Raw genomic sequence first — 55,331 nt, forward strand, 5'->3', positions numbered from 1 at the left:
CAGGTTGCTCACCAGCGCCCCCGTCCACGAGCCGAAGCCGCCCTGGATGTTGACGGCCGAGCCCAACTGGTTGATCAGCGTCTTCGCCACCTCCGCGACCTTGACTTCGAGCATCACCTGCTGCGGCGAATCGACGGACATCATATTGATGACTGTCGTCGCCTTGCTCGTGCTCGAGCTTTGCTGGCTCACGCTCGTCGTCCCGTTGCCGGAATTCGCCGACGCGGCCTGCTGTTGCTGCGTGGGTTGTGAGTCCGCGAATGCCTGAGCGATCTGCATGGCCTGCTGTGCCGCGGGCGCACTCGACACGCGGCCAGCCAGCACGAGGTTGCCGGCCGCCGTCGATACGCGGATGCCCCGCTCTTCGGGCATCAGCTGGCCGAGCGCCCGCTGCAGCCCTTCGGCGTCGACATTGACGATCACGTTGATCATCTGGCACGCGCCGCTCTTGCCCTGCACGATCATGTTGGTCGTGCCGACCGTCATCCCGACGACGTAAAGCGTACGGGGCGACACCAGCGCAGCCTGCACGACGACCGGGTTGCCGAGCGTGCGATTGCGCGCAGGCTCGGCAAGCGGTACGAGGACCGATTTGCCGACGGGTACGTTGACGCTGGTTTCGTCGCGGATTTCTCCCGTGCAACTCGGGCCGCGCAACGGAATCGGCCCGCTCATCGCAACGGCAGCCGGCTGTCCCTGCATCGGCGCCATCGCGACCATCATCGGCGCTGCGCCGCGCGCGGTCGGCAGCGGCGGATTCGCACCGCGCTTCGCAAGTGCCGGGTATTCGATCGCTTCCTGCGCCTCACTGGTCTGCGCGGCCACCAGCCCAAAGCAAAGCGCCGCGACGAGCGCCGTGCTGCGCAGTGAGCGGCCCTGCATCTGGCAGCCGCCCGGAACCCCCTGATTCGTCTTCATTTTTCAATGCCCCCGTTACCCGATGTCTTTCGATCGCGACGTGTGGTCCTTGCGGCGCCGGATGTCCAGCGCTCGCTCACGCCCTGTCCAGTTCCGCCTAGAAACACTCGACGCTGCCCAGCACGCCTGATAGAACGCCTACGCAGTCGCGCGGTGCGGCGTGCCGCACCACGTAGTGCGCGCGTACGGGCCGCACAGGTGCCGCGGGCGCCGACGCGGCCACCGGCGCTGACGCGCCGAGCAACGTGAACTTCGTTGCGCCGACGGTCGGCAGCGTGGCGGTATCGACCTGGTTGCGCAGCACGAGCGACAGCGTGCCCACGCTGCGCGCCAGATCGAGCTTCTCTGCCTGCTCGGGCGTAACTTCGAGCGTGACGGCATTGACGACCTTAGGCTTGGTCTCGTCGCGGCCGACTTCCTGGGCGACGGCGAGCACCAGGATCTTCTCGAGCACGATCTTGGAGATGCTTTCGTCCTTGCTCGAGCCCTTGTCGCTGCCTTTGTCCTGCTGCGTGCTGACGATGATGTCGACGTAGTTGCCGGGCAACGCGAATCCCGCCACGCCGATCACGTCGTTCACCCGCACGGTGATGGCGCGGCGCCCCTCCGCGATCACGGCCGACAGGCCGCCCACTGTGCCGACGGGCGTGAGCTTGCCTTCGAGAATCGGCTCGCCGCGCAGCACGCTGTTCTTCATCACGCGCCCGTCGAGTTTCTGCACGTCGCCGAACGTGCCGGGCGGCACGCTGCCCGATGGCCAGTCGACCATCTTGATGAACTCGGGATTCAGCCGCTGGCCGAGATTGATGTCGACGGCCGCGACGGCGACCTTCGCCGTCATGCCCGACGACTTGTCCATCAGCCAGCGCGATGCCATTGCCACGGCGCCGAGTCCGGCCACGGCAGCTATCACCAACATCACGAGGGCGCGTACGTTCTTCATGGTGAACCTCCCTGATTACTGACCTGTTTCCTGATTAGGGTTTCCGGCCGCTTAACCGGTCCATTAACCGGCCGCTGATTTTTTTGCGCCCCGCTCCGAGGCGCCCTGCTGTTGCGTCGGCGGCGGGGCGTCGTGCTCACCCGTGACCGCGAAATAGCTGTTCCAGGCACGCAACAGATTCAGTGCATCGGCGATTGCGGGCTGATCCAGGTACTTCGCGTTGGCGAGCACGATGCGTAGAAGATCGCCCGGATAACAGGCGAGCAACGGCCGGCCCGACGTCATGTGCAGGTGATGAACGAGATATTCGAACGCATCGTCATCCGAAATGACATTGAGTTCTCCGCAGCGGCGCTCGTACACGGCCCGGTACTCGGCGACGTCGAGCGGACCGACGTACAGCTTGCAGCCCAGGCGCCGGAAGAAGGCCTCGTCGCCCAGATCGCCCGGCGCGAAGTTGCTCGAGAACGCAACCCAGACGTCGAACGGAAGCGAGAAGCGCAAGCCCGTGTGCAAGGTCAGCATGTCGCGGCCGCGGTCGAACGGCACGATCCAGCGGTTGAGCAGTTCGGCCGGCTCGACGCGCTGACGGCCCAGGTCATCGACCACGTACAGCCCGCCGTTGGCTTTCACGTGCGGCGGCGCCTGATAGAAACCGCTCGCTGCGTCGTAGCGCAACTCGAGCATGTCGAGCGTCAGTTCGCCGCCCGACAGCACCGTCGGCCGGCGACAAATCTGCCACCGTGCGTCGCTCGGGGCGCCCGATGCGCTGTCGTGCGCGGTGCCTGTGACGGGGTCGTGAATGAGCGGATCGAAAATCTGGATCACTTCGTTCTCGACCGCGATTGCATAGGGCACGGCGACGCGGCCCGGCAACAGCTTGCCCAATCGTTCGGCAAGCGAAGTTTTTCCGCTGCCCGGCGGGCCAAAGAAGATCACCGGCTTGCCGCTATTGACCGCGCCGCCGATGTCGTCGAGCAGAGAGGTCCTGACCGTCAGCCCTGCGAAGGCCGCGCGCATCTGTGCGTACGTCACGTGCATGTGCCGGACGGATTGCCGCTTCAGCGCCGCTTCATAGGTGGCGAGCGATACGGGAGCCGGGCCGACGTAACGGCAGCGGTTCATGAATTCGGACGCACGTTGACGACCGCCTTCCGTCAGCTGCAGTTCGACATCGAGGTCGCTGGCGCCGCGCCGGACGATTTCGAGAATCCGCTCGCGCACGCCGAACGACACGACGCTGTCGAGCACACCGGCGCCGAGCTTGAGACGCTGCGTGAGCTGGGACAGCGTCACTTTGCCCATCACAAAGGCGGACTTGGCGACGAGTTCGAGAAGAAAGGTCTGGTCGAGGCCTGTTTCGGCAATTGTCCGCGGCGCGCGGGCCAGCAGGCTCGCTTCGGCAAGATTCTCATCGGCGCGGGCGCGGCTTGCGTCGTGCAGGCGCGTTACCTCGGCCGACGCTTGCGGCGCCGTGTGTTGTTCGTCTTTCACGTTGTACCCCCGATTGGTCCCGCGCATCGCGCTAAAGATCTCGTGCTGCCTTCTGCTTCCTTGTGCTGCCTTGTGCTCGCGTTATGCCGCCCCTCGGCGTGGGCTCTCTTCCCCGTATGAGTCTTCTGCTCGAATCCGGTGCCGCGTCAAACGATGCTCTGTCCGGCGCGCAGGATCATGATGCTCAACGTACCCAGCGCAATGGCCACGCCATATGGCAGCGACCCGACAGAAGGCAGTGCCACGCTTCGTTCCCTGTCCATCAGACTGCCGCCCCTCGAAAGCAGGATCGCGAGCATGTTGGTCCCCGTCGACTTCAACGCGCGTTTGAACACGACGACTGCGAGCGCCCAGACACCGCCGATCGTGCACGTCACCAGCACAATCTCGAACGCCAGTTCCGGCCCGACGAACGCACCCACCATCGCCATAAGCTTCACGTCGCCCGCGCCCATGCCGCGCAGCAGATACAGCGGAAGGAACAGGACCCCGCCCGTCAGCAATCCGAGCCCCCACGACGCGTACCCTTGGGCTGCACCGTGCTGCCACCACTGCACGGCGAGCGCCAGCGCCAGTCCCGTCACCACGAGCGGGTTTGGAATGCGGCGCGAATGCAGATCCGATCGCGCTGCCACTGCCAACAAACCCAGCAGACAAATGCCGACCGGAAATTCAAAAGCGTTCATGGCGTTTCCCCGTTTGTGCTGCTGCAGATTCCGACTGACACGCAATCGGTCTCTTCAGTTCTTCTATCTATCGATGCTTCGTTTTGCACTTCACGCCGCCGATCAGGGAGCTGCCTGGCAAAAGCCCGGCAGCTCCGCTCACGCCTGTCGTCGCCTACGTCGATTACGTGTTCGCCGCTCCGGCAGCGATCTGGTTACCGATGTACGTGAAGATGGTGTTCAGGCTGGTACCCGCCACCGTCGCCCCACCGATCACCATCACCGAGATCAGCGCAGCCAGCAGACCATATTCGATCGCCGTCACGCCATTTTCTTCGCGGGCAAAGGCACCGATGAGGTCGAGAGTTTTTTGCATCTCAATCTCCTTGGTTTGAAGGTTTGTATCAGTGATTCTTCGTGTTCCTCAACTCACTTCGCGTCGCCGGTCGCGGAACTGTCCGGCGAAGGGCCGGCAGCTCCGCTCACGCCGGCTGTCGCTTACGTGTTCCCCGATGCGAGGGCCAGCTTGTTACCGACGTATGTGAAGATGGTGTTCAGGTTGGTACCGGCCACCGTCGCGCCACCGATCACCATCACGGAGATCAGCGCAGCCAGCAGGCCGTATTCGATCGCCGTCACACCATCTTCATCACGCGCAAAGGCACGGATCAGGTCGAGAGTTTTTTGCATTTGAATCTCCTTAACAAAGAAGTTGTTTTACTCAGGTACGCTAGACATGCCCGCTGCGGGAACCGAGCACTGGTTAAAAGCTGCAGACTGCGCAGCCGGATTGGCATCAACGACCGGTTCGGTGCTGGAGCGCGTTGTTGCTATTCGCCGCGCTCCAGCCCGCCTCTCCCCAACGCCATTTACTTCGAAAACCTTAACGACGGCCGAGACCGTCGTCGCGGTTGCCTGACCTTCGTCGCTGTCGACAGCCGAAGCCCGAAAGCGATGAAGTTTCCGGACGCCGCAGAACTGAACCCCCCGTCAGCTGCCCTGCAGCGCCTGAAACCGTGACGCTCATCCTGCTGAGCAGTGCGCGCGTCACCGTCGCGGGGACATATAGCCAGAACAGTGCCATCCATGCGGGAAGGCTTGCTGGAACTGGTTCATTCAGCCAAAAGAACGAGTCCTGACGCGTCCGTGACGGCGAATGTTTCAGCGGTGAAAATTGTCAAAATTGGGAATTGTGAGGATCGCGCGGATACGAATGTGGGGCGGCGAACAGAAAATGTCTGAGGAAACCTTCATGCAGGATTGCGCACGGTGGGCGCTTTGACGGCAGTTCAAGCGTCTGCAACGGTCGGCCCCAATTATTGGGAAGGCGAAATCTCCGCGACACAATCCACGCCGCCAAAATGGATGAGCGCACTGACCCGTCACATTTTGTTACAGCTTCGAAACATGAATTGTTGGGTAAAAATGTCGCCGAGATCGGATTAGACCGAAAACTTCGGTACTAAATGCTCGATCAAGGCGTCGCGGACGCTTCCCGATCGCCGATTCCGGTGGGTGTGGACTGATGAATACCCTTATTTTTGGATTCGCCGGACCGGTTGGCCGTCATCGTCACATTTCGTTACAACCCCGATACATGAGAGGTAATCCTTGCTCGTTCGGGTCGAAGCTTACGATGAAGCGCGGCTAGTCGACCGAAGCGTTCGTCCGCCGATTCGCCACGCGGCATCCGGCAGAAACCGATCGGACCGGCCGACAAAGGCGGACGGGGCGGCGCGATGCGGTTCCTGGCGCAAATTCGGTTGAACAACCAGCAGGAACGCTCAAAAGATCACGATTTGGCGGCTCGCTTCGAACCCGACGGCGGGCAGAGTCGTCTCCCGGCAGGTCTCTCATCGATCGGACGTATTTTCAGGTAATAGCGCGCCAAGACTTCCATTTCCTGCGCGGGATCGTCGCGCCACCACGTGTGCAAGTCTCTCTCGGTACGAAATGTCGGGAGGCTGTTTGTCGAGGCGCGCGTCAACAGCATGCGTGACTGCCCGGCGAGCCTCATTCCTCTTTGCCCACGCTCGTCTTTCGGAGAACCGTTGCCGTCGCCATCGGTGGAATCGCTGGGATGACGTCAAATTTCTTCAGCGGGAAACTGTGGGTCTTCAAGCGATCAGCGGAACCGCTCTCCGAATCCTCGTTCACCGAACATACTCGATCGCATTTACGAGAAGACCGGAATCGGTCGAAAGACTCCTTACGCATCGTTACTTGGTCAAGTGGTTAGACCGTCCACTCGGGATCGATAAGGCACAGCATCACGCATAGAGTCAATCGAACCGGGAAATGTCGGGATGCGCTGTTTCAAAAGTGAAACGAATTTGGGCGGCATGCGTCATCTGCGAGAGTGCCAGCCTTTTTCAAGTATCGGTTGCAGACTCTCTGTCCGATTGCCTCCCAAGGCTCGCATCGGGTTTCATGTAATCGTACAAGCTGCATTCGCGGACAGACGACGGTCATCTTCGGCGCAGCACGTCGGATTGGACAGAAACGCAAAAACGTTTGCGCGACGCCATTGGCTCTGCTCGAAGCGCAATCCGGCAAACGCCAAACTGGCTAAGCATCAGGCACCAGTTATCGAAGTGCTCAGATGTTTTCGGCAGACGACGCAACTACATCGCAAACATATGATCCATTTTTCATTCGTGAAACAAAATGTTCCCCCCACATCTACCGGATTTTTCAAATGAGTGACCTGACGCGTGCCGCATCGATTGGACCGTCGTCGCAGGCGCATTTGCCTATTTAGATAGCGAGCAGTAGCCAAGGGAAAGGAATTGCCCCTTGATAGCGACGTGCAACAGAATTCGGCAAGACACAAAAAACGTTTCTCATCAATGAAACAATTTTTCGATCCACTCTGAACCGGATGTCTTGCTTCCTTAGGTACATCGTTGGAAATGGAACATTGGCCTTCGGTGGCACAAATCTGGCTTCGAGTGGAGCAAGCGAGGCTCAGCATCCTTAGCTAAATTCCTCGCCATGCTGTTATCGGGGCAACAGAATTCTGTCGTGGAGTACGGTGTCCTTCGCAATGGGGTGTCGTGCGAAATGCGACGCAAGGGCGAATCGTGACCCGTCAAGTGCCGGCCGACTTTCGGTTGCGTCAGATGGCGAGCTTCTGACTGGTACTCAGGACCGTGGAGTACCCAGCCGGACTGGCCAAAAGCGTTGAACGTTTTATTGCCGGTTTAAAAAATAAAAAGTCGAACGCAAGCTATCACGGGGATCACATTATGTCTGCCAAGCCGGGCAAGCAGCTCATCTCGCTCGTTGTGCCGTTCTACAACGAAATCGATGCTATCCCGCGCTTTTTTGCGGGTGTCATTCCGATACTGGATGCGATCGAGAACATTCGCTTCGAAATCGTGTGCGTCAATGACGGCAGTAGCGATGGCACCCTGGATCAGCTGATCCGCCAGCATGCCCGGGATAGCCGAGTTCGTGTGATCGACCTCACACGGAATTTCGGCAAGGAAGCTGCATTGACTGCGGGCATCGATGAAGCAATCGGGGATGCGGTAATCCCGATCGACGCCGATCTTCAAGATCCGCCCAGTCTGATTCCCGTCATGATCGAGCATTGGCGCAATGGCGCGGAAGTGGTCGCGGCCAAACGGACGAACCGCGCATGCGACACTTTCCTGAAACGTGCGGCAGCCGCGACCTACTATCGCGTCCACAACGCGCTCTCAGATGTGAAACTGATCGAGAACGTTGGAGACTTCCGCCTGATGGACCGACGGGTCATCCATGCGCTGCGGCGACTCCCTGAGAGACGGCGCTTCATGAAAGGGCTCTTCGCCTGGGTGGGGCTTCAAACGGTGATCATCGAATACCGGCGCGATACACGCGTTGCCGGACATTCGAAGTTCTCGGGCTGGAAGCTCTGGAACTTTGCACTCGAAGGCATTACGAGCTTCAGTACTGTGCCGCTGCGAAGCTGGACCTACATCGGCCTGCTGATTGCCACACTCGCGTTCGCGTATGGCGCCTACATCATCGGCAGCACGCTCCTCTTCGGCAATCGCGTTCATGGCTATCCATCGCTTCTCACAGTGGTTCTTTTCATGGGCGGCATCGAATTGATCGGGATCGGCGTGATCGGCGAGTATATCGGACGCATCTATTACGAGTCGAAGAACCGGCCGGTCTATCTGGTCCGACGTCGCTACCAGGTCAAAAGCAAGATTAGCGTCTTGCCAGTCGGCCGCCGTCATCCCGACGTGCTCAGGGAAAAGCGAGCGGATTTTTCGCGCAGGCATGTCATGGCGCGCGTGCGCGCCGTTAGCCGCTAATTTCGAGTCTTGCCAGCATCCGCCCGGTCGCTTTCCAACCTGCATCGGCCGGTCAATAGAACGATAGGAGGCACATTGGAACACGTCATTGCCGGACACGCCAGGGCTGCTACTTCCAGGGGCTGGCCGCCATGCTGGCTGGCTGCTGCTTTCATTGGCTATGTGATCGTCGTATTTGGCCCCGTCATGGGAGACGGCGACACGTACTGGCACATCGGTGCGGGAACGTGGATCCTGCAGCACCGCGAGATTCCGCACACCGATCCGTTCTCCTACTCATTTGCAGGCGCACCGTGGGTGGCGCACGAATGGCTGTCCGAAGTACTCATGGCGCTTGCGTATAAAGCGGGCGGCTGGAACGCCCTGGTGGCGCTTTATGGCGCCGCGAGCGCGTTGACGTTTGCGCTGCTGGCCCACCACCTGGCCCGCTGGCTGGATGCACTGGGAGTCGTGGTCGTGCTTGTCTGTGCTGCGGCGTGCGTTGCTCCCAGCATGGTGACGCGACCGCATCTGCTCGCGTTACCTGTGATGGTACTTTGGTCAATCGCTTTGTTTGAGGCGAAAAGAAAGGGGACAGCGCCTTCGTTCCTCCTCCTTCCCATCATGACGCTTTGGGCGAATCTGCATGGGAGTTTCATTTTCGGCCTCGTCATTTTGATGACGATCGGCATTGAAGCCCTAGTTGACACTAGCAATGACCGCGTTAGCGTCGCACGTCAATGGAGTCTGTTCTTCGCCGCGGCAACTGTGGCTTCGCTCCTGAACCCCAACGGCTGGCATGGTCTGGTGCATCCCGTCCAGCTCATGAGTATGAAGAGCAACGCAATCATTCAAGAATGGAAGTCGCTTGATTTCCAGCATCTTCAGCCACTTGAACTGGCATTGGCTACGCTGCTGTATGTCGGCTTTTCGCGGGGTGTGCGGTTGCCAGTATCCCGCGTTTTCATGCTGTTCGGGCTTATTCATATGGCCCTTCAGCATAGCCGGCACCAGATGGTCGCGGGTGTGTTAGGAGCCGTGCTCCTCGCCGAGCCGCTCGGGCGTGCACTCCGCGGGGGAGACAAACCGGCCACAGTCCGCCCCGCTGGGGCGCAATGGATTCTCGGCGCACTCGCCTGCGTGCTAGTCGTGACCGCAATCCGCGTCGCCCACCCGGTCGTGCGAACCGACAGCCCTGTGTCACCGATCACGGCACTGAAGCATGTACCCGCAGAGATCCTGAAGGAACCCGTCTTCAACAGCTACGAATTTGGCGGGTACCTGATATTCAGAAATGTTAAGCCCATCATCGATGGACGCGCCGACATGTATGGCGACGATTTTGTGTCCGCTTACCTCGCCGCGTCGGCGCCTGACCGCAACGCGTTTGAGCGGCTGGTGACGAAATACCAGGTTCGATGGGCAATCCTCCATGCCGATAGTGCCGTCGCGGTCATGATGGATACGCTGCCCGACTGGCAACGAATTTATGCGGACGACCAGGCGGTGGTGTATGTCCGAAAGGGATAAGCCTGACGGGTATTGACTGGCAGTGCCGACGCACCTGCCTCATCAACCGGGATCAGGGATATGAACGGCACACTGCATGCCATTCACGAAGCGCAAATGAGATATTGACGGGGAGGTCGAAATTGAAAGAAAAATCGCCTGATGCCGGCACCCGTTTTGCAACGTACAGTTGGTTCTGCTTTGGATCGCAGCTTGTCTTCCTTGCCATCCTGATTGTTCGCCACTATGTACTGCATCAGCCGCAATCCCCCGCACTAGGCATGGACTTCGCTGTGTACTGGTCCGCTGCACGTGTCGCCATCGAGCACGGCGCGGCGGCAATCTATTCTCCCGAATTCATGCGCCCTATGGAACTGGCCGTGCGTCCATACATGGACTACACTCCGTGGCCCTATCCCCCGACTTTTTTGCTGTTCGTGCTCCCGCTCGGCTGGCTCAGTTTCAATGCAGCGCTGATCACTTTCCTCACTGCGAGCATCCTGCTCTATGTGTATGCGATGCATCTCATCGCACGCCCCATCGGCATTCCGATTTGGCGATATTCGCTTGGATTCCCCGCAATCTTCATCGTAATCGGCTTCGGCCAAAACTCCCTGCTGACGGTTGCCATTGCCGCCATTGCCTTATCGATGCTGCCAACGCGTCCCGTCATCGCGGGAGCGGCAATAGCCCTGCTCAGCATCAAGCCGCAATTGGGCATTCTCTTCCCCGTGGCGCTGATTTGCGGGCAGCGGTGGAAAGCATTTTTCTCGGCCACTTTTTTTACCGGACTTTACGCCGGGATCTGCTTGCTAATCCTGGGAAAAGATTCCTTTACTGCTTTCTACCATGCACTAGGAACGTTTGGCAGTTCCTGGATCACGCAAAACACTGACGATATCTGGGTTGCAATGACCAGCATTTACGGCGTACTCAGGGTTGCGGGAGTCAGTGCGCCTCAAGCCTACTTGGTTCAATGTGTGTACGGCGCTCTCGCGCTAGTGGCCATCGTCATTATCTGGAAGGGGAGCTATTCGCATCAGATGAAGTGCGCCGCCTTGGCCGTGGCAACACTCTTGGTCTCGCCGTATATCATTTTTTATGATCTCGCATGGCTTGCGATTGCTATTGCATTTATTGCCGCAGATATTTTTCGCAATGGTACGTACAAGGCGCTTACCCAAATAGCCATTATCGCTTGGCTTCTCCCGTTACAGGGTTTGCTCGCACGATGGTTTCCCAACATCTACCAATGGGCACCGTTTGTACTACCGGTTTTCCTGTTCGTCATCGCCAAACGCAACCTCATGCGGAGCATGCGTCAAGAACAATGCATGGGCAGCTTGCGACAAGGGTGAGGACTCAGCCACAGACAAAAGCGCGGGAAGGCATGCGCGGCCTGTGCGTGGACAGTCAGCCCGTTGCCGATTGCCGTAACCGACTGCGACAGATAATGGCTGCAGCGTGTCGGAAACCACGACATCCCTCGAAGAGCCCCACTACCAGACCACCTGACTAACGCATTGAGAACGGCTCGTCCATCAACAGGATTATGCTTAACGGCACACTAATCGCTTGAAATACAAGGCTATTTTTTGGTGGGCCGGGTCGGGTTCGAACCGACGACGGGATTTCTCCGGCGGATTATGAGTCCCACTATGCTGTACGTCCATACAGCCTTTTGACGCTGTTCTACGGTGTTATAAGGGTTTGCGGGCGGTCAAAGTGCTGTATATGCGAACAGTGTTTGCTGTTTTAGGGCAGAAAAACCCACACCCGGCTCCGCCTAATCTGCGATCCAACCATCCAATGGGTATGGAGCGAAATCAAACCCTTGGAAAACTATACCGTCGTCGCCGATATGGATCGGCTTTGCGACATCGTGATTCTCGAGAGTAAAAACGCGGGCGGTTCTATGGACTTCGGGATCGCCAGCGTTCTTATAGGTCACGCACGCGACTACAGCGAATCCTGCGAGATATGCGTCACCGGGTGAGTTATCTCGAACGCGCCATTTTCCGCGTTTTTCTCCGTTAGGGAAAAGGCCGTCCGCGAAGCCGGTGCGTGCATCTCTCAAACTGGCCTCGCACATCTCCTCAGTGGCATCGTGAATTCGCGCGATGGGTTCCGGATAGCTAAAGCCCTGTGTCCCCGGGTCCTTAGTGAACGGTGGCGCCAATGGAATCATCTCCGCCGTCAGCGTCAGCCCAGAAGCAGGTGATCGGCCAACGTTTGTAAGCTTGTAGTTGAAAACATATGTCCATCCCTGTGACCCGTGGTCGAGCGGCCCAGACTCCTCCAAATCAAGAGAAATCCAAGCGCGCTGATCAGACTTCATCGCTGCAAGTTGGTCCCGCGACGCCCGATACTGATACCATGTCGCCAAAGCGCTAAACGCTGACACTGCCGCCGCAAATACAGCAACCAAAACGGTTACGTAGTCCAACAGGTGCTTACGCGGCGCGGTCGTCGCCCCATGCGTTTGTACTGCTGTGTCGCTTTCAGGCTGTCCACCACCGACGCTGCTCATCCATCGCTCCCCGCTTGCTGATTTGAGAGATCTTAACGTAGCCTCCCGAATAAGGAGGCTCGCGTACCTGCACCCCATGCGGGGTGGCAGTCGGCGGAGAGGCGCGGCACGATTAGCAATCCCAGGAAACTGTCTAATGCCTGCTTAAAAATTGCGCGGCGAAAACCCGCTTGCGGTGGACTTCCGGGTTTCGGTATTAGACGGGATTTCCGAGGTCAGTGTAGCATCGATACTGTACGTATATACAGGTGTCGAAATGGGCCTACGCGATCCATATGGGACGAAGCACGCGTGCCGCGACTGCGAGCATTGGGGTGGCGATATTGCAGGCACTGCGCATGCCTGTTGTTTGCGGGGCAATCGCGTCCAGGTACAGGCGAACGGCGAATACGGCTGCGTATTCTGGGTGCGCGCGACCGGTTCAGATGACGAATCTGGCCCGAGCCGTGCTGATCATCAACCTGGAGGTGAGCCATGAAACCCAAGGCATTCATCGAACAGGCCGAGCGCGAGTCGAAGCTAATCGACGCGCTGCTTCTCGCGCGCTACATGCTGGTGATTCACGACGGCAAGCTGTGCTCGGCCGAGGGCGAGACGTGGGAACTCGATTTCAGTCCTGAGCTGAAGCGCATCGACGAGGCACTGCAGATGGCGGGGATTGACACGACGCAGCCGCTCCATTGTCCGATCAGATGGCGAGATGAGGACGAGGATAGCGACAAATGATGCCGGCGCTGATCGAGCCGGAACTGGCGACGCTCGCCAGACACCCGCCCACGCGCGGTGAATGGTCGTACGAGATCAAGTTCGACGGCTACCGGATGATGGCGCGGATCGAGAACGGCACCGTGCGGCTCATTACACGCAACGGCAACGACTGGACCGGCCGCATGCCGAAGTTGCGCGATGCGCTTCAGAAGCTTCCGGTAAATGACGGGTGGATTGATGGCGAGGCCGTAGTGCTCAACGCGCAAGGCGTGCCGGACTTCAATGCCCTGCAAAACGCGTTGGACCGGCGCAGCACGGCTGAGATCGTCCTGTACCTGTTCGACCTGCTCTGGCTCAATGGCAAAGACCTGCGGACACGGCCCCTGCGAGAGCGCCGTTGGATGCTTCGCGAACTGATGCTGGAAGTAGCCAGCCCGCTGCTGCGCTACTCCAACGATTTTGCGAACGACCCGGAATCGCTGCTGGAATCCGCCCGCGAGATCAACCTAGAAGGCATCATCGGCAAAAGAGTTGATGCGCCTTATCGTTCGGGCCGCTCTCCGAACTGGATCAAGCTCAAATGCCACCAGCAACAGGAGTTCGTCGTTGGCGGCGTCGCACGCGGTAGGGCTGGTATTGATTCCCTGCTACTCGGCGTATTCGATCCAGACGGCTCGTTTCGCTACGTTGGCAGCGTTCCACCCTACTTCACAAGCCACCAGGCGTCCGCTTTTGTGGCCCGCGCGAAGCCAGGCGTGCAGAACGACTCGCCTTTCCGCAACTCGCCGAAACTGGAGCGCGATCGCGCTTATCTGTGGCTCAAACCTGAGATCGTTGTCGAGGTGTCGTTTCTCGAATGGACGAGGAGCGGCGAACTGCGGAATGCTGTTTTTCGCGCGGTGCGCGACGACAAGCCAGCGCACGATGTGACGGTTGAGCCAGCCATTGATCCGGACAAGGAAATCAAGAAGGGACGCTACTCGTAGACACATCATACGGGCTGCGGACTGCTTTTACGCCGCCGGCTTCAGCGGTGCCGCCGCCAGCTTTTCGAGCCGCTCGCCACCAGATCGATCGAATGATCGCCGAGATTGAAGCCGCCCGGCCACTTCGACGTGTCGATCACGAAGCCTGTCGACGTCAGCCAGATCATCGGGCCAAGCCGGTGCTGCCAATCTCCGAGACGCGGGTAATTCATCGAGATGTCGCGCCCATTGCCGACAATCACCAGCCCCGCCAGCTCGCACACGAACTTCTGTAGTACGCAACGTACGCGCTCTTCGACGGGTCGACACACCAATTTCCAACTACGGTGACGGCAGGTCTCCACGACGCAATCAGGCATCCACTCAAGGTACCGAAGTGCCCGCTGGCGTCAGTTCGAGCTGCTTGCGTCGACTGTGCTCCGTTTCGGAGAGCGCCAGCCAGCCCTTTCTCGCGCATCGATTTCAGCGGGCAGAGTGTGCCCTTCAATACATACGCCCCGGGCAACTCGCGGGTACTCTACCTCCGCCTCCCGTCGTGTCCTCAGGTAACGCCTATCAAACTGGAGTCATCCTATGAATGTCGCCAACTACGCGCTTATCGATGACATCCAGAACACGGCTGGCGAGCACCATGCCGACATGGTGACGGCGACTATCAACAATTACGTATCGCAGTATGGTTTCTCGTCGTATCAGACACAGGCTTTTCAGTTTCCCAATTCTTGGAACACAGAAGCCACTCAGATCAATTCCGATGTAGCCTCCATTACGTCGCCCGTTGTCAACAATAGCTGGGCGGATCTAGCTGCCTCGCATTCGCCGAACGCGTGGCTAACTGACGGTCCTGACATATATAGAGCGTTGGAAGACGCATTCCTGAGCGGCAAGACCATGGTCTTCGCCGCTGGCAATCAAGGTGCGAGTAGCCCGAATACAGCGTCGTTTGAGGGATCAACGTCATTCGTGATCAGCGTGAGCGCGATGGATCCGGATCCTAACGGCCATGAGCAATTGGCGTCGTATAGTAGCGCCAATCCGGCCATGACGAATTACGTCACGCTCGGCACTGTCGCGAATTACCCGCAAAACCCCACCGCCATAGGAACGTCATTCGCCGCGCCGCGTATCACGGCACTAATATCCATGCTCGATGCCGAGTATGGAGGCCAGCTTACGCAGTCCGACATTCATACCATTCTTGATCAGGGCAGCGTCGGCGAGAACCTGTCGCAAGAAAACCAGCCGAACATGCCGACTTATGTCTACCACGTCATTGACGACACAACGTTCGGCAACATCCTGCACATGCAGTACACGCCGGGCGAATGCACAGTACGCATGGAAGTATCGGGTCTGTATAACCTGCTTCTTGATCGCGTAGCTGACACGGGCGGACTGAACTTCTATACCAATCTCGCCGCAACGCAAGGACTCGGCGTTGTTGGCGCCCAATTGAAGGCTAGCCCTGAGTACCAAACAGTGTCCGGCCACACCATCAATGAAGTCAGTCTCATGGAAGATGTGCAGGCCATGTATCACGTCTTCCTCGGCCGAGAATCGGACGATGTCGGTTTGGCCTGGTGGGTGGATCACATCGCGCACGACAACGCGCCGACCAATCAGCAAATCTCGATCACCGGCCAGCACATCGATATTAGCCAATACGAACAGGCGTTCGTCGCCGCAGCCGGTCAGCATCTCCCGTCGTGGTTCTAATCGGATGCGAGGGGGCCGACAGACAAGTCAAGCGCTCTATCAAATGAGCCGAGGGAGCAAATACCGCTGCGCAACTGTATCGCAACCCGGACAAGCGCAGCAGCCGAAGATCCGAAGTGATGGTGCCCATGGGCAGGATCGAACTGCCGACCTCTCCCTTACCAAGGGAGTGCTCTACCACTGAGCCACATGGGCATCTCTTTTCACGCTCTGCACCTGGAGCGGGAGACGAGTCTCGAACTCGCGACCTCAACCTTGGCAAGGTTGCGCTCTACCAACTGGGCTACTCCCGCGGCTTTGGCTCCCCGACCTAGGCTCGAACCAGGGGCCTACGGATTAACAGCCCGGCGCTCTACCGACTGAGCTATCGGGGATCAAGGTCTTCTTGATCGGAGCCGGATTGTACAGCTTTTCGGTGTAAGTCGATATTTGTTTACTGAGCGATCGTGAAGTTCTTGATGCTCATCGTTATCCTTCGCCATCAGGGTCTCGGACCGATAGGCGCTCATGATCTCCGCGCAGAGAATAGTTTTTCTGCTCAGGCCGTCACGGCGCGCGCCGATGCATCTTGAGCTCCGCGAAGCACAATGCGGTTACGCTCGAACATCTCTGCCCAACCTTGAGGCGATACCATATAGTCGCTGCAATCGCCGTGCTCGATGATCAAGTCGCTGAAGATCTCTGACCCGCGATATGAAAAAGCCTCGAAACCAGGCTTGTTCGTCGCGAACAAGTCGAACTGCGTGCGCGGCAAAAGCGCAGAAAGTGCGCGTTGAATCTCCATGCATTGATCGGGTTGAATGTCGCCGTAATCGCCATTCAAATACGCCGGATCGTTGCCGCATCTGTTTCGGACGAACAACACCTTCTTGCCGTCTAGTTCGTTGACGAACCGATCAGCGCGTCGAGCGTATTTCTTTCGCAAATCCATGAGCTGTTTTTCGACGTCGCCCACAATCACCCGACCGTCTTCATCTCTTGCGAAATCGTGGTGATACATGAGATTGAACCGCGTGTCGACGACGGTCCCCCGGTCCGCCGGAATAGACAAATTCGACGGCTCGAAAAGGCCACTGAATCGCGCATCAAGAACATCGAGCAGCGCATGAAAGGGCGTCATCCACCAATCGAACGGATAAGCCTTTCCCGTCTCGAAGTGATGGCGAATATTCCAGGTCACTTCGCAATTTGAGCCAATGCTTACGACCTGATCATATGATCTGTCGGGAGGACTCTTTCGGCCAAACACAGCAAATTTTTTGTGGAATTTTAGCTTTGCTTGCATGAATGCGATGGGGCCCAAAGTAGCGCCTTCTGTCACGGGGCCTGGTCCTGTTAGGGGGTGACTCATATTTGTTCGAGCGCCAGCTCAATGCGATTGAGAATGGCACGCTGTTGCACGTCGTCCGGTGACAGGCTCCCCTGAATGGCTTTTAGTGTCTCGATGAGGATCGACTTCGTCTTCCATAGCGCCAGCAGGCGCACCTCGTAGTCAATCAACTGCTTCCGGTTGGAGCTGTACATATCGCGTATGAGGTGGGATAGGCGAAGATGAAAACGGTCAGCCCCGAAACAGCGAATGGTCCCAGACGTCCGCCACGCCCCCACCCTCTGAGGCGCGCGCCATCGACGCGCTGCGTTGCAGCTCCATCTCGCGCAGAGCTGTGTTGAGGGTCGAGATGAGTTCCTGTGCCTGGTCATAAGTCAGCAGGATCTCATGCACCTGCTGCTCAAGCTTCAGCGTGTCCGAGATTGCGCGGCCGGATAGCCGGATTTTTGCTAGTTCGTTGGCCGATTCGGCCTGGACCTTCCAACGGCCCACGGGAATGAGTAATCGTTGCACGATATTTCGCCCAAGTACATCGGGCCTTTTCCATGTTGAACACATGTTGAAGACCGCGCTCAAACGGGAGCGCAGAGAACCACTCCGCCATCCAGGCTGACCGGTGAGCCTTGTCCTGCAGCGCTCCGGCGGTCCGTCAATCTCGCCTGTTGCCGCGCTGTAGATATTGCGTGTCATCCAGGCAATGGCCAATTACTGCTGCAGTCGAGCAATCTCTGCACCGACGACCTAAATGTTCTGGACCTACGTCTGGGCTTCTCAGGCTAGTCTGGCGGTGGTGTAGTTCGTGCCGTCGAGGAGGTGTATTCGGTAAGAACACAAAGTTGCTCGGAAACGATGTTTTCGTTATAGGCAAAAAAACCCCGCCTCTTTGTGGGAGACAGGGTTCGTCTTCGTTTCACCGACACCGCTCACTCGCGCAAAGCGGTGCTTCTCCGAGAAAAGAAGTTAGCCGAGGACGATATGGCCAGCTGCCGCCGTACCGTCGATGGCGGTCGCATGGACACCGACCAGTTCAACAACGTGCACGTTGCCGGTCGTACCGGTGAATTGCGCGACGTACGTGTTGTTGTGAGCGGCGTCGTACCATTCGACAACCTTGCTGGCATCGCCTACCCCCTGAGTCAACGCCTTAGCTGCAGTAATAAAGTCAGCAGCCGCGTTGTACGCTGCGGAAGCAACCACACCCTTAACGGCGCTCAGTTCGGTACCGTTCGAAAGTGCAGCGGCGCCCTTGATAACGTCCTGACCCAGAGCGAAGTTGTTCACCACGTCGGTCGCCGTGTACTGTGCCGACAGAACGATCGTATCGACCTTCGTGTGACCCGCGAGCAACGTGATGGTGTCTGCGTTCGACGTGCTGGTCTCATTGATGGTCGTCGTGCCCGAGCCCGTCAGGATGACATCGCCCTTGCCCGAATCCGTCAGCGTCAGTGCGCCGGTGAAGGCAGATGCGTCGACCTTGTCACCGGTTGCCGTTGCAGCGCCCACGCTCATGGTCAGGTCGTTCGAACCCGATACAACGAACTTCGTGTTATCGCTGTTGACGAACGTTACCGAGTTCACTTGGCTAGCGTCGCCATTCGACGACAGATTGACCGTCGAGAAGCCGGTAACCGTCTCGATACCGAACGCTACACCCTTCGCCGTTGCGCTCGTGTTGAGGTTCAGGTTCAGGGACGATGCGCCAACTGCCGCGCCGAACGTGTCGGTACCGGCCGCTGTCAGGTCAACCGTCGAAGCATCCGACAGGTTGCTGATAGTCACGCCGCCCGTGTCCGAGACGGCGAAGTGGTTCGCGAATGCTCCAGTGATTTTCGAAGCATCAACGCTAGCTGCGGCGACACCGCCCACGCCCAGAACTTCGAAGCCGGTCGTTGCATTCAGCGCCGTGTAATCGGCTGCGGTCAGCGTACCAGCGTCGCTGATGACCAGCGTATCGGTACCGACACCGCCATTGAGTTGAGAACCGGCAGACAGCGCTTCAAGGCTAGCGGTCGTGATCGTCAGCGTATCGTTGCCCGAACCGCCCGTGAAGGCGAACGACGGAGCCACGGTCGTGCTGACAGAAACCGAGACGCCACCGGTGTCGCCAGAAGCGTTGATGGTCTTCAAGCCAGACAGGCCTTCAGTCAGAGTCAGCTTCTGGTCGCCTGCCAGGTTGAGCGTCGTCAGTGCGGTTCCACTATCGCTCAACGCGATCTTATTCGCCCCGCCAGTCGACGTCAGGTTAAGCGTGGTCGTCTTCGTGCCAGCAATGTCCAGCGTAATGGAGCCCGTAGCGGCAGCACCCGGAGCAACCTTGGATAAGGTCACATTTGCCGCAGTGTCAGCAGCCGAGGTTACCTGTTCCGTGGCCGTGTTCGCGCCCGTCGTGGAAACGTTGGAGAAAGTCACGGACTGGCCCGCGACCTTAACCGTGTTCGTTACGCCGGTGGCGATAACCGGGCTGTCAATCGTTACTTTTTGCAGACCGGTGATGCCCGAAACATCGAGCACGGTTGCGCCTTCCGTTGCACCCGAAATCCACAGATTCTGGACATTCGTCAGTTGCGGCAGAACTTCAGTTGCGCCGCTGCCAACCAGACCGACAGAGTCGCCGCTGTGAGCGAACAGCTTCAGCGTGTTGTTGCCGCCGCTGCCGCCGTTGATGGCATCGGCCGCGCTGGTGACGATGATATTGCCAGAGGCACCCGTCGCGGTATTGTCAGCGATAAACACATTATTGCCGCCGGCTGCACCGACCAGGTTATCCACACCCGTGGTGAGCGTTACCGTCTGGCTAACCGAACCCGTGCCGATGTTAGCAACCGTCGTCGACAGGTTCACTGCCGCAGCAGTTGCCGAAGCCGAGTCCGTCACGGCAGCGACAGCTGCGCGTGCGTTGACCGCAGCAGCATTGCCCGCGTACGCAACTTGAGCAGCCGTCGTTTGGCTGACTTGCGTCGTGAACGCGTCAGCGTACGTCAGCTTTGCTGCGAGTTCGGTTGCGTCCGTACCCGTTGCACCGTTGTAGATGTTCAGAGCGACCGAAGCCAGCGAGAAGGTGCCGTTGATGATGCCGTTCACGTAGAAGTTCAGGCCAGCGACGTCTGCGTCACGACCAAACAGCGTGTGGTAGACCGCGTTGACTTGAGCTGCCGTGCTCGAGCCGCCGTAGAGAGCGGTCGATTCAGCCGAGTTGCCGAAGGCGTTGATGATGACGTTGATGTTGCCACCTGCCTTGTCCATCTGCGTTGCCCAGTAGGCCTGGCCCGCCGGATCTGCAGGACGGCCATAGTAGGCGATATAAGCTTGTTGAATCTGTTCGTAGTATTGTGCTGCAGCCATTTCTAGCTCCGTAGATGTTTATACACGTGTTTGCGTCATCAAGTGACTGGCCCCCGCGCTGACCAAGACTTCCCGGGCCGGCGCGTCCTTCAACATCAAACGCGAACGCATTTTCAGATGACTTTCGGCGACGTATTGTGATGGGGCGCACAAAACTTCAAATAGTGCAGTCGAATGTTGGCTACAGAACTGTTCGAACGAAAATACGGCGTAAAGCACCCTGCTGCCTTGGGTCGACGCGGAGACAAGCGAATCCAGCGGAGTGCAAATAGCAGATACGAAAAGGGAGGTTCGGCCGCTCAGGAGGCGTCCTCAGGGGGACGTCAGACCAACCGCTCGTTAACGGCGAGAACTGGTTGGGATGAAGCGACCTAGCACTTGTAGGAGGGCCGCCAGTTCCGGAGGGAGGAGCCGGCGGTTTACATCTGCTACTCTATGGCTGCTCACAGTACAGGGAGCGCCGCAATCTTAATGTTGAAACCGAATCGTTTATGTGACGGGTATCACAATAAAATCACAAAAGAATCTATAACTTTCGCCTCGCCCCGCTCAAAAGCCTTGCAAAGATGCAGATCGACTTACCGCCTTCCTCCCAGACGCTTCTCGGAAAGCGCACCCTCAGAGATGTCATCAATCGCTATACCGATGAATTTATGCCGCGAAAGAGGGCGGCAGTGTCGATTTCGAAAACGCTCCACGAGATCGGGCTGAGCTGCGCGTTTCTGGGTGATCCGCTTGAACGCTTATCGGTCGAATTAGTTTCGGAATGGCTTGCGCAGCGTCTATCCGGCATCGCCGCGTCCCACGCCACCTACGAACTGAATTTAATAACCGCGCTGCTTGAGGTCGCCCGTGCTGAGTGGGGCTGGATCCGGAGTAATCCGGCGCTATTGATCGGGCGCCCGCGCATCCCCGATAACGATCGAAGGGCACCGATCCCGCGTCGTGTGTCAGACGTCGAGATCCAGACTATGTGCGAAGCGTTGGGATACACGGACGGATCGATGGCAGCGAGCGCATCGCAATATACGGCAGTTGCGTTCATGCTTTCGATCGAGACTGGAATGCGGAAGAATGAGGCACGCGCCCTCCGATGGTCCGATGTGTTTCTGGACGAGGGCTACATCAGCATCCCTGGAACAGAAATAGAGGAAATCCGAAAGATCCCGCTCTCAAAGAGGGCTAGAGCACTGTTTTCTCAACTCTTCAGGTTCGAAGACGACGAGCGCTGCATACCTCTGGAGCAACACTTCGCCAGTAAGACTTGGACCATAGCTAAACGGACTGCGGTGCGAAAGCTGCCGTCGCTTGAGGATCTCAAGTTTAGTGATTCGCGAGATGAAGCAACGGCTCGGATGGCGAAAGGCTTTAGCCTTCTTTCTCTTTCGAGAATTCTCGACCACGCAAATCTGCCTACGCTTGTCCCTTACTACCTCGAGCCGACGGCGCAATCCTAGCAATCAGCAGAACGGGTGACGGAAGCACCGTGCAAAACCTGACAGGCGCAGCCGTCACACACATCGCCGCCGTTATTTTGCGACATCGTCTCGTACAATGAACCCCTGATCCTGCATGGCGCGTACGTAGTCCTGCAGCGACTTCAGCTTGTCGATCTCGCGTTGATCGTCGCCCGCTACTTCTGCAACGCCGGCTTAGCCCCGGTTGTCGGTCACGACCGCCGGGTTGGCCTGCATCTTCCCCCGGAAGTAACTGGCGATGCCGAGCACGGGCGCCATGGTGCCCATCACCGCCGCTTCCGACCCGAGCATGCTTGGGATATAGCTGAGAATGGCCGGTTCGACGTGCGCGAACATCACGCCGATGTATGTACACGCAACCGTCAGGCCAGCCAGCACCGCCAGCAGCCCAAAGCAGAAACCCACGAACGGACGCCAGCTGTAGGTCGGCCAGTGGTCGGCCCTCGCCTCCGCCTGCATCGTCTGGTTGACGGCCTGCGTGTCAGCGGTGTCTGCCGCGAGTTCCGCCTTCGTGACGTCGGCGCTGATCTGCGCGAGCTGCGCCTGATTGTCGAGCACCGCCTTCTGAAATTGCATCGACAGGTTTGGGTCGGCCTGAATTGCCGCGAGCGCTGCGTCCGGCGCTGATTGCCCGGTCACGGTCTGCGCGATGCCGACGACCTTGCTTGCCACGTCCTCGGCTTTCGAGCCGCCGAGCCAACCGGCGATCATCGGCGCGAACTGAGCGAGCGCCATTGCGATAGGGATAAGCGGCATCATGCGGCTCCTTTCCAGAGGTTGTTTGCAATACGGTTAGCCCACCCTTTGCCGAAGTTCAGCCAGGTCTTGAGCGATGTGAAATAGCGGATGCGCAGCGAATTCCATCGCATCATGAACTTGAGCGGATCGGTCGCCTGCACCGCGGCGATAGTGGCGGGCCCGATAAGACCATCGACCTTCGCGCCGGCGGCGCCCTGCATCCAAATCACCGGATGGCCGCCGTTGTAGTTCGCGTCAAAGATCTGGAAGGCCACACGCGCATCGAGCTCGTCGAGGCGCAGCGGATCCCAGTAAAGCCTCTTCGCAATCGCCTTAGCGGTGTCGCGCGGAAGATCACGCATCGCCCCTGTGTAGCCCGCCGCGCGCGCGACGCGCGCAGTTATGCCCCACATCGTTTCGCCGCCCGAATCGGCCGGATTGTTCGAGTACCCGCCCTCATTGCCGATCAAGGCATCGAACGCATTGTCGAAACTGGTCATCGGGTGAATCCTTTGGTTTGCAGGAATGCATACGCCAGTGCAGCCAAGCCGAGCGACGCTATGCCGCCCAGCGTCCACTTGCCGAGCGTGGCAAATTGCTTGTCAAGCCATTCGCTCAAGCCCTCTTTGAGTGCGTTCTTTACCTCGTCTTGCGACAGCCCTTCTACTGGCATAAGTGATCCCCCGTTGCGCCCGAAACAGGCATAAAAATGCCGCCCGAAGGCGGCTGGTTACACCGAGTATTGGTGAGCCTTTACAGGATCAGTGCGGCAGTGTTGCGTTAGCCAGACAATGGCCTTTGCCAAAGATCAGATCGATGCACGGCGCGACGAAGTGCGCCCATCGCTCGCCGGTAATCAGCGCGTTCCCCGTACGCTCGCTGATCGTCTGCGTCGGCGGTCCGCCGAGCATCGCATTGCCTTCCTCGTCCTGCGCGATAGCCATAGCCTTTGCGCGCGCCGTCGAGCCGAACAGCGCGTCGCCAAGCATGATGATCAGCAGGACTGGCGTCACGAGCGTGCACATCAGCCAGAGGCCGAAGAGTCGCAGTCGGCTCATGGGTTGCTCCACTGGACAGCTTGCACGGCCTCGATCGTCGTCGCCCCGTCGATCTGCTCGGCGAGCTGCTGGTTCTTCGTGAGGCACGCCAGAATCGCGGCCTTGCCGTCGCGGCCGGCCTGCTGGATCTGCGCGGCCGTATGCGGCACGTAGGCCCATACGCCATCAGCATCGGCGCACCAGAACGGCGTGGTCCAGTCGGCCGCGAGCCCCGGCAGCAACGATGCCACCACGGATGCGTTGAGGTTCTGCTGGTCGGTGAACTTCGCCGGATAGCTGTGCGGTGCCCCAAGCGCCGACGACTCGAAGCCCGCGAGAATCTCGTCCTGACAGGCCTGCGAAACGATCGCCTTCTGCGAGGTCCGTGCATCGGCCAGTTCCCGTGCGGACGGTGGCGCGACAACCAGCGCCCCACCGCTCCACACGTAGCCCGCAAACGTGAAGTCATCCGGCAGCGTCACGTCGACGATCTGCCAGCCGTCGATCACGCTCAGCGGATAGATGCCGTCAGGCGCGACGATCTCGCTCGCCGTCTGTTCGAACGGCCCTTGCGCGAGGATGCTGGAACCATGAATCAGAAGTTGCGTCATGCTGCGATCTCCACGCTAAGGATCCGAGTTTGTGCGCCACTTGCGGACGGAGCTGGTCCGCTGATAGCGGTCGAGCCGATGAACACGAGGCGATTCGAGGCCACCGCGCAATTTTGTGCGAGCCAGACGTAAGCAGCAGTCAACGCCATCGGCGGAATCTTGACGCTGCCCCTCGAATTGATCGCATCCCCGTTGTTTCTGAAAATCGCCAGCACTGGCGTTGCAGGACTTTGGGAAAAAATCGCGTAGTCGCCACCGGACAGGCGATAGCAACCAATTGAAGAGGTAGTGACCGGGCCGAAATCAGACAGCGGGCAGCCATACCCCGTCGAAACAACGTTGCCGCTGATCTTGCTTGGCTGAAGAAATGGCGAGTAAGTGCTGGCCGCCGACGCCCTCTGCTTGACTGCAAGAAATTCGTTGGCGCTGTACGGCAGGATGGTTCCAAGCCCGATGGCACTCGTGGCCGAGATGGAGTCGTACAGGATTGGGCCCGCCGCATACGTCGAACCCGAAACCGTCAGAACGACAGCCCGAGAGTTGGAGCCCTGATCGCAGTACCAGAGGAAAGCGCTCGTCGCACTGAGCGGCATCAGGTGCGGCGCGAATCGCGAGCCACTGTTCGACGTGTACGCGGAGCACTGGTTGAAGCCGGTGACGCCAGTTTCCAGAGCAGACTGCGCGCTCCACGTGACCGTTGTCCCGGAAATCGTGACGACGAACGGGAGGACCGCGTTGCCAGCGCCGCCGTTATCTGTCACCACCAGCGCAGTTGTCGGAGACAACAGGCAACTGATTGGCTGCTGTGCATAGGTCGTGTTGACGTAGCCTCCACCGGGCGGGGCAACCGGCGTTCCTACCGTGCAGGTCGTCCCGCTGACACTGACAACGACGGCAGAAACGTTGTATGGCTGCGAGGACGCTTGCGTATAAATCACCAGCGCGGTCGTCGCAGTCAGGGCATAGATGGTCGGAGCGACACCGTATGCCGCACCGATGTAGGCAGTCGCTCCCGCAGTGACCGTCGTGCCCGAAACCGAGAAGGCTGCAACTGCGTTCGACGCAGTACTTCCGCCATAGCAGCCAGTCACCAGATAGAGCGTTGGCGAAAGCTGCGCGAGTCGCGGCGCGGCATACCCGTACTCCGAGAAATACATACCCGCCGTCGTACCCGCAATGGTCGCCGGCGAACCGGCCGTGATCGTCGTGCCAGAGATCGTCAAAACCACGCCATACGTATTCCCCTGGCCGTCGCCATAAATCAGCATCGCCGTCGTCGCTGTGATGGACCATACTCCGCCCACCACGGCCGGACCGCTCCCGACGGTGCCAACAAGAACGGGCGTTGTGACCTGCTTCCCGACGTTGTCGACGATGTAGGCATAGAGGGCAGTACGTGCCGCGCTCGCCGCGAAGTGCAGCGACTGGTTGCTGTTCAGCGCCAGCGAAACGCCTGACGTCGTGTCGATTCCCGCATTGCCGTAATACGTGCTGCTCAGCGTCGTGTCGATCGTCACCAGACCCGGCTCCATGTTCGAGCCGTGCACCGACCACACGCCAGCGACCGTGCTGTTGTCCTTCAGCGACACGGACACGACGCCGCCCGCTCCGACGCCCATCACCAGCTTGCCGGAGTTGTCACGGATACCGAACGGATACGTACCCTTGCTGTTGTCGAAGATGTACTGCGGGCCACCTGTCGAGAGCGTCGTCGCATCCGGCAGCGTGACCGCCTGCCCGAACATGGTCATTGCGACCGGAACGTAAAGGTACGTCGCTGCGAGCGTCGTGCTCGCCGTTACGGCTGCATTGACGTTGGTGAGCTTCTGCGACTGGCCCGGTGCGCCAGCGACAGCCACGGACCATGCCGCGGCGGTGCCCGAGCCGTTGTACTGGCTGACGTTGACCGTCATCGATCCCGATGCGCTGTTGTACGCGGTCACGATGCCGTACATGGTGTTCGACGCCGCCGCCGTCTGCGCGATCGTGACATACATACCAGGCACGAATAGTTTTCCAGTCTGCACCGTCAGCGTCTGGTTTCCGTTGCCGATCGTCAGCGACGTCGTTGAGGTTGCGCTCGTGCCCGGCGCATTGAGCGCGGTCGATGCGCTGGCTGCCGCGTTCGTTGCGCTGGTTGCCGCATTGCTCGCGTTCGTCGTAGTGCTCGCGATGACGTTGTTCACGATGTTGATGATGTTCGTGAACATCGGCAGCAGCCGCGTGCGAAATCCGCCGTTCGCGAGGCCAGTCGCCGGGTTGCTGTCGTCGGTGACGGTCGAGCCGTCACCGCCCACATTGGTCGGGAAATTTACCGAGTTCGTCATTAGGACGTTTCCTCAATTTCAAACGCGTTGTTGTTGATGTTTCGCAGTACAGCGGTAATCGGGTTCAGTGCACGCATGCGGCCGACGAACGATTGCCGGATCAGGTTCATGGCGTCGCCCGGGTCCCATGCGACTAGCAGCTCGCCATCGACGCCGAGCTTGCGCTGCATCTCGAAAACCTGCGTCTTCGCTTCCGCATCGCTCAACAAGTCGAGCGAGAACTTTTCGACGCGCCGCGGCGCCTTGCGGTCGAAGTACGTCGTGCCGCCGAGCGAGCGCTTGACGGCCGTGTCCGTCTCCCAGCCGATAGTTGCGCCGTAGCTCATGTTCGTCGCAGGCTGCCAGCCCGGCGACACGAAAAGCCGCCCGAACTGCAGATAGCCCGCTGCATTGTTCGCGTCGCTGAACATCACCTTCAAGTACCGCGCGAGCACGATCGCCGGCAGCAGGTCGATCAGGATTCCCGGATAGCCCGCCCGATCGTCTTCGGAGATCGCGGCCTCCCACCAGTTGTCGTCTTCCCACTCCAGCGCACCGAACGGATGGATAACGGGCCATGCGACCATCCAGCCTGAGTCGTATTTCGTTGTGGCGAAGGTCGGATCGTCACCCATCAGCACACGCCACTGCCCCTGCGTGCTCATGTTGTGGCTGACGAGCGAGACGACCTGCAGCTTGCGGTCCTTGCCGAAATCGACCGTGAACTGCGTATTGCCCGGAGTGGAGTCCGTCGTGCGCGCGACGCGCGCGAGCCGCCGGTCCTGCAGGTTCGTGACGGGCGCCTGCCAGCCGCCGCCCGCGAGCGTCGCGGCGTCTGTCAGGTTCGGAAATGCGAGAAGGACGTTTGCCACGTCACCCCCATAGCGTGAGTGTTGCGAGGTGCGTATCGGCGCCGGCATCCACGCCGATGATGACCATCAGCTTCGACGACAGGCCATAGCGCGGATACGTGAAGCCGACCACGCTGCCGAGGTCGAGCGTCCCGAGTTGCGACAGATCGATGTCGACTGTCATCAGCATCCGGCGACTGAACAGCGCGAGCCGCCGGTTCGCCTCGGCGAGCGCGTCCGATGCGTTAATCAGCGCTGTGTCGAATGTCTGGTCGGTCGCTGACGGCCAGACCGTCTGCACCGTCGTACTCTTCGCCACCTGGCTGCGTGTGTCCTGCGAGAGCCACGTGCGTCGGTCGACGCTCACGCTGCCCGCCGGCTGGCTCTGGACCGTATAGTTCTTCGCGTAATTGACCGTCACCTGATACGACGGGATGCCGGCCTCCTTGATGTTGACCGCCTCGAGCACAACGTCATCGAAGATCACGGCGGCAGGCCCGCCCGGTGCACTCACGCGGCCCATGCGCAGCACGCCGAGCCGGTCGAACGAGTAATACGCGCCGATGCTGCCCGCGATCGTGTCCATCAGTGACTGGCTCGTCCCCTGCCCGTCAGCCCACACACCGCACGGCGCCGCGTTCAGCGCATTGAGCGCCGCGACGTCGGCTGCGCTGATGTCGCCCGCCGTGAAGCCGGCATCGAGCGCGATCTGCTGCATCAGGCTCGCCGCGCTCGTGACGCCGCTCGTTGCATCGCATGTCACCTGTGATGCAGGGCTTGCGCCGAGGCGGAAATAGCCCTGAAAGCACTGGAAATGCCCCGACGCGGGTTGAGTCGACTGGAGCGCCGCGAGGCTCGCATAATCCGCATCCCGCGTCAGCGCGACGCCGTTGTCATAGACGGCCGTGATCGAGCAGTTCGACTGGTCCGACGCCTGATAGATCAGCAGCGACGTGTTCACGCACTTCGGCGAGATGTTGAAGACCTGACCGTAGATGCGCGGTTTGTACTGCCCCATCAGGTCGTTGGCCGTGCCGTCGATGCCGTTCGGCAGGACGTTCGTGCCGCCATAGGTCGGACGCGGCTGCGTGAGCGCGAGCTTCTGCAGCCGGTCATTGACGACCAGACTCACCGTCGTCGTGTCGCTGACCTTCACGTCGCTGAGCGTGCCCGACGCCGTCACCGTCCACGAACTGAACGGCGCGCCGATCGCGCCGACGCGCATCGTGAACGACCGACCGTCGAACGCGTAGTCGGTCAGCAGGTAGTCGAGGCCGCCGTCGCTGTTTTCGAGCACGATCTCGCCCGGCGTGCTCTGCGACGCGCCGAAGCTCGCCTGGGCGGAATTGAAAAGGGACCGCGCAAAGTGTGGAGGAGCACTGAGGCGCGGCTCGTAGTAGGCGTTCGCCGGCGCATCGGACGGCAGCGTCATAAACCCGTCGTCGGAAAAACGAAGGGTCTGCAACGTGCCGTCCGACAGCCGATAGCCCGTAACGTCGATGGCAATGGTCATCGTTTCTGTGCGATTTTCCCGGTATGCCCTGCGGTCTGCTGGCTTGCATCGGCAGTCGTTTGCATATGCCGCGTTTGCCTGCTCATGTCATCGCGGTTCTCTGCATGCTGCTGCTCTGACTGCTGCAGCTGCGCCGCGCCCACCGTAGCAACCGTACCCTTCAGCTGCGCAACTTCACCACGCAGCGCCTGGATCTCGGCGATCAGCGCCGCATTGTCGCCGCGGCCGTACTTCGACCAGTCGATGTTCAGCATCTGCGACAACTTCTGGTTGTTCGCCGACGTGATCACCGCTTCGCCCTTATGGAGCTCCGCGCGATAACCATCGAACGGGATGTAGTCAGCACCGCCGGCATGCGATCCGTTCATGCCAAGCGCAGACTTGATTGCATCATCAAGCGATGAGCCATTCCAATATGCGGCCTCTGCGTCAAACAATGCCTGAGACCACTCGCCAGCATTGGTAAAGGTGGCGCCGGAAGCCTGCAACGCCTGCTGCACCGCAAGGTTCCCCTGGTTTATCGCGGAGACGTGCTGGCCGATGTCCGACAGCTGCGAGTCGGATATGCCCGTGAACGTGATGCCGCCGCCCGATGAGATCGTGTGACCACCCGCCGAGCCAAAATCGACTACGCCGTTCGACTGCGTGTAATCCAGACCGTTACCGAGCGACCCGGACGAACCTGACGGCGTTTGTCCGGCTGCAACCTGCGCGGCGAAATACTCCTTGAGCGCATCGGCGAGCGACTGCACGGTCTGGTTAAGGTTGAGAATCCCCTGAACCTCCTGTTTCGTCGCGTCGAGCTGCAGCTGTGCCGCGCTCAATTGCTGATGCGCCGTCGCGATGTTCTGGTCGAGCGCCGACTGCACCTGGTTGTAGTCATCGACATACGCCTGACTGCTGGCGTTGAATGCCTTCGATGCATTGAGGAAGTCCTGCGCCACCTGCGGCAACTGACCTTGCGCCGTCGCATCGCCCGCCATCGCCTTCGCCGACGTCTGTTCGAACAGCTGCTTCTCGGCGTTGTACTTGTCCTGCGGTGAGAGCGTCGACAGATCGCCGAGCGCGAGCGACTGCTTGAGGCTGGTCAACGAATCAATGAACTGGTTGATCGAGTCGATGTTCGACTGGATCGCCTGCACCTGATTGTCGTAAGCCGTCTGCACCTTGCCGAGCGCCGTTTGCATGGCGTCCTGCGCAGCCTGCTGTTGCTGTTGCGCCGCTTGAGCCGCCGCCTGCGCAGCCTGATCCGTCGCCGAGGTCACCTGCGCGAACGCGGGTGCCAATGCGAGCAGCGCGTTCTGCAATGCCTTCACGGAAGGATTCGACGTGTCCATGTTTTCAACCAGCGCCTGAAACTCTGCGTTGGTCTTCGGCATCGCGACGCCAAGCGCGTTGAACTGGTCTTGCAGCTGCCTCGTGTTCATCGCGAGCTGCTGGTCGGACGTGTCGATCGAGCTGAAGTACTGGTTCCACAGCGCCTGCTGGTTGTCCGCTGCCTGCTTCGCGGACTGGGTCAGCTGGTCGAACGCCGGCGCCAGCGCAATCAGCGCCGCAAACGTCGATTGCCCCGACGCCGTCGTCAGATCGAGCGACGAGACCAGAGCGCGGAAAGCGTCCTTCGACTTCGGCATTGCCAGCCCGAGGCTCTCGAAGGACTGCTGCATCTGCCTTTGCGCTTCGTCCAGCTGCTCGCCGCTGCTGTAGTACGCCTGATAGTAGGCCGCCACCTCGCTGTTGAAGTTGTCGATGCCGCCTGCCGCCGCGACGAGGTTCAGCCGCACATTCGCGCTCGCAAGCCCGACATCGCCGAACGCCTGCGTCATCGTCTTGCCGAGCATATCGGCGAGATTGTTCGTCGCGTTGAACACCGTCGTCAGACGGGTCGCCGTCTGCACGAGCGTCTCGCCCGACTGCCGATACTGATCGAGCGGATAGACGGCATCGACCAGGCTGTTCGACAGATCCGTCAGCGACTTGGTGATGTTGTCCTGATTGCGCCAGTCGTTGCGGATGCTGTACTGGAACTGCGACAGCTTTGCCTGCAGCCCGTCATTGCCACCGATTGCCGTCGTGAGCTGGTCGATAACGCCGACCGTGCTCTGCACCGTGCCGTTGATCGTGTCGATCTGCTGCTGCGTCGCAGGACTGTGCGCCGTGCCGTGCGCGTCGCTACGGAACACGCCGCCCTTCGCCGTCCAGTCGGCGAAGTCCTGCCCCTGAAAACCGTTGGCGACGGTGATTACGCCTTCGACGCCTGCGCTGTCGACGGTCGGGTTCTTCCGGCCGAACAGGCGCGAGATTGTTGATGCGCCGGTCAGAATATTTGCGACACCTGACGGAATGCCGATCGCCTTGGCTACATCGTACGATGCGAGCGTTCCCGAGCCGAGCACCTTGCCGACGCCGCTGATTGACCCATTGTCAGGGTTCCATCCCTGCCCCATCAACTTCGAATCAAGCGCCATGCCGGCCAGAATCCAGCCGACGACAGGAACCCAGCCGAAGGACGATGCCGCGCCCGTCAGGCCCGCAGCGCCCGCGCCGCTAGCTGCCGCCGAGCCGCCGCTTGCCGCCGCAGCCGCGCCCACACCCGCCGTCGTGCTGCCGTACAGCCCGCCGAGCGCCGCGCTCCCGCTCAGTGCAGCGTCGCCCGCTGCGGCTGCTGCTGCACCGCCGGTCGTCGACAGCGCACCGAATGCGCCCGCTGAACTCGCGCCGAACGCGCCCGCAGCGCCACCGATCGCAGAACCAGCCGATCCGTAGCCCGCGCCGAACAGGCTACTCGCATAGCCATAGCCCTTCGTGAGCGCGCTGTACGCCGTCGACAGGTTGTTGATACTTCCGAGCGCGCCCGCGCCCGACCCACCGCTCTGCCCGAGCAACGCATTGGCGACACCGGCGTTACCCGTCAATCCAGCGAGGTTGGCAACGACGTTCACTACGAGAGGCTTCACAAAGGCCCGGTACACCGCATCTACGACGGTGACCTTGAACGTATTCGTCAACGCCTTTGTGAAGCTGTCCCAACCTGCCCTGCCGTCAGTTAGCATCTGCAGGAAGCCGTCATGGAAGTCACGGTCGATCTGGCTGACGGTGTTCTTCCACTGGTCGATGACCGGCTTGTTCGTCTGATCCGCAAACCACTGGTTGTACTGCTCGATCAGCTTCTTCTGCGCCTCGGTGCCGTCGCCTGCGTTTGCGATCAGGTCCTGCCACTTCTTCGCATCGATCGCGAGGATTGCGGCGGCACGATCCTTTTCGTCGAGGATGCTCTCGGCCGCTAACTTTTGGTTTTCCTGCTCGAGCTGCTTCGCGCCGGCGAGCGCGTCGCGTTGCGCCTCAATGCCGCCCACCACTTTCGCGCGCGCGTCGGCTTCGGCGAGCAGATCCTTTTGCTGCTGCTCCGACAGTGGGTGCCCGTCACGTTGCGCCTTCGCGATCGTCTCACGCGCCTGTGCTTCATACTGAAGCTGCGTGGTCATCAGCTTGCGCGCCTCGCCCTCTGTGCCGTACAGCGCAACATCTTGCGCGAGCGCATCCTTCGCAGACTGCTCCGACTGTGCCCACTTGCTGACCTGCTCGCTGTAGTCCTTCTGAGCCTGCTTCGCGCGCGTCGTTGCGTCGATCTGCTTCTCGAGCGCCGCCAGTTGTTGGGCGTACCCGAGTTGCTCCTTCAGCTGCGCATCAGTGACCTTGCCGATGCGATCCTTCTGCGCGAGACCGAGCTGCTGCTCGATCTGCATCACTTTCTTGTCGCCGTCGCTGATCTTGTCCTGCTTCAGGCCGTACTGGTCGAGCAGATCCAGCTGCTGCTGGCGCGCCTGGATTTCGGCCTTCAGTGCCGCGATGTCACGATTGCTGGTGGATTCGGCCGTCGACCGCGCCGACTTCGGCGACTTCCTGTCCTTGTCCTTGTCGTTGATCTTCTGTTCATCGGCAAGCTGCTGCTCAAGACTGAGGCCCAGCGGCGTCGCGATCGTGTCGAGGTAGGTCTGGACTTCCTTTGCGCGCTTCTCTGCCGGCGTCGCGAATTGCTGGTTCCACGTATCGTACGCACGCTTCGCGTCGATGCGCTGCTGTTTCTCACGGTCCGCGCGCGCCTTGTCCTCGGCCTGCTTCACGGCGGACTGGTAATCGGCGACAGCCTTCTTCAGTTCATCTTCGTCCTGCGCGTCCCATTGCCCGATCGGCAGGCGCGCGGCCTTGTTCGCCTGCAGGCGCGCGACCACGTCGCCCGGCGTGGCGGTTGCACCGAACGAACCGATGGCCTCAAGCGCGCCGTTGATCATGTTCTTGATGTCGCGCCAGCCCTGCAGGATGATCCCTTCGTTCTTCGCGATGTCCTGCGTGCGGTCCTCCATCGCCTTCGAGAACGTCTCGACGGCCAGTTGTGCGGCACCCGTCGCATCGCCCTGCTTTTCGAGTGCCGTGATCTGGTCGTAGGTCGACTCGGTCAGGTAGTGATAGGTGTCGTTCAGCTTGACGGAGGCCTTCACAGGATCTTCCGCAAGCTGGGTGAACATCTCCACCATCTTGTCGACGGAAATGCTGGTATAGGTGGCAGCATCCGCCGTCGCCTGACCGATGCTGGAAATCTCGCTGGCCGTCAGCCGGCCCGTCGCAGCAAGCTTGGTGATGGCTTCGGTTGCGGTGTCGATTGACGCACCACCCGCCGTCGCCTGGCGTGACATATCCTGCAGGCCACTGACCGTCGTGCCGGCATAGTCCCCGGTCAGCACCAGCGCCTGATTCATGCCATCAAGCTGCGACTGCACATGGACGGTGGCGGCAACGAAGCCCACCGCCGACGCGGCGAGGCCGAGAATGGCGACGCCCGCTGGCGATGCGGCCGCACTGAGCAGGTCCATCTGCTCGGCGAGCACGACCGCGCTCTGTTCAAACCGCCCGAAATTGCCGTTGGCTGCGTCGTTGAGCAGGCGCAAAACCTCTGTTCGCGCGGCCTTCGTATGGCCGCCGAAGCGGTCCATTGCGTTGGCACCGGCGTTCGCGCTGGTCACGATTTCGCTCAGCCCGGATTTGCTCGCGCTGATGTCCGCAATCGACTTCTTGTATTCGGACCATGACACCTGGCCCGACTTCAGCGACCGCTCGAGCTGCGCTTCCTGCTGGGCGAGCTCCTTCAGCTGGACGGCCGCCTTGTCAACCTGGATGCCAGCCAGTGTCTTCCCGTACTGCTCCGCCGATACCTGCCCGTTCATGTAGGCATCGTCGAGCAGCGCCTGATCTGCGGCGAGCTTTTTCGTGGCGGCATCGAGCGGATCGTATCGTGCAGTGAGCGCGCTCACCTGCTGCTGCAGGCGCGCTTCATCCTTCCAGAGCGCCGACAGGGCGGAGTCGTACTGGGCGATCGATACCTTCCCCTTCGCCATCAGCAGATCGAGACGGTCGAACTGTTCGTACAGCGTATGAAAGCTGTCGCTGCCGCGTGCCGCAGTGGCCCGGAACGCGTCCATCTGCTCGTTGACGGATGCCAGTTCACGCGTGGTCGCCGACATCGCGCCCGTCTGCGCGGCAATGCTGGCGCGCACCTGATCCAATGACGCCGCGAAGCTGGACATGCCACTCGCACCAGAAGCCGCCGCGCTGGACGTCGCGGCCATTGCGGCCTGATAGTCGCGCGAACGCGCGACCATCTCGCTGATGCGGGTCGCGGCCTGCGCTTCCGTCTCACCGAATGCATTGACTGCCGCCGCCGCACTCAGGGTGGACTCCCGAAGCGCCTTCAGCGCCGCCGACTCCCGGCCGATCTGCTCGATCATGGCTGCCGCAGAGTCGCCAATGCCCAGCTTGGCGGCCTGATAGGCGAGCAGTTCGGTGCGGCTCATGCCGAAGGTGGCCGCCTCCTCCTTGAGGGCCTGCGCCTCGCTTTGCAGCGTCTGCATGAACTTCTGCGCGGCCCGATCCACCGTGCTGGTGGATTGCGCGGCCGACTCCTGCTTCGCCTTGACGGCATCGAGCTGCGCAAGATACGGCGCGAGCGCATCGGTGGAAATGCCCCGCTGGCTCGCCAGCGCCTGGAAGTACGCCGAGCTCGACTTGCTGCCCGCCTCCATCGCGGCCGTCGTGCGCTGGATCGACTGGATCATGCTGCGCGTGGCGGCATCCACCTTCTGCGCCGAGGCAGCGCCACCGCTGCCCACCGAATCGATCGCCTTGCCGGCCGCCGCGCCTTGCGTGGTAACCGACTGCGCCATATCGCGCGCAGCATCCTTGACGTCGCCGAAGCCCTTGCGCGCTTCGGTGGCGTCGACGCTCACACCTAGCTGGACTTTCCGCTCATCAGTCGCCATCGCTCACCACGTGAAAAGGGCCCTCCAACAGGGAGCCCACAGAAGAGAAACCCGCCGAAGCGGGGTTACTGCGCGCTTTCGCGCATCACCTCGAGCGCCGCCATTTCGAGGTGACGCACATCCTCGAACATGTCGTCGGCCTCGTCCGCGTCCAGTCCGAGCCGATCGATCATCGCGAGCACGACGCAATAATCCAGCCCGGTCGGGCCGCCGACGCCGGTGCGCCATTGCGTGCCGAGACGGCAGAACAGCAGCACCGCGTCGTAGTTCTCCGGCCAGATCTCGACCTCGTCCTTGCGGAAAAGCTGGCCGAGATCGAACGCGTTGGTCGGTCCGCTGCCGGGCGGCCGATACAGCGCGTCGGCCGCCTCCTTCAGTTTCCCAAGCGGCCAGTCGTTACCGCACTGCGGTAACCATCCATGATGGCCGTGATCGCCGCCGGCAGTTCGTCAGCCAACTGCTGGACATTCTCCCGGTTGAATTCCTCGTCGAGGTTCCATCCTTCGACCGCCTGCATCACATAGTCCGCGTTGGCGCTACCCGTCTTTTCCATCAGCGCAGCCCACGAAAATTCATCCTCTGCCGGGCGCTCTTCCTTCGATGCCGCGAACACCTCGTCGATGAATTTGCCGAATTCGCGCCTAGTTCGAAAACGGTATACGACTTCGATCGCGCCTTCGCTGCCGTCCAGCAGCGGGAACTTGACGACGTGCTTAAAGTTAGTCGGGTGTTGGCCGAGTTTGATTTTTGCCATGGCTCTAGTCCTGTTGAATGAGAAAAACCCGCATCGCATACGTTCGAAGGGGCATGAAAATCCACGCTGGGCGGAATCCGATAGATTGACGCGACTGCTATCTTTTGAAGCCAGCGGCACGCCTTTCGGCAAACTTCCGCTTCAGCGCTTCTGAAATTTTTCGCTTTGACTCTTCGGGCATCACAAACCCCTTTTTGGACTCTGACGCCCGCCTTTTTTCTTCATCTGTCCATGGGCGCCTAATCCTCGCCCGTTGAGCCGCACTGATCCTTGCTCTCGTCTCATGGGAAATAGGCATGGACCTCCTCTTTTCCCATGCCTTCCGGAGTGATGCACGGTGTTTGTCGCTCAATCTCTTTCCTGCCAGACCCGCCGCCGTCTTTGCAATAGACTCTGCGCTGCGTTTCCTGCCGCGATTAGCTGCGGCCGTTTTTGCTATTGATTCGGGCTTCTGTTTTCTACCTTTTGAGGCAATCGACATCTTGAAGATGGCCTCTGCGCTCATCTTTTTGCCCGTATGCGCACGCGACATCTTTTCCTTCGTCGCAACGCTGTGCACTCTGCCGCTCGCTCCTTCGCCACCGAAGGTCAGATTCACAATCTGCACGCCTGTCAATCTGTGCAGCGAAATCAACGCAATCTCATGCTTGAAGGCCAGCTTTTCGCTCTCAAAGTACTCAAGGATCTCAACGACGTGCCCGTGCTTGTCGGCAACTCGCCGCCAGTATTCTGTGCGCCCAGTTCTCAAGGACGCTCGCCCGCCAGTACCTTTGCCTACGTAGAACACTTCGCCGGTGTCCGCTTTCCGATGGACGTAGACATAGAACATGCCATTCGACAAGGCAAATTCCCTCGATGTCGTATAAGGAAAAACCCCGCCGGGAGAACCCCGGCGAAGAAAGGACCGTCACCGGTCCCAAGGAGACACTTACGATGCGTAGCTGATCGCGCGACCGAGAAGCGACAGCGATGCCGTCACCTGATTGGCCTGGTTGACGTTCAGCGACGGCATTTCCGACACGCTCATGTAGCCGTAGCCGTAGCTGGAGATACCGCCCGAGAGAACCATCTTGAATGCGACCTTGCGCAGCGAGCGGCTGATGTCCAGCATCTCCTGATAGTTCGTGTTCGATGCGTCGTGGCCGAGCGTCAGCGTGATCGACGTCGGGTTGAAGCCCGTCGGCACGTTGATCGCGTTTCGTTTCGCCAGCGGGGCGATCGTGGTGAACTTGGGATCACCGCCCTGCGTCGCGATCGTGAGCACCTGCGGGATTTCGACCCAGTTGCTGACGAGCTGGACAGTGCCAGTTCCGGAGCCAGGGTTGAACCAGTCCGTGTCGTTCGTGTTGAGGCCGGGCAGGCTGAACGTGTCGACAGAGAGCTGATCGATCTTGAACACGCTGTCGCTGGCATCCTCCCAGCCCGACTCGAACAACAGTTCCGCGCCGTCGGCAAAGCCATGCGCGACCGACGTCGCGACTGCCGGGTTTGCGTTGCTCACAGCGGTGACGGTCTTCGCCGAAGCGAACGTCTCGCTGAAAAAGAACTTCGATCCTTCCGGGAACGCGTAACTCAAGTTAATTCTCCTTAATCAATCGACAAAGCGCCCAGACGGGCGTAAAAAAACCCGCGACGATTGCTCGTTGCGGGCGCCTCTCTCAAGCCCCTTCGGGCGACTGAAAAAATCTGTTACCGGTCTGACAAGACGTTGAAGTCCTGCTGCGAACCGTAAAGCTTCAGGTCAGGCTCACTTCTGTCGATCGGCCCCGCCATCGGCTTTGCAGTGAACGCCTTCGCCGTGATGAACGCAGATTCGATCTGCAGCGCGAGCGCATCGGCATCCTTGGGTCTATCCGCCCACACGGTGATCTGAAAAAAACCGTTCTGCTTGTCCGGTACTTCCTTGGCGAGCGGCGTGATGACGTGCCCGCCGATCCGCTGGTACGTCACATACGGCCGCGGCGTTTCGAATGGCGCGACCACAGGAAAGACGCGGCCATCCACGAGCGGCGACAGCAGCGCAAAAATGTTTTCCTTTACCGTCATGGCGGGCCTCCGTTGATGCGCTTCAACAGCTCAGCGACAGCGGCATCCAGCGCCGCCGGGAACTGTGCTTGCGCCGGCCGCACGAAAGGGCGGGCGCCGACATGCTTCGGCGACGGCAGCGGCGCCTTCTTGTCGGTGTACCACTTGCCGTCCTTGCCGAGATAGACCTTGTACTTCTGCAGGTGCCCGTTTTCGACGAGCCAGCCGTGAGGCGCCTTCTTGTGATTCCAGCTCACGTGATACGTCGCCCGGCCCTGCGCGGAGTCATCGCGGCTGTACACCTGATAGATCGAGCGGTCCAGATTGCCCGTCACGCGGCCGATGCTCGCGACGTTCAGCTTCACGGCGTCGTAGAGCACCTGCGCGGCGGCCTGCGCCGCCGGCCGAGCCGCTTCCTCGGCGTTGTCGGCGAGTTCGTCGAGCAGGTTCTCGATACCACCGAGGTTTGCATTGATCGTCAGACTCACTCGATCACCTCGCACACGAGATCTGTGAATTCGCGCCCACGCTCGTCCGGCAGGACGGCACGAATCTGATATATCGTCGATCCATGCACCACGCGCATTCCGGCTGCAACATCGGTCCGGTAGCGCACGCGAATACTTGCCTGCACCAGAGACACTTCGGCGTCGCCGCGTATCGATTGGAGTCCCGACTTATGGGCGATGCTTGCCCAGGTCACCACCACGTCGGTCCACACCGCTTCCGGATGCCCATCCTCGTCCCGATCAGCGCTCTGACGCTGGATCGTAATGCGGCGATTCAGACTGCCTGCTTGAAGCATGGTCAGAACCTCGGGGGTACGGTGATGGGATGGAGAAGAGCATCGGCGAACCCGGTCGGCATCTCCATGACGGCCTGCCGGGTCTGCGCAATCAAAAACAGCTCTCGGTTGTCATAGAACCACGCCGCGGCGAGCAGCATCCACGCGCGCACCGATGGAAATTTGTCGAGATCCGTTCCGGCCTGGTACGTGAACGTGACTGCCGCAGCTCTCGGCCATTGACTGCCAAGCGGCGCCAGACGCGTCTCACGCCCGACCTGAATGACTTCATACGACGACGGGTCAAGCGTCGCAGTCTCACCTGATGCGGACCGCCACGAGACGCTCTCGACTTCAGTTACCTGACCAATCGAAAGCGGGAAATCGCCAACCGGGAACGCGGGAAGGCGCTCGGTGTAGCGCCCCTTGCGAATCGCAGCCCCCGACTTCGTTTCGGCCGCTTGACGGGCGCCCGGGATGATGATCGACGTGATGAAACTACTCTCATCGCTCGCGTCGATACGCGCCTGGGCCGCAACATCCTCGTATGTGAGCGGCTCCATGTCATCAAGGTACTCAACGAGAACGGCGCCCATGCTGCTTACCCCTTCGCGGCCGCGGCCTTCGTCGCGTCGCCCTTGGCTGCCTTCACATCATCCTTCGTTTCCGGCACATGCTCTTCAGCGATGCCCGAATCGATGAGCGTCTGCGCCCGCTCATCGTCAAACCCGGCGACGTCACCCGGCGTGTACCGCCCATGGTGGCGCGTGATCTTGACCAGTTTCATGTCTTATCTCCGAAAACGGCCCACCCATGCCAGCGCGGGCCATAAGGTTACGGCTTAAGCGCCCCAGGTCACGCTGCCGAGTACTGCGATCGACTCGACATGGCGCGGACCGAAGTCGTTTTTGGCGATCACACGGATGAGCGTCTGGTCGCGCTGGAACGCGCTCACCACATTGCCCTCGGAATCCTTGTAGGTGGCTTCCTTGCTGTAGTCGATCTCGAGCGTTTCTTCCTCGCCAATGAACACGTCGCCGAAGTCGGCGAAATAGATCTCCGATTCGTTGGTGCCGGCGCCGAGGTTGATCGGGATCTGCGTGGTCTTGCCGACCGGATAGCCCTTCAGCATGCCGTTATCGAGCTCCGGATAGACCTTGTTGCCGTTGCCGTCGCGCATGCCCGACAGGAAGCGGAATACGCGCGGCGCCATGATCCAGCCGGGCTGGGTCATGTTCGCATCGGCACCCTCCAAGGCGAGGATCGCCTTGTTCAGGTCTGTTTCGACCTTCTGGATCGTCGAACCGTCGCTCGCCGGGATCACATTGCCGGCGAGCGCCCAGAAGCGCAGGCCCTTCGGCGTGTTCGCCGTGCCGTCGTCACGGATGAACGCCTTGTCCTCGCGCGCGCCGATCGCTGCGGTGAGATCAGCTATTACGATCTGGTCAACGTTGGGGTTGACGCCCGCATACTTCAGCAGGTCGTTCGCGATCGGCACGAGCGCGGCGAGCTTTTTCGCCGTGAGCTGCAGGTCGTCGAACTGTTGCTCGGTCGCGGGCATGTCGGTGTCAGCGCCGACGTAGCCAACGACCGCGCCGCCCTTCAGACGCGGAATCGTGATGTTGCCGTTGGTAATCGGCAGCGTGCGCGCGCCGAGCTTGCGCACCACCGACTTCGGGCGCAGCAACTCAATCACTTCGCTCGAGAGGTTCGCCGGGACCAGAATACCGCCCGCGCTCGACGTGAGCGTATTGAGCGACATGGCGACTTCCTCGCCGAAGCCGCGCTCGATGGCAAGCTTCGATGCCATCTGGGCGTCGCCGCCCGCGGCAGCCAGTGCACGGACCATGCGCGCCATCTTTGCACCTTTCACCTCGGGCGCCTTCGGTTGCGCCGGAACGCTCGGGGCAGCAGGCGTGGCGACAGCCGCCGGCGTCGGATCGACAGGAACCGCCGCGGCAGCAGCCATACGCTCAGCCGCTTCGGCTCGCTCAATTTGCCCCGTGATCTCGTTGAATTTCGAAGTCAGATTTGCGAATTCGGCGTGCTGCTCAGCCGACAACGCGACTCCACCGGCCTCGATTGCCGCAAGCGCCTGGACCTGCTGGTTGATATTTGCGCGTTCGCGGCGAAGTTCGTTGATGTTCAAGGTTCATCTCCAAAAAAAATGCCGCCCGAAGGCGGCGACACTCGACTGAGACGCGAACGCGCTCACGTGAGAATTAGATAGATCGAAACACTCGATGCTTCAGTAGCGGGCGCGCATGTTCATCGCCGCAGCCTGGGCAGCCACGCTGCGACGCGGCGTCGCTTTCGCCTGGCGATCTGCGCGGGACGCGCGAACTTCAGCCGCGATCCGGTTGACCGCCGCCTGCGGCGTCTCGACACTGTCGGCCAGCCCGGCATCGACGCCCTGCTTGCCGAAGTAGATTCCCGCTTGGGTGTCTTTCACTGCCTGCGTGGTCAAGCCACGGAAGTTCGCGATCGCGTCGACGAACTGCTGGTAGCTGTTCTGGACCATGCCCTGCAGGAACTGTAACGACTGGTCGCTGAGCGGCTCGTGTGGCGTGAGATCGTTCTTGTGGTCGCCCGCGAACACGGACGTGACCTTCACCCCCTGCTGCTCGTCGCGCTTCGAGACGTCGAGGTGTTTCGCGATCACGCCGATAGAGCCTACCCCCGAAGTCTGGCTGACGATGACGTTCGATGCTGCCGCCGCGATGAGGTAACCGCCCGAGAACGCCGAGAAGTTGACGATCGCCGTGACGGGCTTCACCTGCGCGGCCGCGCGGATGTCGTTCGCGAGCTCGAATGCGCCTGTTGCGCTGCCGCCGTTGCTGTCGATGTCGAGGATGATGTGCTCGACCGCAGGGTCTGCGACGGCCTGATTCACGGAGGAACGCAGGCCCTCGTAGCTCGTCATCGGCTCGCACGGGTTCATGTGCGCCGAGCGCGACACGAGGATGCCCGAAACCGGAATGATGTCGAGGCCGGTATCCGCGACCACGGCGCGCCGACGATCCACCGCCGTCGCCATCTGCGCGCCACCGTGGCCGTCATCATCCATGATCTGCGGCTGTGCGCCGTTCACGCTCAGATTGACGATGTTCAGGTGCAGCGACTGATTCGCCCACTGCATTGCGAGGTCCATCATGTGGTCCGTCACAAGCTGCGGCTGGTTGAAGATCAGGCTCGCAAGTCGGAGATGTGGTCTCAAGTCAGGATCCTTTGAATGTCGTCTATTTCCGCCTTGGTGGGCTCAGCAGGCTTGCTGACCGGCAGCGGAATCGGCTTCGATGCGTCCACCATGTTAAGCGGGCTCAAATACACGTCACCACCCTTGACGGGCGGCATGTTTTCTAGCCGACGAATGTCGTTGATCGACAGCCAGCCCCACTGCCTGCCGACTGCGTAGGCGGCGTATCGCGAGGCCTGATCGCCGCGCAGCAGGCCGGCCACGTTGTATTCGATGAAATACTGGTTGCGCTCCGACGGCAGCAGCAGATCGCGCGTCTTCGCCTGCTCATGCCGCTTGATCCACGGCAAAAGCGTGTAGATGACGAACTGGATCTCCTGGTGCTCGATGTTGCTGAATGTCGCACGCTCCAGCTCGTTCACCATGTGGGCCGGAATCTTGTAGATCCGCGCGATGTCGATGGTCGAAAGCCGCAGCGCTTCGATCAGCGCCGCATCGACGTTCGTCATCGACAGCGGCCTGAACGTCATCCCCTCCTGCAGCAGCGCCACCTTCTTGGCGTTCCCCGCGCCGCCAAACTTCGCGTTCCAGCCGTCAGTGATCTTGTCGACGCTGCCCTGATCCTTCAGCGGAGGCGCAGTCGCCGGCCGCTCGATCACACCAGACAGCGCCGTGCCATTCATGAACGACTTACCCGCGTACTGCTGGATTGCCTGCGCATGGCCTATCGCATTGGCGTGCAGCATGATCGGCGAGAGCCCTGTGTAGCCGTTGATCGACATCCAGCGCACGTGATGCATCAGCCGCTGTGGCATCGGGTCCGAGCCGTACACGCGGTATACGGGCATCAGGTCGCTACCCTTCATGACCGTCACTGCCTCGTGGTCAAGCGGGTAAAGACCCTGAACGACGCCCGACGAATCGCGATCGATGAAGCTGTAGCTATTGCCGCGCAGCCCGACCGCGATCTGCGACTGCTCCTGATACTCGAATGGCGTCTGCCAAGGGTTGGGCTGGTATTTCAGGATCGCGTAAAGCGGGTGATCGATGGCCAGAACCCGGTCATCGCCCTTTCGTTCGTAGATCTCGATCGGCAGCTGCGCGATGCTCTCCGCGAGCAGCGAGACGCAGTTTTGCAGAACGGTTAGCGACAGCGCCGAGTGGGCAGTAACCACCTGACCCGCCTCAGATCGGGCGCTCCCCAGCAGCGATGACACCCAGCCAGACGATCCCATCTGCGTCATGGCAAGGTTGGATAGCAGTTGCTTGCTAAAGAACATGGCTCACTTCCCTCCCGTCTCGGAAGGTGCGCCGAGCGCAATACGAGCCGCCGCGCGATCAGCGAGGAATGCCCAGAACAGCAGTAGGACACCCGCGACGATCAGTCCGGCGGGCACGCTGACCAGCGCCACCCCGGCGACCAGTAGCACGAAGCCGAGCAGGCCGGCGACCCAGGCTGCAACACCGATGACATTCAAATTCCCACCCCCTGGTCATACACAGAGCCGCCGTATAGCGCCGCTGGGTTGAGCGCAATCAGCGTCACCGCGTTGAACAAAGCCATCAGCGGATCGATTTTCCCGGTCCCACTGGCTTGTTTCGTGATGTTGACGGCGTTCCCGACCGGCACCACGCGGGCGTTCCCGACGCACCATGCCATCAGCCCCTGACCGCCATGCATGAGCACGCCATCGGGCGCGGCCCCCTGCCCGCCCCCCTTTCGACCACTCGCCGACGCGAGCCGCCGCTCGGCAGTCTTGATGGCGCCCGAGAGCTTCCAACCCTGCGAAATGCCGATTACCTTCTCTTCAGGTACGCCGGCGTCGGCCAGCGCGTCGAGCACGCCGCCAATTCCAGCGGGGTCCGCGCCGACTTTGTCGAGCAAACCCGCCTGATGAATCGTCGAGACGATGTCGGCGACATCGCGCACGTCGTCGCCGATCTGCTGCACAATCGTCAGGTCGCCGTCGCGCTCAAAATCGAGCAGCCGCGCCGCGATCTCCTTGCGACGCTCTAATACCGAGGGATGTGCCCATGCATGCGTCCACGTGAGCCAATTACGCGTGTCGCGCTCGCGTCCGACGACCGCGAAACCAAGTAGATCGTCTAGGCCGCCGCCGTCGATCCCAACGTCTATCACTTCGCACCTAGCGATCAGTTCATCGAGCGAAATTTGCGGGGCCAGTGCTGCGGCTTCCCAGAAATCTGCGCCTGCCCATCGATCGTTGCGCAGCGCGAGGCCGATCTCGACGTTCGCGTGCTTGGCGAGAAAGCCACGGAACGACTCTTCGCCCGTCTCCTTCGCCTTTTTGAACTCGCGCTCGAGGTATGCCTGATCGACCGAAAAGCCGAAGTTCGGATTGACCATCGCGAGGTTCTCGACCTTCAGATGCTCTTTCCGCGCAACCATCTCGGGCGGGTGCTCGAAGATCACCGGCACGAAGCAGGGATCGTGGATCTTGCCGTCGCGCACGTCGCGCGCGTAGCGGAGCTTCTGCAGGAACACGCCCGCCGGCGGGTCGTTCGACTGGGTCGTCAGGTAGATGACGAAGCCCTCGGGACGCGAGGCGAGACCGCCGGTCGCCTCGCGCAACATGTCTTCTGCGTTCGGCTGTTTGCCGAACAGCCACAGTTCGTCGATCAGCGTGCCGACGCTCTTCTTGCCGCTGACCGTGTTCGCATCAGCCGCAACGACCTTTAGAGTCGCGCCCATCGTGCGATGCGTGATCGTCTTGATGTGCGTTTGCACCTGGAACAGATCGTCGAGCTCTTCCTCGTGCTTCACCATGTCCCGGCTCGGTGCGAAGCTGTTATTCGCGACCTCGATCGTCGGTGCGAGGATCGAGTACTCGGCCGACATGCGCCAGTTCAGGATCATCGCGGTCATCATGATCCCGGCAGCAAGTGTCGATTTGCTGTTTTTCTTCGGGATGCACACGAACCACTCGGTGATCAGCCGCCGGCCGCTCTCCGCATCATATGCACCGAAGATCGACGCGACCAGATCGAAGACCCATTGCGCCGACGACTCGCCGAACGTCGGGCTGCCCGGCGCATCAACGATTTTGAGCTGCTTGAACACGGCGAGCGCCTGCTCAGCCTGCTCAGGAAAGATCGGAGGCGGGATGATCGAGCGTCCTGACTTGAGCCGTTCGGCCCAATCAGGACACGCTGTCGACCATTCCATGTGTTATTTCCCGTTGACCAGCTTCAGCGGCGGCTTCGGCACGCCGAACTTACTAGCCGCCTTCTTCGCCGCTTCGGTTTTCGCGTCCTTCTTGCCACCCTCGCCGAGCTTAGGATGAAAGAACGGCATAAGCGTCTGTGCAGCCGTGACCCGTAGCTTCGGCTCCGTCATCTGGTCGTTCATCGCAGCCAGAAGGAAGTCTTTCGGGTCCTTGAAGGTCAGAATCGCTTCCAATGCGAATCCGGCAGCGACGGCAGCTTGAGTCACCGCCTCTTTCTCGGTCGGCGGCGCCGCCCTTTCTTTCGTCGCGGCTTTTTCCTTCGCCGCAGGCTTCTTACGATGCTGCGCGAGGTAGGTGACGACGTCCTTGTCTTTAACAAGTCGCGACCCAGCCTGCGACGCGGTCGCCGGACTGTAGCCAGCCGCGATAGCCGCGTCCTTATTGGACTTCCGGGCTAAAACGGCCTCGGCGAATAGCCTCTTCTTGCCTGTTAAAGCCATTAACACGATCTCCCATGGGGGAAATAATCTGTGCGTGAGGTACCGGTCGGTTTCGGAGCCGAAAGCCTCCCGAGCTTTTTCATAGCCCTACCCCCACCTCAGCTCCCGCGATCGCATCGACGGGCGACCAGCCAAGGATGTCGCTCTTCAGGCTGTTGCAACGCCTGCACGCACATTGGGTATTCGCGTAGGTGTGGTCTCCACCCCTTGCCAATGGAACCACGTGGTCCAACTCGGGAGCGTCATGGTCATACGTCCCGCGCTTGGAGCGCGGCGTGGGGATGCCACACAGCCGGCACGCCCAGCCATCCCGCTCGAAAACCTCGAATGGATCAACTTTCTCGACGTGCGCCGCGCGCTCCGTCGCCTTCCGCGCCATCCTGCTTACGCGCTTATAGGCGCGATCCCGTGCGCGCCTGCACGGCCTACATAGCGAAACATTCGACGAGCCATACAGAGGACAGAACTGCAAGCTGCATCCGCGGCATGCGACAACCTTGGCAGTGGATCTATGCGCATTTAGCGCCATCACCTTGGCGCCGATCCTGCGATATTCCGCCGAGCATGCATCGCTGCATTGAGCCCGAGGTAGCCGCGACGTAAAAGCAGCATTGCACACCGCGCACGTCCCAAAATGCACGCTAGACCAACGCACCCGCAGGCTCGCCTCTTCGGCGTTTTTCGCCTTTTGCAGGAATGAGCACTCGCGCGAACAGAATGTCGTCCTGCTCGTCGCCTTTGGCTTGTATTGCTTGCCGCACTGCTTGCAGGTGCAAAGCGGCCTTGCCCTATCGGCGTTCCTGCAAGCTGCCGAGCAAAATAGCTTTCTGTGACGCGCCGGCGTAAATTCCGCTCCGCAGTGCCTGCACTTTGTGTGGACGCACGCCTCCCAGCAGCCGCAACATGACAGCCGCTGGTAGGTTTCGTGCAATTCTTAATAGCCTTCGAATCTCGCCTTCTGCTCTTCTGCCGTCTTCAGCTTGTGGCACGGATCTGTGCAGAGCGGCTGGAGATTGCTCTCGTCGTTCGAGCCGCCCTGCTCAAGCGGCACGATGTGATCGATCTGATCGCGGCTCGACACCCAGACCCGACCGCAGCGAGCGCACCGATAACCGTGAGCCAGCGCCACACGCTCGCGTGTCCTCATCCATGTGCTGCCGCGTACGCGCTCGGTCGCACCTGCTTTTGCCTCAAGCGTCTTCACGCGACTGAGAGTCGATGTGGCAAGCCGAGGCTTGAGGGTCCGGAGTCTGGTCACTGCGCCGCAGGCGTGAAGTCGACGTAGAACTTATCGCCCGGATTGAACTTGCCGAACAACGCCGGGTTAGCCACGAAGATCGACAGATCAGCCTGCGGCGAGAACTTCGCGTACGTGTTGTCCTCATCGAGACCGTCTTCACCGTACGGCGCGCTCGACTTCGGCACAGCACGGAACTTAAGCGTCTCGCCGCCATGGTGGCGCGTGACCGACTCGACAATCATCTTTGCTCGCATCATGTGGTGCTCTCAGGTTGAACGGAAAAGAAGTCTGCGACATCGTTGAATGACATCGACAACAGCCACGCCGACCGCGCGCAGTAGCGGAACAGGATGCTGATTGCATCGAGTGTCTCGGCGTTGAACATCGCGGCTCCAAACAAAAAAGCCCGCGAGGCTTTCACCTTGCGGGCTACATGTGCACTGATGCACGCGAATCTTGACTTGCTAAACACGAAGGCGGTCACGCGGGCTCGTGAACCGACTCTCCATAGTCAGTCATCCTCGTATCCAGCAGCAATCCTTCGCAATCGGGCGACGTCGCGAATGCGCAAGCGCCGTCCCATACGGATGATTACCTCTTCGGTCTCGAGCAACTTGAGCACGCGTGAAACGGTCTCGCGACTCACGTGGGCTAATGCTGCCATTGTCGCCTGGCCCGGAAGTTCGACGACTGGCCATCCGTCAGTTCTCTCTCCACTTAAGCGGGAGGCGATAGACGCGGCAACTCGAACCTTGGCACTCGTCGAGGTTGTTCCACCAAAACTCCGAGCCAGTTGCAATAACTCTGCCGCCATCAACTCACTCAGAGCATGCACGAACGTAGAAGATCGGAGAAGAGCGCGGACATGCGTGCGGCTCAAGGTCGCGACAGTACTATGGACTATCGCAGCGACATTAAATGGCAGTGGAATCTGCTGGATTATCGCCTTCGCACCGACGGATTGGCCGCTGCTGTATGTGCGAATTGGAATTTCGCGTCCATCAGGCGACGCCACGAATGAACGCAACTCTCCCTCAAGCAGCATATGCAGACCGGAGCCCGGGTCGCCGGCGAATGCAACGTGGTCCCCCGCCTTCACGTGACTGACACGCACAGATTGCGCGACGCTCCTCAGCTCTTCCTCAGAGGCTGTCGCAAGCAGCAATTGGTCTCTCAGTAACCGTCTAAGCGCTTCTTCTTTCATTTAGCTTCCATGCGGTTGAACGCACGTCGGCTAGATTAGACATCGCTTTTTTGCAAGCGTCCTTAGCGTTTTTGAAACACACTATTGCTGCAGCGTGAATTCTTAGCGCGCCACACGCGATGAAACCGCCAGCAGACGATTCCCGAAGAGCAAAGGAATCGCTTCAGCACTAGATGATCGCCGGCACGTTTCTTAAGCGTCGCACATGCGGCTCCAATGCAAAAAGCCCGCTAGGCTTTTCGCTTAGCGGGCTTTGTGCGCACGATCGGTACGGTATATGAAAACGCAGTTTATGCGGGTGTTTCCCGCACGTCAACTATTTCTCATGAGCATGCCGATCTCATCGAGCCGCTCAGCAAATGCCGTGAGTCCGTTCTTCTCCAATTCACGGACGCATTTGCGGATCGCCGTGATGTGTCGCTCAGCTGCGTTCTTCGGGATGCCAAGATGCTTCGCCGTCTCAAGCGGACTCACCTTCTCGCCAAAGTACTTCATGATCACAGCAACACGAAACTCCTTGACCGGCGGCAAAGGGTTGAGTGTGAGCGCAACGTAATCGGCAAGCTGGTTCACCGCCTCCTCAAACACCGGGTTCAGTCTCCAGCCACGACAGCACGCCCGGCGGCAATCGCATCGCTCGCTGCGCGCGAGCTTGCCGGTCACGAGCGTGGTGAGTTGCCAGTAATCGATGCGCTGCAGTTCGGCGAACACCATGCCGGCTTGGCCCGCGCCGTCCAGGCCGATCAGTCCGCGCCCGCTACCATGCGCGCCGCGCTGCAGGATCTTCCCCATTGCCGACATGGCGTACTGCTGGCTCGAGTAGTTGCACGCGAAGACGATGGCCTCCTGGGCGCACTTGAAGATGCCTTCGTGCTTGATGGGTTCCATATTCACCTTTTTTGTTATTCGCTTGGACCGTCAGCCCGCAATGACATAGAAATTGATGCTCCAATGGAGTAACCATTCGACCAGCGCGTTGCGCAAATCAGGCGCGCGGGGAAATGGATACTCAATTTGCGCTACGCCCGCCTCGCACTGCCCGACCAGCGGACAGCCATCGAAATAGATCAACGTGATGCTGGCGTTATCGTCGAGGCGCTGGACCGATGTCTCGCGCAGCTGAAGCGGCACATCCTCGAGGTTGATGAATGCGAGTGCGCTCATGATTCATCCGCGCGCAGCGCCGCGCGATGGTCAACCGTGACCGTTACGATGCCCTCTTCGATGGTGTTATAGCTGCCCATCCGCGACGACAAGTGAACGCTGATATGCACGTGCGACGCATTCACATCGACGCCCGCGAGCTGCGCTACGTGCGCGCCGAGAATTTCTTTCATCGCCTCGCCATCCAGCACAGCGCGGTGCGTGGTCGTGTTTGTGTTGGTTTCGTGGATTTTGATCTCGCTCATGCGATTTCCCTCACATCCCACTCAAGATCACCGCTCGCGAGAAACGCGGCGAGCGATCTTCGGTTCCAGTTGATAGGCACCTCGACCGGATAGGTGCCGTCCGGGTTGAAGTCGAGCCACGCTTTTTCTTTGTACTGGTCGGGCAGATAAACATCGGCAGTGACCCACGATGCGCACGATTTGCCAGCGCGCAGCGTATGCACCGGTCCGCGCACGCGCACCACAAGGCATTCGAACGTCTCGTAGTGCTGTACCCATCGCAAGCCGTGCTTTGACGATGGCAACGTCATCCTTACTGCTAGCCTCAAGCGGCCTCCTTCATTTCAATTCCCATCTTTGCCGCGCGCGCCGGCGCCCACGCGCCGAGCGCCCTATCGAACACAAGCACCTTCGCCTCGCGCGGCGCATCACCCTGATCGAGCCACGCGTGACACGCGAAGCACCCCGGCACCGTGAATTCGTGTGCGGCCTTGATGCCCATGCCCTTGCCGTGCTTCGACTGGTTCGAATGGCACGGCACGACGGTATCGATGCGGCCGCAGCACACGCCCGGCACGCGCAAATAACATGGCTCGCCGCGGCACGCCGCGAGGTACTTCGATCCTTCCGCGACCGTCGGCTTCTTGATGCGTAGCTTCATCGCGGAGTGGCGCTCGAGCGTCTTGCGATCAGCCAGCGCGAATGGCTTCGGCTCTTTGCGCTTGAATCCGGTGCGCGCGAGTGGTGTGCGGCGCATCAAAGGTGACGAACGCTTCACGAACGCGCCTTGCAATTGCATGCTCGACCGCTATGCTTGTTTTGGCCAACCGGCACGGAGGCCCCCATGAATTGGTTATGCATTCGATGCCACCTTGAAGTCCCGTTCGATGACGACACTATCGGTATCGATAGCTTCGGCATCTACTTCATCTGCCCGCACTGCGGAAGGCGAAACAAGCTGGTCAATGTCGGTAAGCGCGGGCAGATCGTCCTTCAACAGACCGGTACGTAGCACTCGAATCTCAACCGCCGCGCCGCTGGCGACGATGAGCGCTCGGCGGCCGGCCTGCCACGCCCTCCATTGCAGCCCGCATTCGCGGCTGCCGATCGGGCTGCGCTCGAGATCGAATGCGTTCTCGACATACCACTGTTCGAACTCGGCACGCTCGCTCACGCTGCGGCCCTCCCGACCATCACCATTAACTTGAATGCGGCTGTGACGACTGCATCAGCGCGCGGCCACCATTCGGCAACCGAGCTGTGACGCCAGTCGAGTTCCTCATCGTTCGAGTCGTCGAATGGATCAGATCCGACCTGCTGACGCGCGAGGCGGCGCCTCATATACTCCAGCTGTGTACGCGGCGCCGGCTTTGGCGCATCCTGACCGGGCCCGCATACATAGATCGGCTCGATGTAACGGTCGGTCCACGCGTGAATGTGCGCCAAGCCTTCGGCGCAAAGCCTGTTCATCAACTGACGGATGAACTTCTTCTTGCCCTTCTGCGCCGCCGCGAGCTCGCCACACGACTTCGGTTGACCACGCTTCAGTTCGGCGATGATCCGGTCGCGCAGCGGCAGCGGCTTGGCCTTCAATAGGCCCAGACTCCGCGCCTGCGCGCAGACGTCTTTGACTGTGCGGCCCGGGAGCAGATGCATTTGCTCATCGACAGTCAGCTCGGATGCGTAAATCTGGCGAACGAGATCCTTCTCAGCGGCGGTCCATCTAACCCAGTTCATTGATCAAATCTCCTTGATCGTGATGTCGTACTTGTCGAGCATTTGCTTACGCTTTTGGATGTACGTCCGGTTCTTCCGCGTGGCGATCGACTTGACGTCCTCGACTACCTGCTTGCCAGTCTCGACGTCGAAATAGACGAAGTCGGCGACGTACTTCGATGCGCGCTCCCAAGTGCCGTCGTCTCGCCGCTTGCGCTCGGTCAGGATGAACGGCACTTGCAATCGCAGATCGCGGATCTTCCCGGCCGCCTGCAACTGGATCAGGTGAAACCAGCGCGAGCGCTCTTTCTCGCTGTCGAATTTGATGCTGTCGTGATAGCACCGCTTGTTTCGATACTTCGTCGGCTTCGCTGGCTTTGCCATGCCGAGCGACGGTGCGGCGAACGCATCGTCGGCGTCGACGTCGTCGAGCGCGCTCGTCTGCGGCGGCACGCCGGTCTTCTCGTAGATGCGGCGCTGCGCAGTGGTCATTGGCGGCGGACGCGAGTCGTCGCGTACGCGCGCGGTGCCGACCATCGTCGTTCCGTCCGGGACCACCATCGGCCAGTTGGTGCGCTTCGTCATTGCTGGCCCACCCATTTCCAGTAAGGCGAACGACTGCGAGTCGAGTCCGACGGGCGGATGTTCCCCGCCTTGCGCTCGCGCTGGACGATTCGATCCGCGCCGCGGTACGCGACCTCGTCGAGCGGGCCGCAAGCCATGTGGCTCGCAATCTCAGTTGCCAGCGCGAATGCGGTGAATGTGTGGCGCCGCTTCATCAGGTCGACCACCGCGTTCTGCACTGCCTCTGGAATTTCGATGCCCTTAACCTTCATGCTGGTTTCTCGCTGTCCACGTAGTTGCGCAGTTCGCGCCGTTGAATCTCTGCTGCCACATCGCCGTGCTTCTGGCGTACTGCCTCGATCAGTTCCTTCGCTTCCCGGTTGCTGCCGCTGCGCGCCGCTCGCACAGACACTCTGAATCGATCCCAGCACTCAGAACGGGATGTCTCGGTCATCGATCGAAAGCAGTTGCGTACGCACCATCCGGTCGACCGCGCGCAGATCCGTCGCCGCCAGCACGTAAAACTCCGCTCCGACTCGTTCGCGCGCGAGTCGCTCGGCCTCCGCGATGGCGCTCTCGCGCGATTCATCGCGATACTTCGGCGGTGTCACCCCACTTGGGGACCATACGAGCCAGAAGGCCTTTCCCGTCGCGCTCATTCCCTGTTCTCCATCTTTTCGAGTGCGGCACGAACGCGCGCCGCGATGGCGGGCACCGGCTCTTCGTCTGAGAACGAAATGCCCATTTCCTTCGCCTTTGCCTTGATGCCGCTAGCCGACTTGTCCCAATCGCCCGTCGCGCGCGTGCCGTCAGGGTTGCGCTTGATCGTCATGCGACCCTTCACGTCGCCGTACCCCTTCGGCGAGATCAGGTAGTCGAAGCCTGCGTGCGGTGGCAGATCGACCTTGTCGCGCACGGCCGGGAAATACCGCTTCCACGCTTCAGGGTCGGCTGCCAGCTTCCCGAGAAACGCGCGTATCGCGCCGGCGCGCGCCTCGACAAAGACCGCTTCGTCGATGGTGCCGACTCGCTCCCCGAACGCCCCGTTGAAGGCGCGGATCACGGCAAGTTCGGCATCGCTGTATGCGGTCTGAAATTCGTCCATCCATCCGCCGCCGTTCAGCCACGTGGCTGCGTGCGGGATGAACTGGGGGTTTTGCCACTGCTCCGAAGTCTTGGCCCGCTCCAGACCTGCCATCAGGTCGTTGAAGAGCTGCTCGTCCGGGTTGCGTTTGGCGAACGCCTTTTCGGCTTTGTCCTTGGATCGCTTCTTCGGGTATGCCGCCCAAAAAATCTCGAAGCGATCGCGGAGCGAGCGCGAAAGGTTTTCTTTTGGAGTTGTCTTTTGGTTATTTCTTTTGGGGTTGTCTTTTGTGGTTATCGTTTCGATAACACCATCGTTATCGATTTGAGAACCCTCGTTTATCGTTTCGATAACACTGCTGTTATCGTTTTGATAACCCCACAGCTGCGTTACATCCACTTTCGCTTTGCCGGTCCACTGTGCGTATGCCTTATTCACAGCCAGGCACGCCGCGTACTTGCCCGGCGTGCGCAGCAGAACGCGCATTTCGACCAGCTCGTCGATCGCCGTCGAAACGTTCGGCGGCAGCACGCCTGTCTTGTCGTGGAACTGCGACAGGCTAATCTCGTCCGACTTCTTGTTGTAGCCGTACGTCTGGCGGCACAGCACCAGCATGATCTTGTAGTGGCGCTTCCCAAGATTCGCCAGCGCGAGCGCCTCCAGAATGCCGTGCGCAATGCGCGTGAAGCCGTCCTCGACCTGCACGGTGCGTGGGTGCTCGGGCAAATGGATAACGTCGGCGAGCGCCATGTCAGATCGTCGCTGGCAGTCCAAGGGTTTCGTTATCGGCCCCGGTCGCTGCGCACTTCTGCGAGCCGCGCACCTTCAACTCGCCGTCCCTCAGCAGCTCGAATACGCGACCGCAAACGCTCGACAGACGAAGATTCGTGCGATCCGCGATCTCCTGCCGCGTCAACGTCATGAACGGGCTATGAAACAGGTTCAGGATCATCTCCTTCTGGGTGCAGCGCTTGGCGCCAGTCATCGAGTCGTAACCGGCAAGCTGGGTGCGTGTGGCTCTCATGTGGTTCACTCCGCCATACCGCGCAGCCGCGCGGAAATGTTGAACAGGACCTGCGCGTGCTTGAAGATGCGCTGCTCGACCCGGTCGACCTCCGTCAGCTCGACACGACCATCCTCGAGCGTCTTGCAGATCTCCTGGCCAACGTCGCCATGAGTCGCCCATGCCTCGCCCATCAGCTCGACGATCGCGGCGTCATTGCAGTTGCCGACATCAGGCACCTTGACGAGCGCATAACCGCGCTCGCGTGCCCACGCCTCAAGGATTCGGTCATCGTCCGTCATTGCCGTCACGTCGATGGCGTTCTTAAGCGTCAGATGATGCGTATCGGTGTTGGGGTTGGCCTTGTTGCGAAGAACCTGCGCCGACATGCCGATCCTCGGGGCAAGCGACTCGCATCCGCCTGGGTAGTCATGCACAACAGCGTGCGCGGTATCGAGAATGTTCACGTCTTCTCCAAACAAACGTGTTTTCACGCACAGAGGACTACTAAAGTCCGTCCAATAATCATGAAAACGGGAGGATGCAATTGGGTAAGAACTTGACGGCTACCTTGCGCGGCCACCCGGAATTTGCCGCGCCAGTTACGTCTTTGCTGCTGCTGGCTGCGCTGCAACCGCTTTTAGTGCCTCAAACGACTGCGTCAACTCTTCGCGCGCCGTTTTCAGTTCATCGGGATGACGCAGCCCGCGAACAACGATCGCGCACAGCGTCTCCCGGATCTGCTTCAGCTCGGATGCAGTGAGCGCCATGTCAGGCCGCCGCCTTGACCGGATCGTAGAAGCGGATGAAACCCTTCGCCGGTTCGTTGCGCATCGGCTGATTGAGAAACACGCGCGACGACAGCGTTTCGCTGTCGCCCTCTTCGACATGGAGCGCATCCGGATTCTCTTTGCGGATCAGCTCGGTGACAGCGTCGACGCCGCCGTATTTGCCAGCGTTGCGGAGCATTTCTTGATGGTGCGGAAGGTGCATTCAAACTCCTTGATTCAGAAAACGATGGAAGTTCTCGCTCGCCTCAAAATCGTTGGCCCCTACGCCAACCTTCTACGAACGGAGAACTCTTTTGGAAGAACAAGCCTTTTCACCGGCCTTAATGGGCCGTGCCCTTCAACTCGAAGTGCTGCCGGGAGGTTGCGGACGCGTACGAGAGTGCCAAGGACGTCGACATCCAGGGCTGGGCGAGCGCAGCGTCGGACCGCGTTCCCGTCCTGCGCTACCTCGAAGAGCACGGTTTGGTGAGCGTTACCTGGGCCCGGGCAATGACCCCAACGCCGATCCCGCTTCGCGCAACGGCCACCGTCAAAGGGCTCGACTTCCTTGCCGATGACGGCGGCCTTTCTGCAACCCTTGGGACCGTGACGATCAAGCTTCATGAAGACACCATTA

65 protein-coding genes and 3 tRNA genes (1 of these 68 only partly in view) are annotated in these 55,331 nt (G+C 60.2%); 8 read left to right on the forward strand and 60 right to left on the reverse strand.

The window, feature by feature from the left end; translation table 11 throughout:
• From GCT13_RS13100 to GCT13_RS13125, 6 genes are all read right to left on the reverse strand, one after another.
• Positions 1 to 918: the 5' end (the start) of a type II and III secretion system protein family protein gene (locus GCT13_RS13100; RefSeq protein WP_152758573.1), read on the reverse strand. It extends 1,026 nt beyond the left edge of the window; only the first 918 of its 1,944 coding nucleotides appear in the window; the start codon lies at positions 916 to 918; its stop codon lies beyond the left edge, outside the window.
• Between the two features lie 97 nt (positions 919 to 1,015).
• A complete protein-coding gene (gene cpaB, locus GCT13_RS13105) occupies positions 1,016 to 1,861 on the reverse strand; it encodes a Flp pilus assembly protein CpaB (protein WP_152758575.1) in 846 nt (281 codons plus the stop codon).
• Positions 1,862 to 1,924: 63 nt separating this feature from the next.
• The gene (locus GCT13_RS13110) at positions 1,925 to 3,355 is read right to left on the reverse strand and encodes an ATP-binding protein (protein WP_321574328.1); all 1,431 of its coding nucleotides are present in this window, start codon (positions 3,353 to 3,355) and stop codon (positions 1,925 to 1,927) included.
• A gap of 146 nt (positions 3,356 to 3,501) precedes the next feature.
• A complete protein-coding gene (locus GCT13_RS13115) occupies positions 3,502 to 4,041 on the reverse strand; it encodes an A24 family peptidase (RefSeq protein ID WP_152758579.1) in 540 nt (179 codons plus the stop codon).
• A gap of 163 nt (positions 4,042 to 4,204) precedes the next feature.
• Positions 4,205 to 4,396 (reverse strand): Flp family type IVb pilin, encoded by a 192-nt coding sequence (locus tag GCT13_RS13120; protein ID WP_152758581.1) that lies wholly within the window; start codon positions 4,394 to 4,396, stop codon positions 4,205 to 4,207.
• Between the two features lie 122 nt (positions 4,397 to 4,518).
• A complete protein-coding gene (locus GCT13_RS13125) occupies positions 4,519 to 4,710 on the reverse strand; it encodes a Flp family type IVb pilin (RefSeq protein ID WP_152758583.1) in 192 nt (63 codons plus the stop codon).
• A 2,558-nt stretch (positions 4,711 to 7,268) separates the two neighbouring features.
• Here GCT13_RS13125 and GCT13_RS13130 point away from each other — a divergent pair.
• The 3 genes from GCT13_RS13130 (at position 7,269) to GCT13_RS13140 (ending at position 11,176) form a co-directional block, all read left to right on the forward strand.
• The gene (locus GCT13_RS13130) at positions 7,269 to 8,330 is read left to right on the forward strand and encodes a glycosyltransferase family 2 protein (RefSeq protein WP_152758881.1); all 1,062 of its coding nucleotides are present in this window, start codon (positions 7,269 to 7,271) and stop codon (positions 8,328 to 8,330) included.
• Between the two features lie 75 nt (positions 8,331 to 8,405).
• The gene (locus GCT13_RS13135) at positions 8,406 to 9,839 is read left to right on the forward strand and encodes a hypothetical protein (RefSeq protein ID WP_152758585.1); all 1,434 of its coding nucleotides are present in this window, start codon (positions 8,406 to 8,408) and stop codon (positions 9,837 to 9,839) included.
• Between the two features lie 122 nt (positions 9,840 to 9,961).
• Complete coding sequence (locus GCT13_RS13140; RefSeq protein ID WP_152758587.1) at positions 9,962 to 11,176, forward strand: glycosyltransferase family 87 protein; 1,215 nt, start codon at positions 9,962 to 9,964, stop codon at positions 11,174 to 11,176.
• A 428-nt stretch (positions 11,177 to 11,604) separates the two neighbouring features.
• Here the strand turns inward: GCT13_RS13140 and GCT13_RS13145 are convergent, their stop codons facing one another.
• The gene (locus GCT13_RS13145; protein ID WP_152758589.1) at positions 11,605 to 12,348 is read right to left on the reverse strand and encodes a hypothetical protein; all 744 of its coding nucleotides are present in this window, start codon (positions 12,346 to 12,348) and stop codon (positions 11,605 to 11,607) included.
• A gap of 474 nt (positions 12,349 to 12,822) precedes the next feature.
• Between GCT13_RS13145 and GCT13_RS13150 the strand changes: the two genes are divergently transcribed.
• Together GCT13_RS13150 and ligD are read left to right on the forward strand one after the other, a co-directional pair.
• Positions 12,823 to 13,074 carry a hypothetical protein gene (locus tag GCT13_RS13150; RefSeq protein ID WP_152758591.1) on the forward strand — a complete coding sequence of 84 codons (252 nt, stop codon included), beginning with the start codon at positions 12,823 to 12,825 and terminating at the stop codon, positions 13,072 to 13,074.
• On the forward strand, positions 13,071 to 14,042 hold the full coding sequence (ligD, locus tag GCT13_RS13155) for a non-homologous end-joining DNA ligase (RefSeq protein ID WP_227746814.1): 972 nt from the start codon (positions 13,071 to 13,073) through the stop codon (positions 14,040 to 14,042). The genes GCT13_RS13150 and ligD overlap by 4 nt, the downstream gene beginning before the upstream one ends.
• Positions 14,043 to 14,083: 41 nt before the next feature.
• Here the strand turns inward: ligD and GCT13_RS13160 are convergent, their stop codons facing one another.
• Positions 14,084 to 14,353, reverse strand: coding sequence for a hypothetical protein (locus GCT13_RS13160; protein ID WP_152758593.1), 270 nt, complete (start codon positions 14,351 to 14,353; stop codon positions 14,084 to 14,086).
• Between the two features lie 262 nt (positions 14,354 to 14,615).
• Between GCT13_RS13160 and GCT13_RS13165 the strand changes: the two genes are divergently transcribed.
• Positions 14,616 to 15,758 carry a S8 family serine peptidase gene (locus GCT13_RS13165; protein WP_152758595.1) on the forward strand — a complete coding sequence of 381 codons (1,143 nt, stop codon included), beginning with the start codon at positions 14,616 to 14,618 and terminating at the stop codon, positions 15,756 to 15,758.
• A gap of 120 nt (positions 15,759 to 15,878) precedes the next feature.
• Here GCT13_RS13165 and GCT13_RS13170 read toward each other — a convergent pair.
• From GCT13_RS13170 to GCT13_RS13195, 7 genes are all read right to left on the reverse strand, one after another.
• Positions 15,879 to 15,953: transfer RNA gene (locus GCT13_RS13170), tRNA-Thr, on the reverse strand.
• 22 nt (positions 15,954 to 15,975) lie between these two features.
• A tRNA-Gly gene (locus GCT13_RS13175) sits at positions 15,976 to 16,051 on the reverse strand.
• A gap of 5 nt (positions 16,052 to 16,056) precedes the next feature.
• Positions 16,057 to 16,132 (reverse strand) — tRNA-Asn (locus tag GCT13_RS13180).
• Positions 16,133 to 16,296: 164 nt separating this feature from the next.
• Positions 16,297 to 17,079, reverse strand: coding sequence for a DUF1796 family putative cysteine peptidase (locus GCT13_RS13185; RefSeq protein ID WP_193727646.1), 783 nt, complete (start codon positions 17,077 to 17,079; stop codon positions 16,297 to 16,299).
• A gap of 26 nt (positions 17,080 to 17,105) precedes the next feature.
• Positions 17,106 to 17,282, reverse strand: a complete 177-nt coding sequence (locus GCT13_RS48300) for a hypothetical protein (RefSeq protein WP_193727647.1) — start codon at positions 17,280 to 17,282, stop codon at positions 17,106 to 17,108.
• Between the two features lie 37 nt (positions 17,283 to 17,319).
• Entirely contained in the window at positions 17,320 to 17,793 is a 474-nt protein-coding gene (locus GCT13_RS13190; protein ID WP_152758599.1) for a hypothetical protein, read from the reverse strand.
• Between the two features lie 255 nt (positions 17,794 to 18,048).
• A complete protein-coding gene (locus GCT13_RS13195) occupies positions 18,049 to 20,430 on the reverse strand; it encodes a beta strand repeat-containing protein (RefSeq protein ID WP_152758601.1) in 2,382 nt (793 codons plus the stop codon).
• 566 nt (positions 20,431 to 20,996) lie between these two features.
• On the opposite strand from GCT13_RS13195, the gene GCT13_RS13200 reads away from it, so the two are divergent.
• Positions 20,997 to 21,887, forward strand: coding sequence for a tyrosine-type recombinase/integrase (locus GCT13_RS13200; RefSeq protein ID WP_152758603.1), 891 nt, complete (start codon positions 20,997 to 20,999; stop codon positions 21,885 to 21,887).
• 195 nt (positions 21,888 to 22,082) lie between these two features.
• On the opposite strand, the gene GCT13_RS13205 is transcribed toward GCT13_RS13200, so the two are convergent.
• The 6 genes from GCT13_RS13205 to GCT13_RS13225 all read right to left on the reverse strand — a co-directional run bounded on the left by GCT13_RS13205 (position 22,083) and on the right by GCT13_RS13225 (position 26,207).
• Positions 22,083 to 22,643, reverse strand: coding sequence for a hypothetical protein (locus GCT13_RS13205; RefSeq protein WP_152758606.1), 561 nt, complete (start codon positions 22,641 to 22,643; stop codon positions 22,083 to 22,085).
• A 20-nt stretch (positions 22,644 to 22,663) separates the two neighbouring features.
• Positions 22,664 to 23,146, reverse strand: a complete 483-nt coding sequence (locus GCT13_RS13210; RefSeq protein ID WP_152758609.1) for a glycoside hydrolase family 108 protein — start codon at positions 23,144 to 23,146, stop codon at positions 22,664 to 22,666.
• On the reverse strand, positions 23,143 to 23,319 hold the full coding sequence (locus tag GCT13_RS48305; protein WP_193727648.1) for a hypothetical protein: 177 nt from the start codon (positions 23,317 to 23,319) through the stop codon (positions 23,143 to 23,145). Before GCT13_RS48305 ends, GCT13_RS13210 begins: the two co-directional genes overlap by 4 nt.
• Positions 23,320 to 23,407: 88 nt before the next feature.
• Positions 23,408 to 23,704, reverse strand: coding sequence for a hypothetical protein (locus GCT13_RS13215; protein ID WP_152758610.1), 297 nt, complete (start codon positions 23,702 to 23,704; stop codon positions 23,408 to 23,410).
• Positions 23,701 to 24,294 (reverse strand): DUF4376 domain-containing protein, encoded by a 594-nt coding sequence (locus tag GCT13_RS13220; RefSeq protein WP_227746815.1) that lies wholly within the window; start codon positions 24,292 to 24,294, stop codon positions 23,701 to 23,703. The genes GCT13_RS13215 and GCT13_RS13220 overlap by 4 nt, the downstream gene beginning before the upstream one ends.
• Positions 24,291 to 26,207, reverse strand: a complete 1,917-nt coding sequence (locus GCT13_RS13225; RefSeq protein ID WP_227746816.1) for a hypothetical protein — start codon at positions 26,205 to 26,207, stop codon at positions 24,291 to 24,293. Before GCT13_RS13225 ends, GCT13_RS13220 begins: the two co-directional genes overlap by 4 nt.
• Here GCT13_RS13225 and GCT13_RS13230 point away from each other — a divergent pair.
• Entirely contained in the window at positions 26,170 to 26,658 is a 489-nt protein-coding gene (locus GCT13_RS13230) for a hypothetical protein (RefSeq protein WP_227746817.1), read from the forward strand. The genes GCT13_RS13225 and GCT13_RS13230 overlap by 38 nt on opposite strands.
• Here the strand turns inward: GCT13_RS13230 and GCT13_RS13235 are convergent.
• The 39 genes from GCT13_RS13235 to GCT13_RS13420 all read right to left on the reverse strand — a co-directional run bounded on the left by GCT13_RS13235 (position 26,621) and on the right by GCT13_RS13420 (position 54,893).
• Entirely contained in the window at positions 26,621 to 27,472 is an 852-nt protein-coding gene (locus GCT13_RS13235) for a hypothetical protein (protein WP_321574329.1), read from the reverse strand. The genes GCT13_RS13230 and GCT13_RS13235 overlap by 38 nt on opposite strands.
• 1 nt (position 27,473) lies before the next feature.
• Positions 27,474 to 28,964 (reverse strand): hypothetical protein, encoded by a 1,491-nt coding sequence (locus GCT13_RS13240; RefSeq protein ID WP_152758618.1) that lies wholly within the window; start codon positions 28,962 to 28,964, stop codon positions 27,474 to 27,476.
• A complete protein-coding gene (locus GCT13_RS13245) occupies positions 28,961 to 35,278 on the reverse strand; it encodes a phage tail length tape measure family protein (protein WP_152758620.1) in 6,318 nt (2,105 codons plus the stop codon). Before GCT13_RS13245 ends, GCT13_RS13240 begins: the two co-directional genes overlap by 4 nt.
• Positions 35,279 to 35,343: 65 nt before the next feature.
• Positions 35,344 to 35,655 carry a DUF1799 domain-containing protein gene (locus tag GCT13_RS13250; protein ID WP_152758622.1) on the reverse strand — a complete coding sequence of 104 codons (312 nt, stop codon included), beginning with the start codon at positions 35,653 to 35,655 and terminating at the stop codon, positions 35,344 to 35,346.
• Positions 35,652 to 36,032 carry a phage tail assembly chaperone gene (locus GCT13_RS13255; RefSeq protein ID WP_193727649.1) on the reverse strand — a complete coding sequence of 127 codons (381 nt, stop codon included), beginning with the start codon at positions 36,030 to 36,032 and terminating at the stop codon, positions 35,652 to 35,654. The genes GCT13_RS13250 and GCT13_RS13255 overlap by 4 nt, the downstream gene beginning before the upstream one ends.
• A 97-nt stretch (positions 36,033 to 36,129) precedes the next feature.
• The gene (locus tag GCT13_RS13260; protein ID WP_152758887.1) at positions 36,130 to 36,861 is read right to left on the reverse strand and encodes an NUMOD3 domain-containing DNA-binding protein; all 732 of its coding nucleotides are present in this window, start codon (positions 36,859 to 36,861) and stop codon (positions 36,130 to 36,132) included.
• Positions 36,862 to 36,960: 99 nt separating this feature from the next.
• Complete coding sequence (locus GCT13_RS13265) at positions 36,961 to 37,608, reverse strand: phage tail tube protein (RefSeq protein WP_152758626.1); 648 nt, start codon at positions 37,606 to 37,608, stop codon at positions 36,961 to 36,963.
• A gap of 113 nt (positions 37,609 to 37,721) precedes the next feature.
• Entirely contained in the window at positions 37,722 to 38,078 is a 357-nt protein-coding gene (locus GCT13_RS13270) for a DUF3168 domain-containing protein (RefSeq protein ID WP_152758628.1), read from the reverse strand.
• On the reverse strand, positions 38,075 to 38,545 hold the full coding sequence (locus GCT13_RS13275; RefSeq protein WP_321574330.1) for an HK97 gp10 family phage protein: 471 nt from the start codon (positions 38,543 to 38,545) through the stop codon (positions 38,075 to 38,077). The genes GCT13_RS13270 and GCT13_RS13275 overlap by 4 nt, the downstream gene beginning before the upstream one ends.
• On the reverse strand, positions 38,542 to 38,862 hold the full coding sequence (locus GCT13_RS13280) for a phage head closure protein (RefSeq protein WP_152758630.1): 321 nt from the start codon (positions 38,860 to 38,862) through the stop codon (positions 38,542 to 38,544). Before GCT13_RS13280 ends, GCT13_RS13275 begins: the two co-directional genes overlap by 4 nt.
• A gap of 2 nt (positions 38,863 to 38,864) precedes the next feature.
• Entirely contained in the window at positions 38,865 to 39,437 is a 573-nt protein-coding gene (locus tag GCT13_RS13285) for a head-tail connector protein (protein ID WP_152758632.1), read from the reverse strand.
• Between the two features lie 5 nt (positions 39,438 to 39,442).
• Positions 39,443 to 39,628 (reverse strand): hypothetical protein, encoded by a 186-nt coding sequence (locus GCT13_RS13290; RefSeq protein ID WP_152758634.1) that lies wholly within the window; start codon positions 39,626 to 39,628, stop codon positions 39,443 to 39,445.
• A 54-nt stretch (positions 39,629 to 39,682) separates the two neighbouring features.
• A complete protein-coding gene (locus GCT13_RS13295; RefSeq protein ID WP_152758636.1) occupies positions 39,683 to 40,990 on the reverse strand; it encodes a phage major capsid protein in 1,308 nt (435 codons plus the stop codon).
• A 99-nt stretch (positions 40,991 to 41,089) separates the two neighbouring features.
• The gene (locus GCT13_RS13300) at positions 41,090 to 42,058 is read right to left on the reverse strand and encodes a S49 family peptidase (protein WP_152758638.1); all 969 of its coding nucleotides are present in this window, start codon (positions 42,056 to 42,058) and stop codon (positions 41,090 to 41,092) included.
• Complete coding sequence (locus GCT13_RS13305) at positions 42,055 to 43,212, reverse strand: phage portal protein (RefSeq protein WP_321574331.1); 1,158 nt, start codon at positions 43,210 to 43,212, stop codon at positions 42,055 to 42,057. Before GCT13_RS13305 ends, GCT13_RS13300 begins: the two co-directional genes overlap by 4 nt.
• Before the next feature lie 108 nt (positions 43,213 to 43,320).
• Entirely contained in the window at positions 43,321 to 43,515 is a 195-nt protein-coding gene (locus GCT13_RS13310; RefSeq protein ID WP_152758643.1) for a hypothetical protein, read from the reverse strand.
• Entirely contained in the window at positions 43,512 to 45,224 is a 1,713-nt protein-coding gene (locus GCT13_RS13315; protein WP_152758645.1) for a terminase large subunit, read from the reverse strand. The genes GCT13_RS13310 and GCT13_RS13315 overlap by 4 nt, the downstream gene beginning before the upstream one ends.
• 3 nt (positions 45,225 to 45,227) lie before the next feature.
• On the reverse strand, positions 45,228 to 45,725 hold the full coding sequence (locus tag GCT13_RS13320) for a terminase small subunit (protein ID WP_152758647.1): 498 nt from the start codon (positions 45,723 to 45,725) through the stop codon (positions 45,228 to 45,230).
• Between the two features lie 79 nt (positions 45,726 to 45,804).
• The gene (locus tag GCT13_RS51160) at positions 45,805 to 46,254 is read right to left on the reverse strand and encodes an HNH endonuclease (RefSeq protein WP_407670789.1); all 450 of its coding nucleotides are present in this window, start codon (positions 46,252 to 46,254) and stop codon (positions 45,805 to 45,807) included.
• Between the two features lie 405 nt (positions 46,255 to 46,659).
• Positions 46,660 to 46,929 carry an HNH endonuclease gene (locus GCT13_RS13330; protein ID WP_321574332.1) on the reverse strand — a complete coding sequence of 90 codons (270 nt, stop codon included), beginning with the start codon at positions 46,927 to 46,929 and terminating at the stop codon, positions 46,660 to 46,662.
• Positions 46,930 to 46,979: 50 nt separating this feature from the next.
• The gene (locus tag GCT13_RS13335; RefSeq protein ID WP_152758651.1) at positions 46,980 to 47,222 is read right to left on the reverse strand and encodes a hypothetical protein; all 243 of its coding nucleotides are present in this window, start codon (positions 47,220 to 47,222) and stop codon (positions 46,980 to 46,982) included.
• Positions 47,219 to 47,449, reverse strand: a complete 231-nt coding sequence (locus tag GCT13_RS13340) for a hypothetical protein (protein WP_152758653.1) — start codon at positions 47,447 to 47,449, stop codon at positions 47,219 to 47,221. Before GCT13_RS13340 ends, GCT13_RS13335 begins: the two co-directional genes overlap by 4 nt.
• A gap of 27 nt (positions 47,450 to 47,476) precedes the next feature.
• Positions 47,477 to 48,169 (reverse strand): Crp/Fnr family transcriptional regulator, encoded by a 693-nt coding sequence (locus GCT13_RS13345; RefSeq protein WP_152758655.1) that lies wholly within the window; start codon positions 48,167 to 48,169, stop codon positions 47,477 to 47,479.
• A 312-nt stretch (positions 48,170 to 48,481) separates the two neighbouring features.
• Complete coding sequence (locus GCT13_RS13350; RefSeq protein ID WP_152758657.1) at positions 48,482 to 49,057, reverse strand: RNA polymerase sigma factor; 576 nt, start codon at positions 49,055 to 49,057, stop codon at positions 48,482 to 48,484.
• A 30-nt stretch (positions 49,058 to 49,087) separates the two neighbouring features.
• On the reverse strand, positions 49,088 to 49,333 hold the full coding sequence (locus tag GCT13_RS13355) for a phage portal protein (RefSeq protein ID WP_152758659.1): 246 nt from the start codon (positions 49,331 to 49,333) through the stop codon (positions 49,088 to 49,090).
• Positions 49,330 to 49,578, reverse strand: coding sequence for a hypothetical protein (locus GCT13_RS13360; RefSeq protein ID WP_152758661.1), 249 nt, complete (start codon positions 49,576 to 49,578; stop codon positions 49,330 to 49,332). Before GCT13_RS13360 ends, GCT13_RS13355 begins: the two co-directional genes overlap by 4 nt.
• Positions 49,575 to 49,868 (reverse strand): hypothetical protein, encoded by a 294-nt coding sequence (locus GCT13_RS13365; RefSeq protein WP_152758663.1) that lies wholly within the window; start codon positions 49,866 to 49,868, stop codon positions 49,575 to 49,577. Before GCT13_RS13365 ends, GCT13_RS13360 begins: the two co-directional genes overlap by 4 nt.
• A gap of 14 nt (positions 49,869 to 49,882) precedes the next feature.
• Complete coding sequence (locus tag GCT13_RS13370) at positions 49,883 to 50,335, reverse strand: nuclease domain-containing protein (protein WP_321574333.1); 453 nt, start codon at positions 50,333 to 50,335, stop codon at positions 49,883 to 49,885.
• Between the two features lie 75 nt (positions 50,336 to 50,410).
• Positions 50,411 to 50,731, reverse strand: coding sequence for a hypothetical protein (locus tag GCT13_RS13375; protein ID WP_152758667.1), 321 nt, complete (start codon positions 50,729 to 50,731; stop codon positions 50,411 to 50,413).
• Positions 50,728 to 51,294, reverse strand: a complete 567-nt coding sequence (locus GCT13_RS13380) for a hypothetical protein (protein ID WP_152758669.1) — start codon at positions 51,292 to 51,294, stop codon at positions 50,728 to 50,730. The genes GCT13_RS13375 and GCT13_RS13380 overlap by 4 nt, the downstream gene beginning before the upstream one ends.
• 3 nt (positions 51,295 to 51,297) lie before the next feature.
• A complete protein-coding gene (locus GCT13_RS13385; RefSeq protein ID WP_227746818.1) occupies positions 51,298 to 51,858 on the reverse strand; it encodes a DUF1064 domain-containing protein in 561 nt (186 codons plus the stop codon).
• Positions 51,855 to 52,109 (reverse strand): hypothetical protein, encoded by a 255-nt coding sequence (locus GCT13_RS13390; RefSeq protein ID WP_152758671.1) that lies wholly within the window; start codon positions 52,107 to 52,109, stop codon positions 51,855 to 51,857. The genes GCT13_RS13385 and GCT13_RS13390 overlap by 4 nt, the downstream gene beginning before the upstream one ends.
• Complete coding sequence (locus tag GCT13_RS13395) at positions 52,106 to 52,249, reverse strand: hypothetical protein (protein ID WP_321574334.1); 144 nt, start codon at positions 52,247 to 52,249, stop codon at positions 52,106 to 52,108. The genes GCT13_RS13390 and GCT13_RS13395 overlap by 4 nt, the downstream gene beginning before the upstream one ends.
• Positions 52,250 to 52,268: 19 nt before the next feature.
• The gene (locus GCT13_RS13400; RefSeq protein WP_152758675.1) at positions 52,269 to 52,496 is read right to left on the reverse strand and encodes a hypothetical protein; all 228 of its coding nucleotides are present in this window, start codon (positions 52,494 to 52,496) and stop codon (positions 52,269 to 52,271) included.
• A complete protein-coding gene (locus GCT13_RS13405) occupies positions 52,493 to 53,671 on the reverse strand; it encodes a replication protein (RefSeq protein ID WP_152758677.1) in 1,179 nt (392 codons plus the stop codon). Before GCT13_RS13405 ends, GCT13_RS13400 begins: the two co-directional genes overlap by 4 nt.
• Before the next feature lies 1 nt (position 53,672).
• Positions 53,673 to 53,945 (reverse strand): hypothetical protein, encoded by a 273-nt coding sequence (locus GCT13_RS13410; protein ID WP_152758679.1) that lies wholly within the window; start codon positions 53,943 to 53,945, stop codon positions 53,673 to 53,675.
• A gap of 5 nt (positions 53,946 to 53,950) precedes the next feature.
• On the reverse strand, positions 53,951 to 54,391 hold the full coding sequence (locus GCT13_RS13415) for a phage regulatory CII family protein (protein ID WP_321574335.1): 441 nt from the start codon (positions 54,389 to 54,391) through the stop codon (positions 53,951 to 53,953).
• A 135-nt stretch (positions 54,392 to 54,526) separates the two neighbouring features.
• Entirely contained in the window at positions 54,527 to 54,694 is a 168-nt protein-coding gene (locus GCT13_RS48310) for a hypothetical protein (RefSeq protein WP_193727651.1), read from the reverse strand.
• Between the two features lies 1 nt (position 54,695).
• A complete protein-coding gene (locus GCT13_RS13420; RefSeq protein WP_152758681.1) occupies positions 54,696 to 54,893 on the reverse strand; it encodes a hypothetical protein in 198 nt (65 codons plus the stop codon).
• Positions 54,894 to 55,331: the final 438 nt, after the last annotated feature.

This window comes from Paraburkholderia franconis (assembly GCF_009362735.1).
Taxonomy (GTDB): domain Bacteria; phylum Pseudomonadota; class Gammaproteobacteria; order Burkholderiales; family Burkholderiaceae; genus Paraburkholderia; species Paraburkholderia franconis.

Bases quoted from the DNA above. Each gene is read 5' to 3' on its own strand.
- GCT13_RS13350 (WP_152758657.1), bottom strand. From the start codon at position 49,057: ATGGAACCCATCAAGCACGAAGGCATCTTCAAGTGCGCCCAGGAGGCC.
- GCT13_RS13200 (WP_152758603.1), top strand. From the start codon at position 20,997: ATGCAGATCGACTTACCGCCTTCCTCCCAGACGCTTCTCGGAAAGCGC.
- GCT13_RS13205 (WP_152758606.1), bottom strand. From the start codon at position 22,643: ATGGCGCTCGCTCAGTTCGCGCCGATGATCGCCGGTTGGCTCGGCGGC.
- ligD (WP_227746814.1), top strand. From the start codon at position 13,071: ATGATGCCGGCGCTGATCGAGCCGGAACTGGCGACGCTCGCCAGACAC.
- GCT13_RS13360 (WP_152758661.1), bottom strand. From the start codon at position 49,578: ATGAGCGAGATCAAAATCCACGAAACCAACACAAACACGACCACGCAC.
- cpaB (WP_152758575.1), bottom strand. From the start codon at position 1,861: ATGAAGAACGTACGCGCCCTCGTGATGTTGGTGATAGCTGCCGTGGCC.
- GCT13_RS13255 (WP_193727649.1), bottom strand. From the start codon at position 36,032: ATGGCAAAAATCAAACTCGGCCAACACCCGACTAACTTTAAGCACGTC.
- GCT13_RS13195 (WP_152758601.1), bottom strand. From the start codon at position 20,430: ATGGCTGCAGCACAATACTACGAACAGATTCAACAAGCTTATATCGCC.
- GCT13_RS13335 (WP_152758651.1), bottom strand. From the start codon at position 47,222: ATGATGCGAGCAAAGATGATTGTCGAGTCGGTCACGCGCCACCATGGC.
- GCT13_RS13260 (WP_152758887.1), bottom strand. From the start codon at position 36,861: ATGTTCTATGTCTACGTCCATCGGAAAGCGGACACCGGCGAAGTGTTC.
- GCT13_RS13365 (WP_152758663.1), bottom strand. From the start codon at position 49,868: ATGACGTTGCCATCGTCAAAGCACGGCTTGCGATGGGTACAGCACTAC.
- GCT13_RS13400 (WP_152758675.1), bottom strand. From the start codon at position 52,496: ATGAGCGCGACGGGAAAGGCCTTCTGGCTCGTATGGTCCCCAAGTGGG.
- GCT13_RS13125 (WP_152758583.1), bottom strand. From the start codon at position 4,710: ATGCAAAAAACTCTCGACCTGATCCGTGCCTTTGCGCGTGATGAAGAT.
- GCT13_RS13150 (WP_152758591.1), top strand. From the start codon at position 12,823: ATGAAACCCAAGGCATTCATCGAACAGGCCGAGCGCGAGTCGAAGCTA.
- GCT13_RS13225 (WP_227746816.1), bottom strand. From the start codon at position 26,207: ATGACGGTCAACGTCAGCCAGTACAACGGCTCGGGCACCGCCGCGGCA.
- GCT13_RS13385 (WP_227746818.1), bottom strand. From the start codon at position 51,858: ATGACGAAGCGCACCAACTGGCCGATGGTGGTCCCGGACGGAACGACG.
- GCT13_RS13120 (WP_152758581.1), bottom strand. From the start codon at position 4,396: ATGCAAAAAACTCTCGACCTCATCGGTGCCTTTGCCCGCGAAGAAAAT.
- GCT13_RS48300 (WP_193727647.1), bottom strand. From the start codon at position 17,282: ATGTACAGCTCCAACCGGAAGCAGTTGATTGACTACGAGGTGCGCCTG.
- GCT13_RS13290 (WP_152758634.1), bottom strand. From the start codon at position 39,628: ATGAAACTGGTCAAGATCACGCGCCACCATGGGCGGTACACGCCGGGT.
- GCT13_RS13315 (WP_152758645.1), bottom strand. From the start codon at position 45,224: ATGGAATGGTCGACAGCGTGTCCTGATTGGGCCGAACGGCTCAAGTCA.
- GCT13_RS13285 (WP_152758632.1), bottom strand. From the start codon at position 39,437: ATGGGCGCCGTTCTCGTTGAGTACCTTGATGACATGGAGCCGCTCACA.
- GCT13_RS13270 (WP_152758628.1), bottom strand. From the start codon at position 38,078: ATGACGGTAAAGGAAAACATTTTTGCGCTGCTGTCGCCGCTCGTGGAT.
- GCT13_RS48305 (WP_193727648.1), bottom strand. From the start codon at position 23,319: ATGCCAGTAGAAGGGCTGTCGCAAGACGAGGTAAAGAACGCACTCAAA.
- GCT13_RS13390 (WP_152758671.1), bottom strand. From the start codon at position 52,109: ATGAAGGTTAAGGGCATCGAAATTCCAGAGGCAGTGCAGAACGCGGTG.
- GCT13_RS13410 (WP_152758679.1), bottom strand. From the start codon at position 53,945: ATGAGAGCCACACGCACCCAGCTTGCCGGTTACGACTCGATGACTGGC.
- GCT13_RS13320 (WP_152758647.1), bottom strand. From the start codon at position 45,725: ATGGCTTTAACAGGCAAGAAGAGGCTATTCGCCGAGGCCGTTTTAGCC.
- GCT13_RS13165 (WP_152758595.1), top strand. From the start codon at position 14,616: ATGAATGTCGCCAACTACGCGCTTATCGATGACATCCAGAACACGGCT.
- GCT13_RS13115 (WP_152758579.1), bottom strand. From the start codon at position 4,041: ATGAACGCTTTTGAATTTCCGGTCGGCATTTGTCTGCTGGGTTTGTTG.
- GCT13_RS13245 (WP_152758620.1), bottom strand. From the start codon at position 35,278: ATGGCGACTGATGAGCGGAAAGTCCAGCTAGGTGTGAGCGTCGACGCC.
- GCT13_RS48310 (WP_193727651.1), bottom strand. From the start codon at position 54,694: ATGGCGCTCACTGCATCCGAGCTGAAGCAGATCCGGGAGACGCTGTGC.
- GCT13_RS13145 (WP_152758589.1), bottom strand. From the start codon at position 12,348: ATGAGCAGCGTCGGTGGTGGACAGCCTGAAAGCGACACAGCAGTACAA.
- GCT13_RS13130 (WP_152758881.1), top strand. From the start codon at position 7,269: ATGTCTGCCAAGCCGGGCAAGCAGCTCATCTCGCTCGTTGTGCCGTTC.
- GCT13_RS13280 (WP_152758630.1), bottom strand. From the start codon at position 38,862: ATGCTTCAAGCAGGCAGTCTGAATCGCCGCATTACGATCCAGCGTCAG.
- GCT13_RS13240 (WP_152758618.1), bottom strand. From the start codon at position 28,964: ATGACCATTGCCATCGACGTTACGGGCTATCGGCTGTCGGACGGCACG.
- GCT13_RS13405 (WP_152758677.1), bottom strand. From the start codon at position 53,671: ATGGCGCTCGCCGACGTTATCCATTTGCCCGAGCACCCACGCACCGTG.
- GCT13_RS13355 (WP_152758659.1), bottom strand. From the start codon at position 49,333: ATGAGCGCACTCGCATTCATCAACCTCGAGGATGTGCCGCTTCAGCTG.
- GCT13_RS13420 (WP_152758681.1), bottom strand. From the start codon at position 54,893: ATGCTCCGCAACGCTGGCAAATACGGCGGCGTCGACGCTGTCACCGAG.
- GCT13_RS13210 (WP_152758609.1), bottom strand. From the start codon at position 23,146: ATGACCAGTTTCGACAATGCGTTCGATGCCTTGATCGGCAATGAGGGC.
- GCT13_RS13345 (WP_152758655.1), bottom strand. From the start codon at position 48,169: ATGAAAGAAGAAGCGCTTAGACGGTTACTGAGAGACCAATTGCTGCTT.
- GCT13_RS51160 (WP_407670789.1), bottom strand. From the start codon at position 46,254: ATGGCGCTAAATGCGCATAGATCCACTGCCAAGGTTGTCGCATGCCGC.
- GCT13_RS13220 (WP_227746815.1), bottom strand. From the start codon at position 24,294: ATGACGCAACTTCTGATTCATGGTTCCAGCATCCTCGCGCAAGGGCCG.
- GCT13_RS13215 (WP_152758610.1), bottom strand. From the start codon at position 23,704: ATGAGCCGACTGCGACTCTTCGGCCTCTGGCTGATGTGCACGCTCGTG.
- GCT13_RS13380 (WP_152758669.1), bottom strand. From the start codon at position 51,294: ATGAACTGGGTTAGATGGACCGCCGCTGAGAAGGATCTCGTTCGCCAG.